We start from the raw sequence: 57,671 nt of genomic DNA on the forward strand, positions 1-57,671 counted from the left end.
CCAACTTTTGCACCTGATCCCAGGTAGAAGGTAGCAAGTAAACTTTTTTTAATTTATAAGACTCAAGACTCAAGACTCAAGACTCAAGACGCGTTAGGGATTGCAGTGGCATCCTTTTTATAGCTTCACTAGATTATGTTACAAGCTTCCACACCCGTCGAGGAGCTGAGGGGACGAAATCGGTGTATAATAAGCTATAAAAAGATACAACGGAAAGCCCGACCTGAAAGGGAACGCCAAAAAAATCAAGTGAATTGTATATTGTTTTATTGATAGGATATACGCAAGTACTACAGCACCTATTGATACATAGGTTAATAATTTGATGGAAAGCTGTTTTTATTCGATTTTTATAGTGATTTATTCTATATTTTAGTTTTATTTTTGTGTAAGCTGCTAGAATAATTTTACTTTTACATAGTTCATAAAAGCTGTTAATGATTTATAAAATATCTAATGTTATATATTAATCGGTATTTAGTTGCCTTAGTCTTCACTTTTCTTTTTTCTATTGTTTCTTTTGGTCAACTTGTTGAAAAAGACACCCTTGTTTCTAAGAGTGTTTTTAAGGAGCAACCATTTAATACTTGGTCGGTAGGAGCAGGTTTTAGTAATTTAATTATGCATGGTGATTTGCGATCCTTTGGAGCTGCTGATGGTCGGGCCTATTATAATTTTGGGCTTTATGCATATGTAGATAAAATGTTTAATCCCATTTTTGGATTGGAATTTAAGATGCATTATTCAAGTTTAGGAGGTGGAAAACAATCTTTTTCTAATCCTGAAGGAGATTACTATGATATACTCTACACAATTGATTTTCCGGATGAGAATTTTTATATGGATGGAATTACGTTTGGAGGGGAGTTGAACGCGATAATTAGTGTTGATAATTTATGGAAGCACAATAGTGAAAAATGGAATTTTAATGTTTATGCCGGTGTTGGATATCAAAAATACAATTCTAGATTATTGATTCGTAATTATGATCCACTAAGATATTTGGATGATGTTTCACCAGAGGGTGTTGTAATTGAGGCGGATTATGGATACAATCCATATAGAAAAAATAGTACAAATTTTGCGAAATCGGTTTATTTAAATACCGGATTAGGAGTAAAGTACCGATTGAATAAAAAGATAGATTTAGAAGTTAGATCTTCTATTTATGTAAATCATGAAGATCATTTTGATGCTGCAATTAGTAATCAACAGAATTACGAGAATTATTTTGTTACGAATATTGGAGTAGTTTATAAATTTGGTAAAAAAGAGAGAAGTGCTATTTGGTATCATGAGCCAGAGGAAGAAGATCCTTTTGAATTGCCTGATACAGATGGCGATGGTGTTGCTGATTTGTTTGATATGGAAGAGGACACACCAAAAGAGGCTAAAGTACATGGAAATGGTGTGGCGATAGACACCGATATGGATGGCTTGCAAGATTATAAAGACAATTGTCCTTTTGTACCAGGACCTATAGAAAATATTGGATGTCCTTATCCTGTTGAAGAAGTTGTTGCTGAAGTTATTCCTGAAGTTATTCCTGAACCAGTTCCGGTGATTGCACCTATAGAAGAGGATCAAAAACAACGGATTAGAGAACAAATTGCTTTGTTATCTAAAAGTATTTATTTCAAAACTTCAAGTGCCGAACTAAAGACTGAATCCTATAAACCCTTGAATGAAATTGCTGGTATTATGATTGAATACCCACAGTCGATGTTTAAGATAGAAGGACATACAGACAGTAGGGGAAAGGCTGAATACAATTTAAGTCTTTCAGAAAGACGAGCTAAGTCAGTAAAAGATTATTTGGTGGTTGAAAATTCTATTGGGTTAGAAAGATTGTCTTCAAAAGGGTATGGAGAAGTGAGACCTATAAAAACAAACGATACAGAGGAAGGTAGACAGTTTAACCGACGAGTTGAAATAAATTTTATAGATCCTGATACGCCTGAAGGTAGAGCTGTATATGGAACTGATGTTACTTTTCATAGAGAAACTTCACGAGAAGTAAATGTGTCAGTGGGTACTCCGGGAGTTACAGGAGCAGTTCTAGGAGTAGGAACAGGAAAAACTACTGTGGCCTTAGTTGATACTGATGGTGATGGTGTTACAGATGCTTATGATAAAGAACCAAATACGCCTGCTGATGTAAGAGTTTACGGAAATGGTGTGTCTGTAGATTCAGATAATGATGGAATACCAGATTATAAAGATGATTGTCCGTTTGAAAAAGGAGGGATTGGATTGAATGGTTGTTCAGACGATATTGCGAAGGAGGATATTAAATTAAATTATTCTGTAGACAATGTGGATACAGATGGAGATGGTGTTGCTGATGTTTACGATAAAGAGCCTAATACTCCGGAAGGTGTTAAGGTTTATGGAAATGGAGTTTCTGTGGATTCTGACAATGATGGAATAGCTGATTATAAAGATGATTGTCCGTTTGAAAAAGGAAGTATTGCTAAGAATGGATGTTCAGATGAGTTAGAAAAAGAGGATATTAAATTAAATTATTCAATAGACAATGTGGATACTGACGGAGATGGTGTTGCTGATGTTTACGATAAAGAGCCTAATACTCCGGAAGGTGTTAAGGTTTATGGAAATGGAGTGTCTGTTGATTCAGATAATGATGGAATACCAGATTATAAAGATGACTGTCCGTTTGAAAAGGGAGCTATTGGGTCAAATGGTTGTTCAGAGAGAGAAGTAGTAAAATCAAGTGTTTCAGCTGAAGATGTTGAAGCAGTTGTTTCAGTGAAGTTTGTAGATACTGATAAAGATGGTGTTGCAGATATTTACGATCAAGAACCAAATACACCTGCAGGGGCCAAGGTTTATGGGAATGGCGTTTCTGTAGATTCTGACGATGATGGAATTGCCGATTATCAAGATAATTGTCCGTTTGAAAAAGGAAACAGTACAAATAAAGGATGTCCTGAGACTTCACAAGTCGCAGCAAGTAAAGTAACAACGCAAGATGTGGAAGCTGTAGTTTCTGGTAAGTTTGTGGATACGGATGGAGATGGTGTAATTGATTTGTATGATAAAGAACCAAATACGCCAAAAGAATCTAGAGTTTACGGAGATGGAGTTTCTATTGACTCTGATTTGGATGGAATTCCGGATTACAAAGATGCTTGTCCATTTGAAAAAGGACTTGCTTCAAAATTAGGTTGTCCGTTAGTTAGTCAGTCTGTTGCAGCAACGGTGCCAGTGAGAACAAATATTGCTGTACCAAAGAAGAGCGATCAAGATGGAGACGGTGTAGCTGATGCCTTTGATAAGGAGCCAAATACTCCAGCAAACGTTAGAGTATCTTCTAATGGAGTAGCAATTGACAGTGATAATGATGGTGTTCCTGATTATAAAGACAGGTGTCCAAGTGTAAGAGGAGTTGCCTCTAAAGATGGATGTCCGGAAAAAGTGGATTCAGATGGAGATGGGATTGAAGATCAATTTGATTTATGTCCGAATGTAAAAGGGAATGTTGCAAACAATGGATGTCCGAATGCGGATAGTATTTCTGATGTTGGAGATCAGCTAAATGCCTTGGCGAGTAGGATTCGTTTTTCAAGATCTGAAGGACATATTTTGAAAAGTAACAATTTGGCCATTCTGTCTCAAATTGCAGATAAGTTGAATAATTATAGAGCTACACGTTTTAAAATAGAAGTACATACAGCAGCAAGGCCAAATTTAAAATACAATTTGGAGCTTTCTAAGAGAAGAGCTTATGCTATTAATAAGTACTTAACAAAAACAAAAGGTATTGCTCAAAATAGAATTGAGGTTGTTGGATTAGGAGGAACAAATTTAAAATACCCTTCTGAGGACGACCCTAAATACAAAGAAAATGACCGAGTGGAAATGTATATCAAATAAAACTACGGTTTTACTAAAATAGAATGCTAAAAAAGCTTGAGTACATAACTCAAGCTTTTTTTTTGATCTCATTTAATTAGGAACCTTATAAATTCTATATTTTAATTCGGCTTACCCGTTTTAAAATCTGACCAAGATTTGGTCTTTATGTAGGTTACATGAAGCATTCAAAAGTTTAGTGCAAAAAAAATCCCTAAAAACGTTAGTTATTAGGGATTTTGAATCTAAACTTGAATTAGATTTTGTGACCTCGACTGGATTCAAACCAGTAACCTCTTGAGCCGTAATCAAGTGCGCTATTCAGTTGCGCCACGAGGCCGTTAAGCGGTTGCAAATATAGAGATATATTGTTAATATGAAAACAAAAAAACGAAAAAAATTAATTATTTTTTTTCATCATTTAAATCCTTCAATATTTTAGAAGCTTTTTCCAAATCATCTTCAAAGATAAATAGCTCAACGTTATCACTTAAGGCTCCAAAACCTGCAAGTATTGCTGAATCGTTATTATTTTTCACAATAAAAGGAATTTCAGCATCATTTAGGTCTAGTTGCAATCTTTGTACGGCAATAAACGAACCTGTAAATAATTTAATGTGTGTTGCATGATCAGTCATAGTTTGTAATTTAAGGGTTAATCGCATTTTTTGTGATATAAGCTCTCCAGCCAATGATGATCATTTGCCATTTTTTAGCTTTACTCATGTCTAATTGTTTTTTTCCAAAGGAAGGAAAAAGCAATTTGTTGAATTTCGCAATTGCCTTAAACAATTGTCTTTTCATAGTTTCAGTATTTAATGCTATGAAATATACAAAATTAGAATTCAATAAAGAAAAACAATTTGAACAGAGTATCAATTTTATTATTCAATATATTTGTCTCTTTAAAATTCGAAAATTTCAAAATGGATTTATTGTACATACTTGTAGGTTTGCTTATCTTAATTTTAGGTGGTAATTGGTTGCTAAAAGCGGCGGTGGGTTTTTCACTTCGTTTAAAGATTCCTAAAATTGTGATTGGTATGACGGTGGTATCTTTTGCGACTTCTGCACCAGAACTTATTGTGAGTTTAAAATCTGCGTTGCAAGGGCATGCCGATTTGGCTTTGGGGAATGTGATTGGTTCTAATGTGGCAAATTTAGGATTGGTATTGGGAGTAACCGTTTTGCTGTCGACAATTCATGTTGAAAAAAGTTTTTACAAAACAGATTGGCCTATTATGATGCTTTCTTCTGTTTTGCTCTATGTATTCTTAATTTTTGATGGAGTGTTAGAAACGTATGAAGGAGTGATTTTGTTTTCATTATTGATTTTCTTTTTAATTTACCTTTTAAAATATCAAAAAACTGCGGTTGTTGATGAATTGCCCGAAGATGATGAGGAGCTTCCTTTGTATAAGGATGTCATTTATTTAAGTTTGGGTGGACTTGCCCTTTGGGGAGGTTCTGAATTGTTGATAAATGGCGCTGTAGGTTTGGCGCATTATTACGAGGTAAGTGAAAGAATTATTGGAGTAACTATCGTTTCTATAGGAACAAGTATTCCTGAGCTTTCTGCATCGGTTATAGCCGTTTTAAAGAAAGAAAAAGCGATTTCTTTAGGAAATCTTATTGGATCTAATATGTTCAATATTTTGGCGGTTTTAGGACTGACAGCTATTATTACACCCGTTCATGTTACCGATATGGGATTAATAGAAAATGATATTTATTGGATGCTAGGGATCGCCTTTGGAATTTTGCCATTGACATTGTTTTTATCTAAAATGAAACTAGGCAAATTGGAAGGATTACTACTGTTAGGGTTTTATCTTTTCTTTGTATTTCAAATGGTTTTGTGAGTCTAAAATATTTGGTATTTTTATAGGACTTATTTTCAATGCTAACGAGTTATGACGATCCAAAAATGGTTAATTCTTGCGATTAATACTTTGCTAACCATAGTAGTTATAACACTGTCAGTTGCTTTTTATTTTCAATTTAAAAAAGCTTTGGATGAACGCGTTTTATTACAATTAACATCTATAAAACGACTTAAAAAAAATCAGATAGAAGCATATTTAAAGCGTGAATGGTTTCAGTTTGAGTCTGTAGCGGAATACGAGATTACAGAGATTTCTGATTCCATAAAAAATAAGGTAATTAATAATAGGAATTACCAAGCTACAGGCGCTTATGATGTTACTCATCTGAATACAACTGGCAAGCTTTTAATAGCCTTTGTATTTTATAGGGATACGATTCAAAAAATAAAACTTTTGAACGGAGATCGAATACAAGATATTTTGTTGGAACGAACTGGTTTGGGAGATAGTGGGGAAAGTTATTTGGTTGGAAACGATTATCGTTTGCGGTCACAATCTAGATTTTATACAGCTAAATTGCCTTTTGATATACTTGCCAAGACAAAAGGAGTTTTGAGGGTTTTTTCAGGGAAATCTGGAAATAGTATTTTTGAAGATTACAGAGATGTCGAAGTCTATAGTGCTTATGGTAGTATTGATTTTTTAAATTTAAAATTCGCTATTTTATCTGAAATAGATACAGAAGAAGTCATGGCACCATTGTTTCATATGCAAAAGCGACTTGTTTTTATTGCTTTATTGATCGTGCTAGTTGGTGTGGGAATTTCACTATATTTATCTAAAATTATAGCCAAACCGGTTGTTGAAATGCAAAATAAATTGCAATCTATGGCTAGTGGGAATTATGAAATTCCAGCGGGTAATAGAAGTAAGCTTCGAGAAATTCAAAGTATGTTTATGGCACTTTCTGAGCTTCAGAATTCATTAAAGGGTGCCGTCAATTTTTCATCTAAAATTGGTGAGATGGATTTGAAACATAGCTATGAGCCAATTAGTTCAAAAGATTTATTGGGATACAGTTTGCTAAAAATGCGCGATAATTTGATTGCCTTTAATGAGCGGGAAGCGAGTTATAACACCTTGATGAAGAAATCTCTTATTGAAAGAGAAGAGCTAGAGCGAAAGCGTATTTCAATGGAACTACATGATGGTATAGGTCCGCTTTTAACAACGCTAAAAATGTATATGCAAAATACGATAGAAGATTCTGTTGTAAAAGAAGAAGTAAAAGGTTTGTTGGACAATACGATTACTGAGATAAGACATATTACCTATGCCTTATTGCCTCCAACTTTAATAGATTTTGGATTGGGGTATACCTTAAAAAGCTTCGTTAAAAATTTAAAAAACAACAATAAGGCAAATATTCAATTTGAAGACGATACCCGAAATGACACAACTAGAATGTCATTTGATTTGCAGATTAATTTATTTAGAATTAGTCAAGAATTACTAAACAATGCCATTAAACACGCCAATGCAGCGCGTATTAATTTAACAATTTCTGAATTTGAAGAGTATGTGTCTTTATTTTATTTTGACGATGGAGTGGGCTACAATACAGACCAAGTAAATATTGGTTCGGGTTTGCTAAATATACGAGAACGCGTAGAGATATTTAATGGAGAGCTATTGGTGCATTCAGAAAAAAACAAAACAACTGTAGAAATAGAAATACCAATTCAAAATGAAACAAATTAAAGTAGTAATTGTAGACGATCATGATTTATTTAGAAGTGGTTTAGCAGCATTGTTACAGAATCATGCTCATATAAATGTACTTGCAGGTTTGTCTAATGGAGAAGAGTTGTTTTCATTTTTAGACAGGGAAATAGTAGATGTGGTGTTGTTGGATTTGGTAATGCCTAATATGGATGGTTTTCAAGTCTTAGATCTTTTGTCGAAAGAAAAGTCAGCGCCTAAAGTAATTGTCATTTCTATGCATGATGATGGAAACTATATGGTAAAATGTGCAAAGTTTGGGGCTTATGGTTATTTATTGAAAAATGCTGATGAAGAAGAATTGGTAGCTGCTATTGATTCGGTTTATAAAGGTAAGAAGTATTACAATTTAGAGGTTACTGAAAAAATGGTCAGTAATATGTCTAAAGAAAAAGGAACACCCAAAAGATTGACCCAGAAAGAGACGGAAATTTTAGGTCTTTTGTCTAAAGGTTTTACTACAAAAGAGATTGCTAGTGATTTGTTTGTTAGCGTAAGAACAGTGGAAACACATAGAGCAAATATGCTCAAAAAGTTAGAGGTGAAAAATTCTGCAGAACTTATAAATAAGGCAATTACATTAAAAATACTTTAGCGTCTAGGTGTAAATACGGATACAAAATTTACGTGATTTCTCATATTGTAAAAATTATAGATAGACAATACATTTATGTATGTCTAATTTTAAAATTTTAATAATATGAAAGGTCTTGTATCAATACTATGTATTGCGTTTTTTTCAATAACCTGCGTTTCTGCTCAAAGTAAAAACGGCTTAAAAGGGCCAGCCGCTAAAAACTACAAACCTTGGAAGGATAAAAATAAATCAAGTTTGGTTTTGGTGACTCAAAACACAAAACAGTTAAAAGGGCCTGAGGCTAAAAACTATAAACCATGGAAAGACAATTCCGCTAAAGAATCGGAAGCGTATGTGGTGGCATTGGATACTAAGAAAAGAAACTTAAGAAGTCCGGAAGCCAAAAATTACAAGCCGTGGAAAAAGTAAATGTATTAGTTGGTTGTGGTATCGTATAGTAGATACATAAAAAAAGCGTTCAAGGAAACTTGAACGCTTTTTACTTTTATACTTGTGAAAAATTATTTAACTGGTTTCACAGTTTTTATAATTCTTGCAGCAATTTTGTATGGGTCTCCGTTTGAAGATGGACGACGGTCTTCTAACCATCCTTTGTATCCTTTTTCTACAGCGATAATTGGAATACGGATTGAAGCACCTCTATCTGAAACTCCCCAAGAGAAATCACTAATATGAGCAGTTTCATGCTTACCAGTTAAACGTTGTTCGTTGTGTTCACCATAAACATCCATATGTTCTTTTACTACTGGACGGAAAGCTTCACAAATTTCAGCATATTTCTCAGCAGAACCACAAGTTCTTAAAATTGAGTTAGAGAAGTTTGCATGCATTCCTGATCCATTCCAATCAGTATCTCCTAATGGTTTAGGGTGGTACTCAATGTACATACCTCTGCCTTCAGTTAAACGATCTAATAAATATCTAGCAATCCAGATTTCATCTCCTGCTTTTTTAGCTCCTTTTGCAAACAATTGGAATTCCCATTGTCCAGAGGCAACCTCTTGGTTGATTCCTTCAAAGTTCAATCCAGCGTCAATACATAAGTCAGCATGCTCTTCAACGATATCACGACCATGAGTATATCTTCCTCCAACAGAACAGTAGTACATTCCTTGTGGAGCTGGGTAACCACCTCTAGGGAATCCTAATGGTAAATCAGTGTCAGAATCCATGATGAAGTATTCTTGCTCAAATCCAAACCAGAAATCATTGTCATCATCTTCAATTGTAGCACGTCCGTTAGATTCATGTGCAGTTCCATCAGCGTTCAATACTTCAGTCATTACTAAATAACCATTGATACGAGCTGGATCTGGATAAATTGCAACTGGTTTTAAAATACAGTCAGATGCTCCTCCAGAAGCTTGTTGCGTAGATGAACCATCAAAAGACCAGTTGTCTAATTCTTCAATTGTTCCTTGAAAGTTTTCGTGCTCTTCTACTTTAGTTTTACTTCTAAGGTTTTGAGTTGGAAAGTAACCATCCAACCAAATGTACTCTAATTTAATTTTAGCCATAATTCTCTAATAATGTTATTAAATATGTTTTCTCGATTTCTGAAGCAAATATAGGGTTAATTTTTAGATGACAATAGTAATTTTACGTAAATATACGTAGAAATACATTTTTTCCTAACTATTCAATAATTTCAGTAAAAAATTTAAGATATCATATTTATCCTTTCAAATATTTACGTTTTTTAAAATGAAATTTACAAATCAAAAGTTTGTTTTTTTTGTAATAAAACCGTTTCAATTTAATTAACTTTGCATTTTTCAAAAGTAAACGTATCCATATGAGTTCAGAAGTAAGTAAAAGATACAGTCAACGTGGAGTTTCAGCTTCCAAGGAAGATGTACACAACGCAATTAAAAATGTAGACAAGGGATTGTTCCCGCAAGCATTTTGTAAAATAGTACCAGACTACCTAACAGGAGATGAGGATTATTGTTTGATAATGCATGCTGATGGAGCAGGTACAAAATCTTCTTTGGCTTATATGTACTGGAAAGAAACAGGAGATATTTCTGTTTGGAAAGGTATTGCTCAAGATGCTTTGATCATGAATATTGACGATCTTTTATGTGTTGGAGCTACAGATAATATCATGCTGTCTTCTACCATAGGAAGAAATAAAAATTTAATTCCAGGAGAAGTTCTTTCGGCGATTATTAATGGTACTGAAGAATTGTTACAAGACTTAAAAGGTTTTGGTGTTGAGATTCATTCAACGGGTGGTGAAACTGCTGATGTTGGTGATTTGGTTCGAACAATTATTGTAGATTCTACCGTAACGGCAAGAATGAAAAGATCCGATGTTGTTAATAATGCTAATATAAAAGCAGGAGATGTAATTGTTGGATTGGAATCTTTTGGTCAGGCAACTTATGAAACTTCTTATAATGGAGGAATGGGGTCAAATGGATTGACTTCTGCGCGTCATGATGTTTTTGATAAATATTTAGCAACTAAATATCCAGAAAGTTTTGATGCAGCTGTTCCAGAAGACTTAGTGTATTCGGGAAAAGTGAAATTAACGGATGCCGTTGAAAATTCTCCTATTGACGCGGGGCAGTTGGTTTTATCGCCAACAAGAACATATGCTCCTATTATAAAGGAAATCCTAAATAAGTTTTCAGCGCAAGAGATCCATGGAATGGTGCACTGTAGTGGTGGGGCACAAACCAAAATTTTACATTTTGTAAAAGATTTACATATTATTAAGGACAATATGTTTGAGGTACCGCCATTATTTAAATTGATTCAAGAACAGTCTGGAACAGATTGGAAAGAAATGTATCAGGTGTTTAATATGGGCCATAGAATGGAAATTTATGTACCTGCAGAAATAGCTGAAGCTATTATTTCAATTTCTAAATCGTACAATGTAAACGCACAAATTGTGGGTAGAGTAGAGGATGCCCCAGCAAATAAATTGACAATTAATAGTGAGTTCGGAGAATTTATTTACTAGAAATCACGTTATTATAATAGAACTAGAAGCACCCAATTGGGTGCTTTTTTTTGTCTCTATTTTAAGAAATATGGATTTTATAGACGGATGAAAGTCAGCATTCATTTATTGGCTTGCCAATAACTAGACATGAACTAGACATTGGTTTGGAACTGATAAATATCATAATCTTTAGGGGCTTGTGTTCGTTGCTTTGAGGTAAGTTTATTCTATGAAACTACTTAAAAAGCAAAACAATAAATTATAAAACGTATGAAACGATCACTAAAAATAACAACAATTCTGTTGTTTGCTTTTTGTTTTATCCAAAAGGGATTTGCACAACCGAATACGACATTTTCACATGAAGAAAGTGAGCAATCTGTTCGAGATTTTAGTGGAATGAAATGGAGTATGAAAATGATGCTGCCAGGAGAAGGGGTAAAACGAGGCTTGCATAAATTACCTCCGGAAGATATTGAAACTTTAGTTTGGAATGCGGCAGAAATCCCCGGAGATGTGTATACAGATTTATGGAAAGTAGGTGTAATAGAGGATCCTTATTTTGGAAGAAACAGCGTTAAGGCACAATGGGTACAACAATACGAATGGTGGTACGCATATCAGTTTAGGGTAACTGAAGGAATTGAAGACCAGGTGGTCGATATTAAATTTGAAGGTGTAGATTACAGTTGTGAAGTTTGGTTAAATGGTCATTATTTAGGAAAGCATGAAGGGGCATTTTCTGGTTTTTCGTTTCCAGTAAATGAATATTTAAGAATTCATAAACATGATTATTTAAAAGGTCAGAACATGCTTGTTGTAAAATTGGACCCTGCTCCTCAGGTAAATGCATTTGTGGCGGGTAAGAAAACGCCATGGTTCGGTGATTATTGGAGAGACTTAGCTCCAATGGGGATTTATCGTCCAGTTAAAATGGTGCGCACAGGAAAGGTTCGTTTTAATGATGTGTATGCAAATACAAGTCTTTATAAAGATGGTTCTGCGGATGTGAATCTTGAATTTACTTTAGAGAATACCAGCCCAGAAGCTCGTGAGATGGAGGTAATGGTTTCGTTAGAGGGTAAGAACTTTGAGATGAAACCGATGGAGCTTTCTTTTTCTAAAGTAGTGCAACCGGGTTTGCATAAACTTGAAAAGAAAATTCACATAAGTAGCCCGAAGTTATGGTGGCCATGGGATTTAGGTGCGCCAAATTTATATACCGCTAAAATTTCTTTAAAACAAGCAGGGGTAAATCATGATGTAAACGAAACTACTTTCGGAATTCGTGAAGTTACGTCAAAATGGAATCCTGGCTTTGTTAAGAATGTAGATGTAAGTTTTCCAAGATCTACGTATATCAATGGTAAATTTCACTTTATTCGTTCAGCCTGTTGGGGAGGTCCTGTAGATATTTTTACGGGGCGAACAAATAAGCAAGAGTATTTTGAATTGATTCGTTTAGCCAAGGAAATGAATTTGAACAACATTCGTATTTTCGGATGGCATCCTCCTGAAATACCTGAGTTTTATCAATATGCGGATGAAATGGGAATGACGATATGGCAAGATATGATTCCTTTGGGAACAGGGAATATTCCTATGGATGAAGAAAATATTTCTGAAATATTTAATGAAGGTGTTAAGGTTATAAAGGAACGTAGAAATCATCCGTCTTTAATTATGATGGAAGGCGGAGAAGAAATGATGTTTAGAACTCGTGATCCTAAGGCGGGAAGAAAATTTTTGGAAAGACTTGGTGATTCCTTACAGCATTATGCAAATTTACCTTTTGTGCCAGATTCACCTATGACCGATCATGTTGCGCAAGAGGCGGGTTTTAAACCTAAAGAAGCGGTACACGCCTTGCGTTATTTTTATGATATGGGGCAATGGCTGCATGAAGATTGGTATCAAACCAAAGCAAGTGGGTATCCTATTGTTCCTGAATTTGCAATCACTTCGGTTCCATCGGTAGAAAGTTTGAAAAAGTTTATTCCAAAAGATGAAATGTGGCCTCCTGGGCTAAGTTGGGGGCATCATTGGGCAGATTTAACACGATTACGTATGCAAAATTGGGATGTGTTTGGAGATGAAATGAAAGGGTCTTTAGAAGAGTTTGTGAATGCTACACAAGACGCGCAAGGAATTATTTTTCAAAACGGAATTGAGTACTTTCGAAGAGCTAAACCTCATTTAAGTGCCATAGCTTTGTGCCATTATATTACATATTGGCCGGATATGAAATGGGGAATTGTAGATAATTACCAAAAACCAAAACGCTCGTATTATTTTGTTCAAAAGGCATTTCAACCCTTGTTAATCAATTTTGAATTTACCAAAAGAAGATGGCATAAAAATGAGCCTTTTGTTGGAAATATTTGGGTTATTAATGATTTTTATAAATTGTATGAAAATTGTAAAGTAAACTTTGTTATTAAAAATGATAAAGGGAGAGTGGTTTCGAAAAAAACATTTAAGATCTCTAAAGTTCAAGAAAATAGCGCTGAGAATTTCTTTGCAATTGAAGAAACTGTATTGAAAAAAGTAAAGAAGAAGTTTTATTTAGAATTGGAACTTTTAGACAAGCAAGGAAAGGAAATATCTCATAATAATTATTTCTTTTTGATAGGAGATCAAGAAGCTGCCACAAAACATTTTAGAGCGTGGAAGCAAAAGCGATTAAAAGCAGAAAATGGAAATGGACATGGTGGGTATGGTACTTACTATTTTTACTTTGATGAAATGACAAGAGAAAATGGGAAAGATTATGAAAGTGGAGTTCAAATACCTAGAGCTAAGGGCTTTGAAGTGAAATAAACAATCGGAAAGAATAGAGCTTTAAAATAATAAAAAATCGTAAATTTGCCTTTCTTAAGCAAAGGACAAAAAATGTTAGATAAACTAAGAATATTTAAGCAGCGTTACGATGAAGTATCAGATTTGATCATTCAACCTGATATTATCATGGATCAAAAACGTTATGTGAAATTAAATAAGGAATATAAGGATTTAGGGCAAATTGTTGCAAAAGCGAAGGAATACGAAGCTGTTTTGACCAATATTGCAGAAGCTAAAGAAATTATTTCTGATGGGTCAGATGCCGAAATGGTAGAAATGGCTAAGATGGAATTGGAGGAAGGAAATGGTCAGATTCCTAAATTGGAAGATGAAATAAAATTCATGTTGATTCCTAGAGATCCTGAAGATGCAAAAAATGTAATTGTTGAAATTAGAGCCGGTACAGGTGGTGATGAAGCAAGTATTTTTGCAGGAGATTTGTATAGAATGTATACAAAGTTCTGTTCTGATAAAGGATGGAGAACGGAAGTGGAAGATATTAGTGAAGGAACTTCAGGTGGATTTAAAGAGATTATTTTCAGTATTTCTGGTAACGATGTGTATGGAGATATGAAGTTTGAATCGGGAGTACATCGAGTACAACGTGTACCGCAAACTGAAACCCAAGGACGTGTACATACCTCTGCAGCTACTGTAATGGTATTGCCGGAAGCTGAAGAGTTTGATATCGATATGAAACAAAGTGATATTCGTGTTGATTATTTTTGTTCTTCAGGACCAGGTGGTCAGTCTGTAAATACGACCTATTCTGCCGTTCGATTGACGCACGTTCCTTCTGGATTGGTGGCGCAATGTCAAGATCAAAAATCACAACATAAGAATAAAGACAAGGCAATGAAAGTATTGCGTTCTCGTTTGTATGAGCAAGAATTAGAGAAAAAATTGGCTGCAGATTCTTTAAAAAGAAATTCTTTAGTAGCCAGTGGAGATCGTTCTGCAAAAATTAGAACTTACAATTATCCGCAAGGACGTGTAACCGAACACAGAATTGGCTTGACCTTGTATGACTTGTCGAATGTAATTAATGGAGATATCCATAAAATTGTAGAAGAGCTAAAATTAGCTGAGAATACTGAGAAATTAAAAGAATTGGGTGAAGCATTGTAAATAATTCACTTTCTTATAAAATGTTAAAAGCGATTAGAAATTTATTTTCTAATCGCTTTTTAACTTTGTTAACCAAAAACTTTGTTCATAATCGAAACAACTTAAAAGGGGTAGAGTCGAGTCTCTTATGACACTAACATTTAATATGATACTCAAATATACATTCTTATAAGCTTGTATACAATACTCATTAATCATGAAATATAATTCTCCCTATTTATAGGGAGGGGAGTTTTTTTAATCAACACAGTACTATGTGTTGCATAGTACCGTATTAGTTGTATCTTTGTCGGGTAGAAATTAATTTTAGTAAATTGTTGCTTAAAAAAAATGTACCAACCATGAAAAGAATACTATTGTTTGCCGTACTTCTGTTTTCACTGAGCGTGAATGCAAATGAGTTGAATTTAAATACCGCTCGACTAGGGATTATAACAGGGAGAGTTTTAGACGATGAGACGAAAAGTCCATTGCCCTATGTAAGTATTATTGTAAAACATGTAGATGGAACAATAACAGGTGGAGTTACCGATGATGATGGGAACTTTACGGTTAAGGGCATAGCTTTCGGGAAGAATTCGGTTGAAATTAGTTTTATCGGTTACAAAAGCATTGTAAAATCCATATCATTAACAGATGAAAAACCAATGATAAAATTGGCAACACTGTATTTAAAGGAGTCTTCTAATACTTTGGATGAAGTTACGGTGATTGCAGAAACATCAACGGTAGAACAAAAGATAGACCGGAAAGTAATCAATGTAGGAAAGGATTTGACTTCGGCTGGCACAACAGCATCTGAGTTGTTAAACAATGTACAATCTGTTTCTGTAGATAGTCAGACAGGCGCAATCAGTTTGCGTGGTAATGAAAACGTTCGAGTGCTTATTGATGGAAAGCCATCAAACATGAATGCAGGAGAGTTGTTGAAACAAATTCCTTCTACTTCAATAAAAAGTGTTGAACTCATTACCAATCCTTCTGCAAAATACAATCCGGAAGGAATGAGTGGAATTATTAATATTGTGTTGCATAAAAATGCGAATATTGGTTTTAATGGTTCTGTAATTGCAGGTGTTGTTAGAGGATTGAATTCTCGTTACAACGGTTCTTTGGATATGAATTTTAAAAAGGGAAAGGTCAACTTTTTTACAAATTATGGGTACAAAACAGGGAAAAGTGATAACTATGGTATGGTTGACAGAAAAGATGGAAGTTTTTTACAAGACTTTACTTTTGATGACGATCGTACTTCACATTTATTAAAGTTTGGTGCAGATTATTATATCAATGATAAAAATACATTTTCAGTATATACCATTCAAAATAATTCAGACAACTATGCTACTGGGCGGACAATTATTACCAATGATTTGGGAGCTATAGAAAATAATAGTCCAACTACAAGTGCTGTTGACAATACTTCTGAAACTTACAATTTTAATTATACGCTAGATTTTAATAAAGAAGGTGAGCGACTAGAATTAGAAGCAAATATTTCAACAAATAAAAACCCTGAAGTAGCCAGTTTTAAAGATGAAATAAATTCAGATGACCAAAATTTAAATTATCAAGATGAGATTAAAAATACACGGACAAATAAATTGTACAATTTAGATTATACCAATCCAATTAGTAAAACTGCAAAACTAGAGTTGGGTTTAGAGGCTCGTTTTAATGAGAGTTCCAATGATAGAAAAACAACACAAGAAGATGTGGAAAATTCTAATTTTGAATACAATCGAACTATCTATTCTGCTTATGTCAATTACAATCAGCAAATAGATAAAGTTTCTATGCAGTTGGGTGCTAGATTGGAGCAATATGAGGTAGAAGGAGATTTTACTTCCGGAACGACGAATGAGCCGTATACAGATGAAATATTTACCGTATATCCTTCAGTGTTTGTAACCTATGCTGCAAACGAGAAAAATCAATTTCAATGGAGTTATAGTAGAAGAGTAGATAGACCTTCCTTAGAGCAGGTTAACCCAATTAGGCAGTGGAGTACACCGCAAATTACTTCTATTGGAAATCCTGAATTAGAGCCGCAGTTTACCAATTCTTTTGAATTTAATTATACCAAAAACATAAACAAAGGATCTATTACGTTTGGTACTTTTTATAGAGAGGTAAATGCTAATATTTCTCGTATATTAAATGTAGATGCAATTAATAAAGAGAAAATTGAATTGTCTTACGCTAACTTACCTAAAAGCGATCGGTATGGAGTGGAATTGTCTTTGAATTATGCTTTGCGTAATTGGTGGAGAATTAATGCCAGTACGGATTTGTATGTTCAAAAAGAAAATGGAATTTCAGCCATTAAAAATAATGCTGATGAATTTGAGTAGCAACCAGTCACGGCGACAAACAATGCGTTTAATGTAAGAATTAACAATAGTATTTCTGCAACTAAAAAATTACGTTTTCAGTTGTTTGGAATGTATAGAGGTGGAGCTAACGGAATTCAATTTAAGGTAGATCCAATGTGGATGGTAAATTCAGGAGCAAGTTATACCGTGTTAAACGGAAAAGGAACCCTAAGTTTTAGAGTGAATGATATTTTCAAATCAATGAGATTTAAATTTGATACTGAGCGACCTATTCCTCAATTAGGACAGTTTAATTGGGAAAGTAGAACGGCTTATTTAAGTTTTATGTATCAATTTGGAGGTGGTAAAAATAAAGCAAAACAACGAAAAAGAAGAGACTCCAATGAGACTCAAGGTGGAGGTTTTATATAAATTAAAAAAAGGCATCTAAATTTATTTAGATGCCTTTTTAATTAATACTTTTTCATAGCAATTTATCGTATTAATCTAATGCTTAACAAATATAAAGAATGTTTATGTTAGTAAAGTACTTGGTTTTAGTGAAATATAAATCTAGCGTTTTTTGCTAAGTACAAATACTTAATTTAATTTGCTCTTTAATTCAGCAATTTCATCTCTTAGTTTAGCTGCTGCAAGAAAATCTAAATTTTTGGCTGCTTTTTCCATGTCTTTTCTTTTGGCTTGAATTCTTTTTTCAATTTCTCCTTTGGTAAGGTAAGTCAAATCTGTTTCAGCGGCAATATTTGAATCCATAGAAGAATAAGAAGTACCTTGATTTTCAATTAATGAATTGTCGGTACTTTTTCTTATTTGTGTTGGGGTAATATTATTTCTAGTATTGTAGTTTATCTGTTTTTCTCGTCTTCTGGCGGTTTCAGAAATAGTAAGCTCCATACTTTTGGTGATTTTGTCAGCATATAAAATAGCTTTCCCATTTACATTTCTTGCGGCTCTACCAATAGTTTGCGTTAAAGATCTGTGGGAACGTAAAAAACCTTCCTTGTCGGCATCTAAAATTGCTACCAAAGAAACTTCGGGTAAATCCAAACCTTCTCTTAATAAATTGACACCTATTAATACGTCAAACAAACCTTTTCTTAAATCTTGCAATATTTGTACTCTTTCCAAAGTATCTACATCAGAATGAATATAGCGACAACGAATTTGTATACGTGTTAAAAACTTGGCCAATTCCTCTGCCATTCTTTTGGTTAAGGTGGTTACTAAAACACGTTCGTCTAATTCTATTCTTTGTTGTATTTCTTCTGTTAAATCATCAATTTGGTTTAAACTTGGGCGGACTTCAATAATGGGGTCTAATAAACCAGTGGGTCTAATTACTTGTTCAACAAACAAACCTTCGCATTTTTCCAATTCATAATCTGCCGGAGTTGCACTGACATATAAAACTTGATTTTGAATTTCTTCGAATTCTTCAAACTTTAACGGTCTATTGTCCATAGCAGCAGGAAGTCTAAAGCCAAATTCTACCAAATTTTCTTTTCTAGATCTATCGCCTCCATACATGGCATGGGTTTGTGGAACGGTAACATGACTTTCATCAATTACCATTAAATAATCATCAGGAAAGTAATCTAACAAACAGAAAGGTCTTGTCCCAGGATTTCTACCGTCTAAATATCTAGAATAATTTTCAATTCCACTACAATAGCCCAACTCACGAATCATTTCTAAATCAAATTCGGTACGTTCTTTTAATCGTTTAGCTTCTAGGTGCTTTCCTATCTCTTTAAAATAATCTACTTGTTTCACCATATCTTCTTGAATTTGATGAATGGCATTTTGAAGTATGTCGGGAGAGGTAACAAATAAGTTGGCAGGATAAATGTTTAAGGAATCAAAACTTTCCATGATGGTGTTGTTTTCTACATCAAAAGATTCTATTTCCTCAATTTCGTCACCAAAAAAATGAACCCGATACGCAAATTCTCCATAAGAAGGATAAATCGTAATCGTATCGCCTTTCACTTTAAACGTCCCGCTTTTTATTTCTGTTTCTGTTCTAGAATATAAACTGGTTACCAACATGTGTAAAAACTTGGTGCGGGCAATCACTTGGTCTTTTTCAATAGTAATAACGTTTTTCTTAAATTCAACGGGGTTTCCAATACCGTACAAACAAGAGACAGAAGCAACAACCAAAACGTCTCTTCTTCCTGATAACAATGCAGAAGAGGTACTTATTCTAAGGCGTTCTATATCTTCATTGATAGATAAATCTTTTTCAATAAAAACACCACTAGAAGGAATGTAAGCTTCTGGTTGGTAATAATCATAATAGGAAACAAAATATTCAACAGCATTGTTTGGGAAAAAATGTTTGAACTCGTCATATAGTTGCGCAGCAAGGGTTTTGTTGTGTGCAAGTATTAAAGTTGGACGGTCAATTTGTTCAATAACATTTGCTACAGTAAACGTTTTACCAGATCCGGTAACGCCAAGCAGTGTTTGGTATTTCTCTCCGTTGTTAAGTCCTTGAACCAGTTGCTTAATGGCTTCAGGTTGATCGCCGGTAGGTGTGTATGCAGATTTTATTTTGAATTCCATGAAGCAAAAATAAATGAACTTATTTTAAAAAACATTTAAATTAACGTTAATCGCTTAATGATTTTGAAACATTAAAATGACACAAAGGTAAATTGTAGGTAAACTAATGGTAGCAATGAGTATTTAGGTTTGCAGGGAATTAAAAAACAACTGTTAAACAACTAAAAAATGAAAAAAATTACATTGTGTGTTTTATTGCTATTGGCCCCTATATTGACATTTGCTGCTGCAAATTCAATTATTAGAGGAAGGGTTTTGGATGAAAATAATTTACCCTTACCAGGAGCCACAGTTTTAATAGAAAGCTTAAAGTTAGGAACTGTTACAGATATTGATGGGTATTTTTCAATATTGAATTTAGAAGAAGGAAAATACAATATTAGTGTGAGTTATTTTGGTTACCAACCGCAGGTAAAAGAATTGAATTTAGAAGATTCTCAAACCTCGGTATTGGAATTTAAAATGGAGCTGGCTTTGAATAGCTTAAATGAAGTTTTGATCAAAGGAAGTATAGCAAACGGACAAGCGAAAGCTTTGAATAAGCAAAAGAATAACGATAATATTACCAATATTGTATCTTCAGATCAGGTAGGTAAATTCCCGGATGCCAATATTGGAGATGCTTTGAAAAGAATTCCTGGTATTGCTATGCAAAATGACCAAGGTGAAGCAAGAAATATTATCATTCGAGGAATGGCGCCACAGCTAAACTCGGTAACGGTAAATGGAGATCGTTTGCCTTCTGCAGAAGGAGACAATAGATTGGTGCAAATGGATTTAATTCCTTCTAATATGATCCAAGCCATAGAGGTAAACAAAGCGGTGACTTCAGATATGGAAGGAGATGCTATTGGTGGTTCTGTAAATTTAGTTACACGTTCAGCACCTTCTGGCTTTAGAGCAGCCCTTACCGGGTCTTTTGGTCAAAACCCAGTAAGAAATGGAGACCGATATGATGTAGCCGTTTTGGTGGCAGATAGAATGTTGAATGATAAATTAGGCGTGGTGGTTAGTGCAACTCATAATTCAAATGATTATGGTTCTGACAATGTTGAGTTTGAGTGGGAAACACCTTCAGTTTTAAAAGAACACGACATTAGAAGATACGATGTGAAAAGAGTACGTTCAAGTATTTCTGCGAATTTAGATTATAAATGGAACAAGAATAATACCTTATTTATCAAGTCTATTTTCAACAAAAGAGATGATACCGAAAATAGATTTCGTACCCGTTATAAATACGATTCAGAAGATCAAGAATATAAAATTTCTAGACAAACAAAAGGTGGTATTGATAACGACGAGAACAATAACAGACGTTTAGAAAGACAAAAAACATCTCAGTATTCTATTGGTGGAGAACATTTGTTATTCAATATAGCAAAGGTAGATTGGAAAGTAGGTACTTCAAAAGCGAGTGAGGAAAGACCTAATGAACGTTATATTACTTTTGAGAATAAATTTGATGCAGCGTTGTTTACACAAAATGCAACTACAACAAAATTTCCATACATAACGGGGCCAGATAATATAGCTTCGGAGTATGAATTGGATGAGGTTTCTGAAGAATTTCAGTTTACAGAAGAAGAAAAATTAAATACACGTATCAATATTTCTTTGCCTTTACAAACAAAAGGAACTTTTAAAAATAGCTTAAAAGTAGGATTGAAATTCAATCACCAAACAAAGGAGCGTGTTAATAATTTTATAGATTATACAGACTATGTTGATGGTTTGGGGGTAAGTACTTTATCGGATGTTCCAAATTCTAGTCAGACCATAAATGGATTTTTAGCGGGTGACCAGTACAAAGCAGGTGTTTTTGCTGATGCAAGTTATTTGGGAAGTTTGAGTTTGGGAACTAGTAGTGCTGTTGGAGAACAGGTTTTCGGAGAATTTGTTCCTGTAAATTACAATGCCACTGAAAATATTTATGCTGCTTATGGAATGTTAAAACAAGAATTAGGTGAAAAGTTGTCTATGATTGTAGGTTTGCGTATTGAAAGAACTTCAATAGCTTATACCGGTTATGAAATTGACGTTGAAACAGCTTCTAGCTTAAACGATGCGACAGAAATAAAGGCAGAAAAAAACTATACAAATTGGTTGCCAAACCTTCAGTTTAAATACAGTGTTACAGAAAATGACATTGTACGTTTGGCATGGACCAATACCATTGGAAGACCTAGTTATTACGATTTAGTACCTTATAAAAGTGTGAATTCAGATGATATGGAATATGCACAAGGAAATCCGAATTTGAAAGCTGCTGCGTCTATGAATTTTGATTTGATGGCCGAGCATTATTTTAAGAATATCGGAATTATTTCTGCAGGTGGATTTTATAAGAAAATTGATCATTGGTTTTATACCTATAAAGACGATTCGTTTGTAGATGCTACCTACGGAACGGACGCTTTTGATTACGAGCAAGTACGAAATGGAAATGTGGCGGAAGTATATGGTGTAGAATTGGCATTGCAATATAAATTGGACTTTTTACCTTCTATTTTAAAGAATTTAAGTTTTTACGGAAACTATACGTACACAGATTCAAAAGCAGATGGTGTTGAAGGTAGAGGAAAAGTGAAAATGTCGGGAACTGTAAAAAACATGATCAACACTTCTTTGGCGTATGAAACAAGTAAATTCAATGCACGTGTTTCTTTAAATCATGCAGGGTCTTATATTGATGAATTTGGAGATGATGAAACAGAAGATATTTATTATGGAAAACAAACATTTTTAGATGTCAATTCTTCTTACCAAATAAGCAAAGGACTAAGTGTGTTTGCAGAAGCAAAGAATTTAACAAATCAAGGATTGCGCTATTATCAAGGGCATCCACAACTTACAAGACAAGCAGAATTTTATGATGTGAATTGGAATTTAGGCTTGCGTTACAATTTTTAATTTGAAATAGTTCATTGATTTTTGATATTGTGATGGAGCGATTCATCACAATATCTCATTTTATTTAGATACCATGAAAAATAGTATATATGTATTAATTTTTATTCTGATTTCTTGTCAGAATAAGAAGAACCCTGAAATTGTTTCGCTGCTAGCAAATGCCGAAACGAGTCCCGTAATCTCTGAAGATGATGCAGCAGATGATCCTTGCATTTGGATACATGCTAGCAATGCATCAGCCTCTAAAATAATAGGAACAGATAAAAAAAATGGCTTAGTGGTTTACAATTTGCAGGGAGAAATCGTTTCAGAATATCCCTTTGGTAGATTGAACAATGTAGATATAAGAACTCGTATTCAGTTGGGAGATTCGATAGTTACTATTGTAGGTGCTTCAAATAGGAGTTTAAATACCTTGGCTATTTTTAGTTGGAATGAAAATTCTGAGAAACTGGAATCTATTTTAAAAGAAGATTTGAAATCTAATTTGCAAGAAGTTTATGGGTTCTGTTTGTATTACAATTCAAAAGAAAAGGAGTTGTTTTCTTTTGTGGTAGGTAAAGACGGAAATGTTGAGCAGTGGCAACTTCGTTTGGTAAATGCTAAAATTGAAGGGGAGATAGTTAGAACTTTTTCAGTGGGGTCTATCTCGGAAGGAATGGTAGCGGATGATTATCATAACAACTTGTATCTTGCAGAAGAAAATGTTGCTTTGTATAAGTACAGTGCTCTTAAAAACGCAGACAGTTCAAGAACCAAACTAATTTCGGTTCACGACAAAAACATGAGGGATGATTTTGAAGGAGTAACTCTTTATGATCAAGGAGAAGGAAAAGGATACATCATCGTGTCTTCACAAGGAAATAATTCCTATGCTGTTTTTGATAGAGAAACAAATAACTATCTCAAAAGCTTTTCTATTGGTGACTCTGAAGAAATTGACGGGACTTATGACACAGATGGGATAGATGTAACCGCTGCTTTTTTGGGAAAGGAATACCCTGAAGGTGTTTTTATAGCGCAAGACGGAGCAAATACCCAAGGAAAAGATACCTTAACTCAGAATTTTAAAATCGTAGACTGGCGTCGTATAAAAAATATTTTAGACTAAGGTTTTGTAAATGAGAAGAGTAAAAAAAAACGTCAAAAAAAACATTCTTTTTGTTAAAAAAAGTTTGTGACATTTAAAAACTGCGCCTATATTTGCAACCGCTAACAGCAACGGTCTGGTAGTTCAGCTGGTTAGAATACCTGCCTGTCACGCAGGGGGTCGCGGGTTCGAGTCCCGTCCAGACCGCAAAAGGGAAGTTTATACTTCCCTTTTTTTTATGCTCTTTTTTCAAATTTCTTAGTATTAAAGAGGGTTTGCAGTGTTTTTCTTAGAAAGTAGACTAAATGAAATAAAGGTAAATAAAACTATTTTCGGTCCATATTTCGGTACGGTGTTATTTTTGTTTAAGTTTATCAGGCATTGAAAAAACATATTTATGGCTTCCTTAAACTTTTTTTTACGAAATAAATCTACTTTAAATGAAACTCTAATATCTCTAAAAAGGGATGAAAAATGGTCAGGTTCAAAAGCTATATGAGAATTCAAATAGATTTTTTTGTAAAATAAAACGAAGATTGGGAAGTAGTTATATAGATTTGATAAAAATGTTTTTACTAGGGATGTAATTGTTTGTTTTAGTGTGTTTTATGTTTTTGATTATTGAAGAAATATCTATAAAAAAAGAGCATCCATAAAAATGAATGCTCCTTATATTACAAATAACCTACCCCTAAGCGATTTGAATCACCATTAACATTTGTTAAAAGCTCTGCAAATATAGTGTGTATTAAAGTTACTGACTAGCGTATAAACCCCTGTTTTTGAGTTTTCTTTAAAATAAGTGCATTTAGTTGTTGTTTTTTACATCTAAGGCATCCCGTAAAGCATTTCCCATGAGCATAAAAGCCATAACTAGAGTCATTATTGCAATTCCGGGGATCAATGCCAAGTAAGGTTTTCCAAGAATGATATAACTAAAATGGTCTTTAATGATACCTCCCCAAGAGGGGGTAGGAGGTTGAGCTCCAATTCCTAAAAAGCTTAAGCCACTTTCAATTAATATGGAGGCAGCAAAATTAGCTGCTGATATTACAATAATTGGCGCCATGATATTTGGCAGTATGTGTTTAAAAACAATTCTGAAATTGGAAAAGCCTAAGGCCTTGGCTGCTTCTACATATTGCATTTTTTTTGAACTCATGATTTGTCCACGAACCACTCGGGCTACTTCTACCCACATGGTCATTCCAACGGCAATAAACACTTGCCAAAATCCTTTACCCAAAGCCAAAGTAATGGCTATAACTAATAATAGTGTGGGTATAGACCAAGTTATATTGATGATCCACATAAGAAAGGAATCTACTTTTCCTCCAAAATAACCCGCAATAGCACCAATGCTAATTCCGAGAATTAATGAAATAAAAACAGCGACAAATCCAATGAAAAAAGAAATTCGGGTACCGATTAAAATTCTACTTAATAAATCTCTTCCGTAGCGGTCGGTACCAAAATAATAGGTTTTTTCTTTGATGTAATTTTCTATAGGACCGTTAAATTTTGATATTGGAATTTCTTTTGAGGCCAGCTTGTTTGTTTTGAGTTGTAAAATAAGTGTGTCTCTTTCCATGCGGTAAGAGGAAATTGGGATTTCCGTAGCAGGGTGTTTTTTGCCGTACATGAATTTGCTGAAAAATCCTTGCTCTTTTGTGTTTGGAATGACAAGTAAACTTGTTTTGTAACCTGGAGCTTTGGAATGAATTTCTAAATGCATTTGATTGGCATTGCTAGAGGTGTCAGGTGCAATTAAATAACAAAATACAGCGATAAAACCACATAGCACTATGTACCAAAAAGAGAACACTCCAGTTTTGTTTTGTTTAAACTTCTGGAGTGCTAAATAGGATAGAGAATTTTTATTCTTTCTCATGTAAAATTTTTATTTTTTGGCAAGCAACGAATTGTTGTTCTTTTTAAGCTCACTTAAAACTTGAAGCGATTCGTCGATATAAATGTCTTTTGTCAAATTTTCATGCCATGCAGTTCTTTTACTACCTAATACACTGTCTTTTTTAATCAAAGACAATTCGTATAAAGGAGATGTGAATTCTAATTTAGAGCTGTGTTTGAAAACATCTTTAAATCCTTCACTTTTTTTCTCACGAATTTTTTGTTCCTCATTGGAAGCATTTAAATTTAAAGAATATTCATTGGTGTCCTGACTTTCTTTTAACCACTTGGCATATTCATTGATCAATATAAATTCTTTATTCTGAGAAATTCTCATTTTACTATTGCTAATCACGGCATCATAGTTTTTGTAATAATCCAAGCTGTTGTAATTTGCTTTTTTTATTTTATCCCAACCAAGTGGGTTGTCTTGTTCTCTTTCTCCAATACCTACATAACTATATTTACTTGGCATGGCAATGTCAGAACGGACACCTTCTAATTGTGTAGAACCTCCATTGATTCTATAAAATTTTTGAATAGTTAATTTTAAAGCCCCTAAATCTTCTGGGTAGTTATACGACTTGTTTAAAGGAATTACATTTTGTACAGTTCCCTTACCGTAGGTTTGCTCACTACCTATAATAACCGCTCTTTTGTAATCTTGCATGGCTGCTGCTAAAATTTCAGAAGCAGAAGCAGACAATTCATTGACTAAAATAACCAAAGGTCCGTCCCATTGAATTTTAGGATCTACGTCATCTTTTACAGCAGGTTCGTTGTCTCTATATTTTACTTGTACAATAGGTCCTTTGTCGATAAACAAACCACCAATTTGAATGGCTGTTCTTAAAGAACCACCTCCGTTATTTCTAAGGTCAATTAGCAATCCTTCAATTCCTTCTTTTTTCAAGTTTTCAATTTCTCGTTCCATGTCAGAACCAGAATCTCTTGATTCAGTATCGTTAAAATCGATATAGAATTTAGGAAGGTTAATTACCCCGTATTTTTTTCCGTCTTTATGTGCAATACTCGATTTTACAAAAGTTTCTTCCAATTCAACTACATCACGAATAATGGTTATTTTTTGAATAGAATTGTCTACTTTTTTTACGGTCAATACAACTTCAGTTCCTTTTTTTCCTTTAATTAATTTGATGGCATCGTCCAAACGCATTCCAACAATATCTTTACTTTCTTCATTTTTCTGAGCTAATTTTAAAATGATATCCCCAACTTCTAAGTCCCCTTGCTTCCATGCCGGACCTCCAGATATCAATTCTACAATTTTAGTGTAGTCATTTTTTTGTTGAAGTCGAGCCCCAATTCCTTCAATTTTACCAGAAATATTGATGTCAAATAATTCTTTTACTTTCGGAGCAAAATAAGTTGTGTGCGGGTCAAATTCTTCAGCAATGCTATTTACAAAAGTAGAAAACCAGTCGGTATGATCCAGCTCATTAATTCGTTTGTAAAAATTGTCCAAACTTTCTAAAGATTTTTCACGAGCTTCAGCCTCTAAAACAGCAAAAGAACGTTTTTTGTACTTGGTATCTTCTTTGGCTTTGTCTTCTTCAATTTCTAACAAAGTCTGAATTTTATTTAAGGTATTGAATTTCATTTGCTTTCTCCAATACTCCATCAATTCATTTTGATTTTTGGCAAATTCAATCGTTTTATAATCTACATTAATTTCTTCTTTTTTGTCGAAGTCGAATTTATGCTTTAAAATTTCTTTGTAAAAATTTTGAGATTCTGCCAAACGCAATTGGAAACGATCCATTACCACATTGTAAAATGTTAAGTCCTCTCTTTTCAGTTGGTCATCGATCAATGTTTCGTACTGAGAAAATTCTTTGATATCTTTTTGTGTGAAGTACCTTTTTATAGGATCCATCTCATCAATAAAATCAGCATAAACGGCTTTAGAAAAAGTGTCATCCATTTCTTTTGGCTCGTAATGCCAATTCTTTAAAATATAACGTAAAACGCCAATTAAAACTTTGTCTTTTTGAGGTTCGGCTTTTAAATTTAAAGAAAATCCAAGCAATCCGCCTGCTAGAATTAATATTGGGATGATTATTTTAATCTTTTTCGTGATGTTCATTTTGCTGAAATTCTAATGTTTAATCTTGATTTTCAATGAGGTACTTGTTTTTAGACGTGCGTCATTGAACTAATTTACTAAGATACAGTCATTTTTTTTGAAAAACATCTGTATGACTTGATTTTTTTTAGGGGAAAAAATACACGAATGTATATTTCAATTTACCTGCTACAAGGGTACAAAAAGAATTGAGTTTCGCTTCTTTATAAAATGTTAAATAATTGAAGTGCCCTGCACAAATTATAGTAAATTTGTGGCTGAAATTTACACGTATGAAAAACAAACCTTTAATATTAGTGACCAATGACGATGGCATTTCTGCGCCTGGAATTAGGAAGCTAATTGAAGTCATGAAAGAAATAGGTGAAGTGGTTGTAGTGGCGCCCGATAGCCCCCAAAGTGGAAAAGGCCATGCCATAACTTTAGACGCTACTTTGTATGTGAAGAAAGTAAAAACGGCAAGCCCTAAGGACTTGGAATTTGAGTGCTCTGGAACTCCAGCAGATTGTGTGAAATTAGGAATCAAAGAGGTGTTGAAACGGAAACCTGATTTATGTGTTTCGGGAATCAATCATGGTTCAAATGCATCGATCAATGTTATTTACTCAGGAACTATGAGTGCTGCTATTGAGGCTGGTATTGAAGGAGTTCCGTCTATTGGTTTTTCCTTGTTAGATTATGATTGGGAGGCAAATTTTGACGGCTTAGAGCCCTTTGTAAAGAAAATTGCTTTGCAGGTTTTAGCTGAAGGTCTCCCAGATGGTGTGGTGTTAAATGTCAATTTTCCTAAGCAAACGGAAACGCCTTATAAAGGAATAAAAGTAGTTCGCCAAGCACGTGCCAATTGGAATGAAAAATTTGACAAGCGAGTGAATCCAATGGGCAAAGAATATTATTGGTTAACAGGTGTGTTTGAAAACTTGGATGGAGGAAAAGATACCGATGAATATGTTTTGGAAAATAATTTTGTATCGGTTGTTCCTGTTCAGTTCGATTTAACAGCGCATCAATTTATAGAAACATTAAGCACTTGGGATTTATAAAATGAAAAAACAACAAAAAGAAATAGTCATCGGGTTTTTAGTTGCCATTTTTGCTACGCTTTCTGGTATGTATCTATATGTAGAATTGTTTTCAAAACATGGTTTTGCAGAAACTTTTCAAATGATTGAAGATGGTGATTTGTACGGGCAAATTATTACTTTAGGGGCTGTTTCAAATATATTTGTATTTTTTGTATACCTTAAAAAGAAACAAGAATTAAGAGCTAAAGGAGTTTTGATGGCTACCATAGTAATTGCACTTTTTACTTTGTTCACTAAATTTATTTAATCCATGAAATATTACATCATCGCTGGAGAAGCATCAGGAGATTTACATGCATCAAATATGATGAAGGCTTTAAAAGTAGCCGATAAAAATGCTGAATTCCGTTTTTGGGGAGGTGATTTGATGCAAAGCGTTGGAGGGACTTTGGTAAAACATTACAAAGAACTTTCCTTTATGGGCTTTTTAGAAGTTTTAAAAAACCTACCGACTATTTTTGGAAATGTGAAATTTTGCAAGGAAGATATTGCTGCTTACCAACCCGATGTTTTAATTTTTATTGACTATTCTGGGTTTAATTTACGCATCGCCAAATGGGCTAAAGAAAAGGGGTTTAAAACCAATTATTATATTTCACCACAAGTTTGGGCAAGTAGAGCAAAACGTGTTTTGGATATCAAAAGAGATATCAATCATATGTATGTTATTTTGCCGTTTGAAAAAGAATTTTATAAAAAATACGACTATGATGTTCATTTTGTAGGACATCCTTTAATTGATGCAATTGCCAATCGAAAAATAGTGGAGGAAGCTGCTTTTAGAAAACAGTACAAACTAAGTGAAAAACCGATTGTAGCACTTTTGCCTGGAAGTAGAAAACAAGAGATTACAAAAATGCTGACTGTAATGTTGTCTTTGGTAGCCGAATTTAAAGACTACCAATTTGTAATTGCGGGTGCTCCTAGTCAAGACTTTGCCTTTTACCAAACGTTTATTCAGGATCAAAACATCAGTTTTGTGAATAACCAAACTTACGATTTGTTGTCAATTTCTACAGCTGCATTGGTTACCTCAGGAACAGCTACCTTAGAAACGGCTTTGTTTAAAGTGCCACAGGTAGTATGTTATAAAGGAAGTGCTATTTCTTATCAAATTGCCAAACGGATTATTACATTGAAATTTATTTCTTTGGTGAATTTGATTATGGACAAGGAGGTAGTAAAAGAATTGATTCAAAATGATTTTACCAAAGAAAACTTGAAAACGGAGTTGACCAAAATTCTAGATTCCGATAATCAAAAAGCGATGTTGTCCACTTATAAAGAGTTGGAGCAAAAATTGGGAGGTGCGGGAGCTTCTTCAAAAGTTGCGAAATTGATCCTTAAAAATAATCAAGCTTAAATAAAAAGATATTTTTTTAGTAACTTTAAGTTGCTATGAAAAAAATACTTGACTTTGTGCCAGGGCATCTCTTGTTGCTCTTTGTTTTAGGCATTGTACTGCAATTTTATGGATCGATTATTTCAAGTCAAACCATTGGTTTTGGCTTGGTCATTCTTGTTGCTCTGGTGGTTTATGGTTTTGCAAAGCGTTTTCTATTTGTCGTTTTTCTTCCTCTTGGAATGTTGTTTTTATTTGTAGAACAAAATCCGGAATATCATTTTTCGAAGTATCAAAATGAAGTAAATCCGCTTAAAATTAAAATTACCGAAGTACTTGGTGCAACAAAATATAGTCATAAATATTATGCGGAAATAGTACAAGTTGCTACAGTGAAAACTGTAGGCTTGGTTTTGTTGAATTTAGAGAAGGATACCCTCTTGGCTCCACTTCAGGTTGGCGATTTCCTACTAACTAAAAAAAGCATCGGTAGTTTAAGAAAAGCTATAAATCCTTTTAGTTTTGATTATGCGGATTATTTGTATAAAAAAAATATCCGAGGACAACTTTTTTTGAAGGCAAAGGAATTTGTTCCGTTAGAAGAAATAAAACTTTCATGGGTGCGAAGTGCAGATTATTTCAGGAATTATATCATCGAAAGACTAAAAGTATACCTGCAAAATGAGGAGGTGTTAGGCATGACAAAAGCGATGATATTAGGACAAAGAGATGATCTATCCACAAGTATTTTAGAAAATTATAAAAATGCAGGTGTAATGCATATTTTAGCCGTTTCTGGGTTGCATGTCGGAATTTTATTAGGTTTATTAAATTGGTTGTTTCGGCCATTGTTGTTTTTTAAGAAAGGAAAAAATATCCGACTAGTTGTCGTTGTTTTGTGTCTTTGGTGTTTTGCATTTATAGCGGGTTTGTCTTCTTCAGTTGTTAGATCAGTGACCATGTTTAGTTTTGTTGCAGTAGGTTTGTTGTTTCAAAAAAGAGGAGCGATTGGTTATTCCTTGATTAGTTCTGCATTTGTTTTGCTCCTTTTACATCCGCTCTATGTATTCGATGTTGGTTTTCAGTTAAGCTATTCTGCCGTTTTTTCTATTTTATTTGTGCAACCAATTTTAGCAAGGTTTTGGAAGCCTAATTATAAAGTTCTCGATTATTTCTGGAGTTTGATTACGGTGTCGGTTGCGGCTCAAATTGGCGTATTACCAGTAAGTTTATATTATTTTCATCAGTTTCCAAGTTTGTTTGTTTTTAGCAATCTGGTGGTTATTCCTGCGGTTGGATTAATTTTAGTTTTGGGGTTTTTAGTTATATTGTGTAGTCTGTTTGCAGCATTGCCTAACCCGTTAATTTTCATTTACGAAACTATTATTGTTTATTTAAATAAATTTATAGCATGGGTGGCTAGCTATGAGCAGTTTGTCTTCAAACAAATTTATTTTAAAGAAGTAGAACTAGGTTTGCTATCCGTCCTGTTATTTTGTTTTTTCCTGTTTTTAAATACGAAAAGGGTAAAAGCATTTTTGTTTTTTTTGAGTACTCTTGTTTTATTTCAAATGCTCAGTATTCAAAATAAATTCAGGCATAAGAAGACAAAAGAATTGGTGGTTTTAGACGAGTACAAGTCGACTGTTTTGATAGAAAATAATGGAGGTGATTTGTTGATTTACCAGGAACAAAATAAGAAGTCAGATCAAAACATAATAGCATATCAAACTGGTGTAGGAGCTTATGCTATTGAAAACAGGGATGCATTACCTCGTGCGATTTCTTTTGAAGGAAGAAATATTCTACTGATAAATGAAGCTAAATTGTATGAAGTAAAACCGAAGTTGGTCGATGTGCTATTGCTTTGTAATTCAACAAAAGTAAACTTAGAACGATGTATAGAACGACTTCAACCAGAACTTGTTATTGCTGATGGATCAAATTATCCTTATCTAAAAGAATTGTGGGAAAGAACCTGTAAGCAATATAAAATTCCATTTTACGATACTGCTGATGGCGCTTATATTTTAAAACCTTAAACGAAAGTTTTGAATTGCTTTTTTTATTTTCATGGTAGAGAAGCTTCTTAATTCTAAGGCTCATTTTATATATTTGTAAAAAATAGAATTCCATGCAAAATGAATTAATTGTTCTAGATATTGAAACAACTGGATTAAGTCCGGTTAACGATTTTATTTTAGAATTAGGTATCGTAAAGTTAGATTTAGATACTGGTGAAATCACAACCTTATTTGATGCTGTTTTTAAGGATCCAAAATTAACTGCCAAACATCGAAATGCATGGATTTTTCAGAATGGTTATATGGAGCTTTCGGAGGTCAGAAATGCCAATCCTTTGTCTGATTATGAAGATGAAATTCAAGAAATTTTAGATGCGTACAAAGGAAAAATTACAGCTTGGAATCGTTCCTTTGATAGCAATTTTTTAGTGGCCAATGGCTTTGATTTAGGGGAAGATGTTCCTTGCCCAATGAAGGAAAGCACAAAGTTTTTTAAAATTTCTGGGACAAGAGGCTATAAATGGCCTAAAGCCCAAGAAGCTTGGGATGTGCTTTTTCCTTCGGAGCATAAAATAGAACAACATCGCGGTTTAGATGATTCTATTATGGAGGCTAAAATTATTTATGAACTAGTGCAAATAGGTGTTTATACGCCTTTTTAGAGTGTCATAATGAACTTTCAAAACTTGTTTCAAATGCTTCCCAAGATGTATGTGTGTATATTTCTTGTCCAAAAAATACCACAATTTTTTCCATGATCGTAGGTTCTAAATATCCCGGAATTCTATCTAGTATATTTTCCTCTTTGTTTAAAAATATGGTAGATGGATAGCTCATTTTTCCATTCAATAAATCGATAGCTAACTGATGGCTGCCCCGTCTTCCACGTGGCATGAATTTAAACACTTTTCCTTTGTAAACAATGCTATCTTTCTGTTCGGCATCTAATTTTATGGCATAAAAATCTTTGTTGATCAAGGCGGCTATTTTTTTATTATCGTAGGTGTTTTTGTCCATTTTTTTACAATAGCCACACCAATCGGTATATACGTCGATTAGAAATTTTTTCGGAGTTGTCTTATTCAGCTCCACAGCTTCTTCAAACGATAACCAATTAATATCTTGTGCTGTTGCAGGCAAACATAGCAAAATGAACAAAACGAATATGTGTAATTTTCTCATAAAGAAATAGTTCGGTTTTTCGATTCTATCTTACACCGTGCATTAGTTTTTTTATAACTGGATTAAGTAAAATAGCAATAATTCCAACGGCAAATGGTACAATTGTAAAAATTAAGAAAAAGCTACTTAAAGAATATTGTTCTGTAATTTTGTCAATCATTCCTCCCATAGAGCCTGCTGTTTTTTGTCCGATTGCAATGGCCAAGTACCAAATACCAAACATAAAGCCAATCATTCTAGGTGGTACTAGTTTGCTTAAGTACGAAAGGCCAACAGGTGATAAACACAATTCTCCCATGGTGTGAAATAAGTAGGCAGCAATAAGAAAAAACATACTGGCAGAAGCCGTTTTTGCTCCTTGTGGAATTCCTAAGGTACCATAGGCTAGAATACCGAAACCTAAAGCCAACAAACAAAGTCCTAAGCCATACTTCATAGCCGCACTTGGATTGTATTTACTTTCCCACCACTTAGAAAATAGTGGAGCTAAAGTGATGATAAAAAAGGAGTTTAAAATACCAAACCAAGAGGCACCTACCTCAGTTGTTTCTTTGCTAAATTCTCTGTTTATTTTCCAAATAACAATTCCCCATAAACCTATAAAGGCAATGGCTAAAATAATGTTGGAAGCTGGGATTTTGGTATAGGTTTTTTTAAATAATAACATTAAAACCCAAGTAATAATTGCCAAAGGACCTACTGTGAAAATTAAATCAATTATTTTAAAAATTAATGCGGAGGTACCTGATAAATCTCTAGCCGTATAATCTCTAGCAAAAATAGTCATAGACCCTAAAGATTGCTCAAATGCAGCAAAAAAGAAAACGGTAAATAAACCAAAAATAGCAACTGCAGCAATACGGTCTCTTACAATTTTTGAATAACGTAAGGTTCTTGAAATAATGAGCGTTAAAAATAGCACAACACCGGTCAGAATAACGACAGTTGAGCCGTCGTAACTACCAAGATTGAAATTGAGTAAGTTGATGTTGTGTATTTTAGATAATGGGTCGTTGAACAAATAAGTCACCCCACAAAGAGTAGAAATAATAACCAACATTTTGTCAATTGTAGTAAAAGGATTGGGTTTTTCTAAATTTAGTTCTTCTTCGTTTTTTGTAACTATTGCATTTTCTGTTTTCTTTTTAGAAGGCATTTCACCAATGCTTCCAAATAAATTTTTCGCCAATAAAAATTGTAACATTCCTAAAAACATAAAGATTCCTGCCAATCCAAATCCATAACTCCAACCTATGTTTTCAGCCAAATACCCACAAAGCATCATTCCAAAAAAAGCTCCTGCATTTACACCCATATAAAAAATAGTGTAAGCACCATCTTTTTTAGATTCTTTTCCTTTGTACATGGTAGAAATAATGGAAGTAATATTGGGTTTGAAAAAACCAGTTCCAATCACTAACAAACCTAATCCAATATATAGAGAAGCTTCCGTTTCAAAAGTCATGGCAGCATGCCCAAGGGTCATAATAATACAACCAATTACAACGGCCCATTTATAACCTGTATATTTATCAGCTACCAAACCACCAACTATTGGTGTTAAATATAAAAGGGAGGCGTAGGTTCCAATTAAAGCCATGGCATTTTCTCTAGCCCAATCCCAACCAGGATTGTCACTGACCATTGGAGCCGTTAAAAATAGGACCAATAAAATTCGCATTCCATAAAAAGAAAAACGTTCCCACATTTCAGTGAAAAATAAAATAAACAAACCTGTTGGATGTCCAAGTACTTTGTCTTTAAATAGATTTTCGATATCTGTGTTCATAGGGTATAAATTATAGGGTGTAATTTTATTTGATAATTTTAATGCTCGTTGTCTTCAGCTCCGTGCGTTAGTTTTTTTAATTTTTTAAAGAACAATCCAATCAGTAAAGCAAAGGCCATACAAAACAAGGCGATACTTGTAAAGATGGTAAATTCTCCATAATTTGATGCAGATTCGCCTAATAAACCAGCAAATTTACTTCCCAATCCAATAACCGCCCAATACAAGCCCATCATAGAAGATGCGTATTTTGCAGGTGCAAGTTTTGTGATAAAGGACATGGAAACAGGAGACAAACAAAGTTCTCCAATGGTATGAAATAAATAGGCTAAGACCAACCAAAACATCGCCGAGGATCCTGAGTTTTCAAATTGCACGGCAGCTCCGCTCATAAATAAAAATCCAACTCCTATAATTAAAAGACCAATAATCATTTTAAAAAGGGAAGTTGCCTCTTTGTTTTTAAGTTTTCGTTTGCTCCAAATAGTAGCCACCCAAATACCCAAAGTAATTATAAAAAATGCGTTTAGCGATTGAAACCAAGTTGCAGGAATTTCCATTCCTAATAAAAGGCGGCTGGTTTTTTCTTTTGTATAAATATTCATCAATCCTCCGGCTTGTTCAAAAGCAGAAAAGAAGACGATAATGATTAAAAAGGAAATCAATAAAACATAAATTCTATCTTTTTCTATTTTTGTTAATGCGTTGTTTATTCCGGGGTTGACTTTGTCGTTTTTTACCATTAAATCGCCAACGCCCACTAAATATTTTTGACCGAATATAAATTGAATCAAACCAAGTAGCATACATATTCCTGCCAAACCAAATCCATAATGCCAACCATGTACTTCACCAACATAGCCTACAAGCAAGCTAGATAAAAAGGCACCGACATTGATTCCTATATAAAAAATGATAAAACCTTTGTCTCTACGAATGTCATTTTTTTTATACAATCCACCTACCATGGTAGAAATATTTGGTTTTAACATACCAACTCCTAAAATAATAAAACCAAGTCCTGTATAAAAAGCCCATAATTGTTCATAGGCTAAAATAGAATGCCCTATAACTAAAAGGGAAGCTCCAATTATGACTGATTTTTTTTGTCCAAAAACCCGATCTGCTAAAAGTCCTCCAGGAATTGAAGCTACATACACCAACATGGTATACCAACCGTAAAGCGCTAAAGCTTCTCCGTTTGTCCAACCCAATCCGGGGTTTTTATCGGTCGTGCTTTGAATAAGGTAAAGGACAAATATGGCGCGCATACCATAGTAAGAAAATCGTTCCCACATTTCTGTAAAGAAAAGAGTGTAGAGTCCAACCGGATGACCAAATAATTCTTTTTCATGCGGTTTTTTTAAAGATATTTCGGCCATAGTTTCTTATTTTAAATGCGTATCTAAATAATTTGTCATTTTGGTAAATAAATGCAAACGTGTGTTTTTTCCTCTGTAAATTCCATGAGCCCGATCTGGGTATATAAATTGATCAAAAGGTTTATTTGCTTTTATCAAAGCATTGGTCATTTGATAGGTGTTTTGCACGTGTACATTGTCATCACCAGTTCCATGAACGATGAGTAAATTTCCCTTGAGTTTTTTTGCATGAAAAATTGGAGAGTTATCGTCATAACCTGAAGGGTTTTCCTGTGGAGTTCTTAAAAATCTTTCGGTGTAAATAGAATCGTAAAAACGCCAAGAGGTTACGGGAGCAATAGAAATGGCTGTACTAAAAACAGCACTGCCCTTTAAAATGCAGTTGGCAGCCATAAATCCACCATAACTCCAACCCCAAATACCAATTTTATCTGCGGCAATATATGGTCGTTTTCTTAATACTTTTGCGGCTTCAATTTGATCTATGGTTTCAAATTTCCCTAAGTCTTTATAGGTGATTTTTTTAAAGTCGTTTCCTTTAAAACCCGTTCCCCTTCCATCAATGCAAGCAATAATATAGCCTTTTTGAGCTAGGATTTGATGCCAGTAATCATTGTAAGAATTCCATGAATTATGAACTTCCTGTGAACCTGGTCCAGAATATTGAAAAAGTACTAAGGGATATTTTTTGCTTGAATCAAAATCCAAAGGTTTTACCATCCACATATTAAAAGTACCAGTTGCCGTTTTTAGGGTAGAAAATTCTTTTGGAGAAATAATATACTCGGCAAGTTTAGTTTGTAGTCCGGTATTGTCTTTTATTGTTTTTAAAGCATTTTGTCCTTCAAATAAAGTATACGATGTTGGTGTTGTTGCATTAGAATGATTGACAATATAGAAACGAAAGTCTTTGCTGAATTCAGCATCGTTGGTGCCTTTTAATCGACTTAATTTTGTTTTGTTTTTACCATTTAATTGAATGCTGTACAGGTCACGTTCCGTGCTGTGCTCTTCTGTAGATTGGTAATAAAGTGTTTTGTTGTGTAAACCATAGTATTTGGTTACTTCCCAATTGCCATGGGTAATTTGTTGTTTTAGTTTGCCGTTTTTTGAATAATGATATAGGTGATTAAAACCGCTGGCTTCACTTCCCCAAATAAAACTATTGTCTTCTAAATAGGTAAGGTAATTTGTATTTACAATATCTACATAAGTGTCATTCTTTTCTTCCAAAACGGTCGTAGCAAGTAGGGTGTTGCTATCTACCAAATGAAGTTTTAAATGATTTTGATGCCTGTTCAAGGTCATAACACTTAGTTGGTCGTTTTTATGAGTCCAAGTGAGATTTGGAATGTATTCATAGTCGCCTAAATTAATTTGATTGGTTTTAGCTGTTTTCAAATCGTACAAAAGCAAACTGACCTTAGAGTTGTTTTCGCCAGCTTTTGGGTATTTAAAAGTCAATTTTGTTGGATAGTTACTTGTTCCTAAAATATCCATATCATATAAAGGAACCTCAGATTCGTCAAATTTTAAGAAGGCAATTTTGTCACTTTCCAAACTCCAATGATAGGCTTTTACAAATTTTAGTTCCTCTTCATAGACCCAATCAGACATGGCGTTTATGATTTTGTTTTTCTCACCATCCAAAGTAATTTGCATGGTTTTGTTAAGTTCAATGTCTTTTACGTATAAGTTGTTGTTTTTAACATAACTTAAAAATTTATTGTCAGGCGAAAAATTAGGAATACTTATAAAGTCTTTATCGACCAATGAAACACTTTTACTTTCAATATCGTAAAGATAATAGATGGCTTTGGTCGAATTTCTATAAATTGATTGGGTGTTGGTCTGCAATAAAATCTTTGTTTCAGAAGCATTGAGGCTATAATCATCAAAATAAGCGATGTCCTTCAAGTTTTTGCTATCCACCAAAGTGGCTGTTTTTTCTTGACTGACATAATTATAGATGTCAATAGAGGTGCTTTGTGTTTCTTTTTGAAAATTTAGTAAACTATACGAATCGTTGTTTAGCGGATTAAAAGACCGCATTGTTTGTTCTCTAAACTGACCACTCCAAATTTCTTCCAGTGTAATTTGTTTTTTTTGCGCAGTAAAAAGAAGTGGAAAAAGTAAGATTAGACTTAATAATTTCTTCATGTATAAATAATATGATTTTAGTGCTACTAAATTAGCTAAAATAAAAGAAATGTAAGGATTTATAGGCATTGAAATTCCTTTTCATATGCTTATAAATTAGTTTTCCTTTTTTTATTTAAAAGACAATAAAAGTTTTATATTTGGAAAGTTCATTACGAAATTGTTTTGATTGAGATCTGCCCCCATATGAGATTACACTTTAAATATATATATATACTTCCTTTTTTATTTTACCTGACACAAAGTTTTAGTCAAGAAACATTGCCTGTAAACTCAGACTACCTGTCGGATAACGTGTATATATTGCATCCAGCAGCAGCCGGAGTAGGAGATTCAGGGAAAATTAGAGCCACAAGTTCTACACAATGGAAGGGGGTTTCTAATGCTCCTTCTGTAAAAACCCTAAGTTTTCATAACAGAATAGGCAATAAAACAGGAGTAGGAGTTGCTGTTTATAGCAATTCAAATGGAAATCACTCTACCGTGGGACTTCAAGGCACGTATGCTTATCATTTAAATTTATCGCGTAGATCCTATGATTTTGAACAATTATCTTTTGGATTGTCGTTAAATGCGGTACAAAATAAATTCGATACCAGTATTTTTTCAGACACAGAGTCAGATCCAGTTGCCGCAGCCATCAAAGCAAGCGATAATTATTTTAATGGTGATTTTGGAATGGCCTACCATAGAAACGGATTTGCTGGATATTTCACCATCAAAAATTTATTCCTAACCACAAAAACGGCTAGTAGAACAGAATCAATAAATCTTAGAAAGTTTTTAATAAACACCAGTTATTATTTTGGTGATGAAAATGCGTTTCAATACGAACCTTCTGCTATGGTATTGTACGATCCTTATTTTAAAAGAACCACTTTGGATTTAAATATGAAGTTTTACAAGAATTTAGAGCAAAGTAAATTATGGTTTGCGCTGTCTTTTCGTCAATCTTTTTATGATTCGACTTCTGAAAACTGGAATTATCTTTCTCCAATTGTAGGTTTGAATCATAAGAATTTAATGTTTGCGTATACCTACAGAGAGCAGTTAGGCGATTCTAGTTTTGTGCCAAACGGAGGATATCACCAAATAACTATAGGTTGGAATGTTTTTGTAAAACGATCTCGTTTAGCCGCTTGTCCAAATATTAATTCTTCATTTTTCCATTAAAACTAAATTCTATGATCATAAAAGAAGTGAGAGGTTGTACACCTAAATTTGGTGAAGATTGTTTTATTGCTGAAAATGCTGTGATTTTAGGCGAAGTAATTATGGGAAATCAATGCAGCGTTTGGTATAGTGCTGTTATTAGAGGTGATGTGCATTACATTCATATGGGCAATAAAGTAAATATTCAAGACGGTGCTGTTGTGCATGCAACTTTTGAAAAATCGCCGACTACTATTGGTAACAATGTTTCTGTAGGGCACAATGCAATTGTACATGGATGTACAATAAAAGATGATGTTTTAATTGGTATGGGAGCCATAGTAATGGACGATTGTGTGATTGAAAGTAATTCTATTATTGCCGCTGGTGCCGTTGTTGCAAAAGGAACTCACGTGCCTTCGGGAAGTGTTTTTGGAGGTGTGCCTGCAAAAAAAATAAAAGATATTAGCGAAGAACTTTTAACAGGTGAAATTCATAGAATTGCCGAAAATTACATCAAATACGCAGGTTGGTTTAAAGAGAATAACTAGTTTCTATTGACTACAATAGCTTTTAGTTGTTGCATGTTTTTTTAGTAGAACTCGTATTCTAGTGCTAAAAAATAAAAATGAACTATAATTCATGTAGTTTAGGTCATGGTTTACATTTTGTAGCAAAAGCAATACTTATTTTTATAAGGTATATTCATTTTAGAAATGAATAAAGAAAACTTGCGCCATTCTTAAAATTTATTTTTTTCTTCAAGTTGCCGTGTTTTCTTTATAGATTTCTTCTTATAAAAAAAACTTGCGATGAAAAAGTATTTGTACATTCTTGTGTTTAGTTCCTTGCTATCAAATTTTCACCTCCAATCTCAAGAGAACAACATTATTTCTGAGTCAGCCTATGCTGAAAAAATTTATGTGCAGTTAAGTAGTACAATTTTCACTTCAGATACCAGTATTTGGTTCAAAGCAATAGTGACTGATTTAATGCATTTACCAACCCGATTGAGTGGGGTGCTACATGTAGAATTGGTCGACTTTGATAAAAGGATCGTTGCTAAAAAGTTATTGAAAATAGAGAAAGGTATGGCGACTGGTTTTTTCGATTTAAAAGAAAAAATGCCCGCAGGAAGATATCAAATAAGAGCATATACAGAATGGAATAAAAATTTTGGCACTGCCTTTATTTCTGAAACCTATATAGATATTTATGCTCCCAAAAAAGTCTTAGCATCAGAAGAGGCTTTAAGGGAAGTGACTTTAACAGAGATAGCGCCCGATCAATTTGAAATTGCAGCACAGGCCTTTCCTAAATTACTGAACCCAAAATACAAAGGCAGCTTAAAAATATATGTGCATACCGAAAATAAAACCGATTCAGTTCAAGTAGATAAAGGCAAAGACGAAGCTTACAGTTTTCAGTATAAATTGCCTCAAGATGCTGTAAAAGCAAGAATAGAAATAAAAGTAGATTCCGTAAAACTAAGAAACGCCAATAGTGCATTTGTCAACTCTTACAGTAAAACAATAGCTATCAATAAACATTATATCGACCTACAGTTTTTTCCCGAAGGTGGTAAATTAGTGGATGGTTTGACAAGCAATGTGGCCTTTAAAGCATTGGATTATAAAAACCAGGGAATTTCAGTTGCAGGGCATATAGTAGATGAAGCTAATGCGATTGTGATGCCTTTTCAGAGTAATGAATTGGGAATGGGAATCACGTATTTAACGCCCAATATTCAAAAAAAATACTACGCCCGTATTAAAGGAAAGAAGGGATTGGTGTATAAATATGAATTGCCACTTGTGCAAGCTACAGGTGTTGTTTTACAAGTAAAAGAGCGAAAAGAGTACCTAGTTGTTTCATTAAAAAATAAAAACTATAAAAGCGATTCTCTTTTGGTAAAAGTACAGGCAAGAGGTTTGGAACAGGATCAATTTTTTATGAAGTTTAAAAAAGGAGTTGCTTTTACTGCCATAGAAAAAAGTGTGCTTCCTGAAGGACTTGTAAAAATAAGTATTTCGAATATGGAAGATCAAATTGTTTGTGAACGCTTGTTTTTTAATTATAAAGAAGAAGAAAGAATAGAAATTAGTTCTACTCCTAATCTAAAACAATACAGTCAACGAGGAAAAACAACAATCCAATTGGCTACCAAAAATTCGAAGAAGCAGGCAGTAAAGTCCCATCTTTCTGTGTTGGTTATCAACAAAGAACAATTAGGCAAAGCAAATGAAAAACGCAGTAATTTAGTTTCCTATTTTTTATTGAATTCAGAATTGCAAGGAACCATCGAAAAGCCGAGTACCTATTTCAACCCCAAAAACAAAAGAAGAAAACAGATGATGGATGCGCTTTTATTGACGCAAGGCTGGAGCAATTATAAGTATGAAAAATCAGCAGCTAAAGGAAATTTTAAATTTCTTCCAGAAAAAAACTTATCCGTTTCTGGGCGATTAAGAAATTTGATTAGTCAAAAAAAACCGCTTAAAAACCCGATAGATTTGACCTTGATTTATGGGCCGTTAAATGTTCTGATGCAGAAAGTCGATACCTCTGGACGTTTCCGTTTTTATCTAGAAGATTATTACAAAGATGAGTTTAAAGTACTGCTACAATCTAAAAGTGAAAAAGGGAAGAAAAAAGATTTTACCATTTATTTAGACAGTTATAAGTTTCCGAAGGTAAGCTATCAAAAGGAAATTCATATTGAAGATCCTGAAGTGGTTACTTCTTATATAAAACAAAACATCGCACGAAAAAAAGCGGTTGAAAACTTTAATGCCTCTAAAGGAACCATAGCTTTAGATGAAGTGGAATTGACAGGTTATAGATTGACTGAAGCAAGAACGAAAATGATGAAGCGATATGGACCGCCAGATGTTGTTGTTGAAAATAAAGAATTGCTTAGCAAAGTAGAAAAATGGCATTCTGGATTGTATAGCTTGTTACAGTCTTCGTATCCAAATGATGTTGAAATTTATCCTGTATATCCAAAAGAGGGAGGCGATTATTTAAAAGCTAGAGTTTTTGGAGCTAAAAGAACCATTGTTCTTATTGATGGTATTCCCGTTAAAAGGTTTCAATATCCATTTTTAGATGCTTTGCCAATTGAAGAAATAAAAAGCTTTGAATTGATAAAACGTCCCAAACGTACAGGGTCTTATCTAGGAAAATCACTTTCTATGGGCTACGACCTAAATGAAGATTCTCTTGTAGAAGGGGCTGGTTATGGACAAGATGAAACAGGTACAGAAAATGAATTTGAGACGCTAGAAGAAGCTGTAGTTGAAGAACAAGAGCCTGTTTTGGATGCTGCGGCTATAATTGATAGAACCTCTGTGATTTGTATTTATACCTATGCAGGTAAAGGATTTAATTTTATAAAACGTCCAAAAGGTATGTATAGCGGTATTGTTCCTGGGTTTGCTGCAAAGCGCGAATTCTATGCTCCAAAATATGAAGATCCTGTAGATAGTGATTGGAATGTACAAGATGTACGTTCGGTAATACATTGGGCACCAAATATTGTAACAGATGCCGAAGGAAATACTAAAATAGAATTTTACAATGGCGATACACTGGGTGAGATGCTTGTTATTATTGAAGCAATTACAGAAAACGGAAAGTTGGGCTATGCTGAAACGACCTATGTTGTTGAGAAGAAGGATGAATAAAGCGCTATTGTTCTGTTAGATTTTATCAAATACAACATCATTCCTTACCTGAATAAATAGTAAAAGCTTCCGTTTAGCGAATCTAAAGTAATTTGCCCCTAAGTCTTGTTGTTTAGTGGCTAAAAGAAGTTCCTTGTATTCTATTGTATAGCTGAGTGTGCTAGTATGGAAGTCTGTTTTCAAACCAGTATCAATAGTGTTATAAACCTATGAGCTAATCCTCTTAGAATAGTTTTTGTAGCTAAATAGCTGTCATAGTTAACACAAAAAAAGCAGCCCTAAATAATGAAATTTAGGGCTGCTTAAAAAAACTAACTACTAATTATTTTGTACTTAATATCCTGGGTTTTGTAAAAACGTTTCATCTACCTGACTTGTAGGTATTGGGAATAAGTAATTATCTCTAGAAAAATTTCGAGTAGATGCCGGTTGTATTAAAAGACATTCTCTTTCTCCAACTCCAGTAGTTGTAGCTTCAGGAGCATAACTATAAGAACCAGGTGTGTATAATGCGGCATTTCCTTCATAAACTGTTCCTTCTATAACAGCTCCGTATACGGCTTCTCCTAGTTCTTGTTCTGCAACTCCCCAACGTCTTAAATCAGTATATCTAGAAGCACTTTCTGCATACAATTCAATGGCGCGTTCTCTTTTTATTTCTGTTTCAATATCCATATTGTTTGCTGCTAAAAATGCATTAGAAATTGCTGGTAAGCCTGCTCTCTCTTTGATCAAGTTTATTGAAGCATCCATTTGAGTATCTGTTAAAGACCCATTTAATTCATATAAGGCTTCCGCATACATTAAATACACTTCCGCTAATCGCAACAAAGGTAAATCATAACTTTCTGTCATTGTAGCTCTAATAGCTCCAGGTCCGTCCCAATTCCAACTCATGAATTTTGAATTAAAGTAACCAAAATTATTTGTTCCGTTTAAAACAACATCACCAGTTTGAGGTACGTTACCAAGATTTAAATGACTGGTAAAATAAGCCTTCATTCTTTTATCTCTGTTTTGAAACTCATCTTGTGTGTTAAAATATCCTTGAAACAGTGGAGATTCGTTTATTGGCAAACCATCTGAACATAAAAATAAATCCATCATTTTTCTGCTAGGTCTTAATCGACCATTGTAAACATGACTTACAAGTACTCCGGCTTGTCTAAAGGTAAAATCATATTTACCATAAAGAATAAATTCTTTATTTGTCGCCTTGTCTAAACCTCCTGGGTTAGAATCTGCTCCTTCTAAATTAAATAAGAAATTAGAACTTAAATCATTCAGAACATCATTGTGATTCCATAGTTCAAAAGTTCCTGAATTCATTACAGCTTCGGTTAAGGTAACTACTTCTTGTAAATAAGGTGTTATTTTAGAAGCGTCAAAACCAGCACTACCAGCACCACTATTTACACCATCACCATCTGTTGTGGTACCTACATATTTCATCCAAGTAGCTTCATGTAATAAAACGTCTGCTTTAAAGGCCATGGCCGCTTCCTTACTGAATTTTCCCTTGTCTTCAGAAGCAATATTTGCTTCATTAGGTAAACCTGCAATTGCAGCATCTAAATCAGCTATAATTTGTGCAACAACTTCGTATCTACTGTTACGTGGAGCAGATAATTCTGCAGAATTTACATCTAAAGGCTTCGTAACGATAGTTACACCTCCAAAACGTTGTACTAAAAAGAAATACTGCCAAGCTCTATGAAATTTAGCCGCAGCTACATATTCAGCAATACTATCCTCACCATTATAAGCTTCTGCTCTTTCTAATAAAAGGTTAATATCTCTAAGCGCTTCATAAGTGTCCGTATAATAATCGTCATTTAATTCCGATAGCGTTTGTCCTCTACCATATTCTTGCATACCACCTTCTTCAAAATAACCAACCAAATCAGAACCGTGATCAGAGAATATACCTTGATCGTCTCTCCAACCCATTAAGTTGGTGTAGAATCTATTTGTACCTGTTAAAAAATGTTCTGCCTCATTGTAGTATACATTATCTGTAATAGAAGCAGGAGGAGTTAAGTCTATAAAGTCGTCTTCACAAGCTGTAAAGAGCGTTAGTATGCATGGTATTATTGTATATATTATTTTTTTCATTTGTATATTTTTTAATTTATATATTAAAATTTATAGAGATACTTTTACACCTAAAGCCCATGTACGCATAAATGGATAGGTTGCGTTATTTGCTCCAGCTTGTGATTCTGGATCATAGCCATCTTTTACTTTGGTAAATTCAAACAAATCATTTCCAGAGAAGTATACACGTAAATTATTAATAGTAGTATTTGCTACTTTAATGTCTTTAAAGTTATACCCTACGATTAAAGATTTTAATCTAAGATACTGGTTGTTTTGTTGCATAAAATCTTTGTTCACATAATTCCAGTTCGTTACATTTCTTTGTGTAGTTAATCTAGGGAATTGTGAGTTTGGAGTCTCGGGAGTCCATGTTTTACCTATCCATGTAGCAGACTGATTTTGCCATATTTGCTGAAAAGGAGCTGAAAAATAACCTGTTCTTACAATGTTTTGTTGAAGTGCTCCTTGAAAAAATGCACTCATGTCCCAGTTTTTATAATTTAAAGAAAAATTAAGACCATACACATAATGAGGAGAAGAATCTCCATGGTAGGTTACGTCATCAGAGTCAATTGTTCCGTCTTTGTTGGTGTCTACAATTCTTGTGTCTCCAGGAACCAATCCTGCTGCAGTACCTTGGTCTCTTATAAGACCTCCACCTGCACCATACTGAGCGTAGTAGGCATCAACTTCTGCTTGGTTGGCAAAATAGCCATCTGTTTCATACAAATAAAATGAATTGATAGGTTTTCCTAGTACAATTCTATCGTCTATATTATCGCTAGAATCAATTAAGTTTAATCCTGGAACAAAGTTGTCTTCGGCACCACTGTATTTTGTGATTTTGTTTCTAGAATCACTCATATTTGCACTAACGTTAAATCCTACTTCTCCAATATTTCCTCTCCATCCAATTTGAGCTTCCCATCCTTTAGTCTCTAAAGTTCCAGAATTTGTAAGTGGGGCATCGGCACCAAGTTTGTCTGAATATATTAGGCTAATTAACATATCGCTATTCGTTTTCTCATAAAGATCTATAGAACCATATACTTTATTGTTGAAAAGTTGAAAATCTACACCAATTTCTTTTGTAGCTATTCCTTCCCATGTTGTAGTGTTGCTAAACAAATTACTAGCTCTGGTGGTAACTTGTTGTCCTGCATTTGTTTGTCCAAAAACCGTAGATCCAAAACCAACAGTTGATAAATAACCAAAGTTTCCAAATCCAGATGTACTACCTAATTTACCATATCCACCACGTACTTTTAAGAAGGATATAATCTCATGGTCTTGTAGAAAACTTTCTGAGCTAAGTACCCAACCTCCAGAAACACTAAAGTAGTTAGACCATTTCTGTCCGTCTGCGAATCTTGAAGATCCGTCGCGTCTTCCTTGTAATTCAAATAAGTATTTTTCTTTAAAATTATAGTTCAAACGTCCAATATATCCAAAAGCACCCCAGGTATTTCCTCCACCTTCAGTTACAATTGATTGATCCGTTGCTCCTAAATTTAAATCATATACTCCAAAGTCTACAAATCCATTTCTTCTTGCTCTAAGTCCGTTGTTTGTGTTTTTCTCAGCTTCAATAGCTAATAATCCAGATACATTATGATCTCCAAATGTATTGCTGTAATTTAACGAAGCTTTGTAGTTTTTATAAGTAACGTTAGCAGTTTCTTCTTCTATATAAGTATTACTAGCATCTGTTATAGTCGTTGCAAAGTCTCCTTGCCAGCTATATAAAGGAACTGATAATTGGTATGCTTGATCTTCGCTTTCTTGACTGCTATAGGCATAAGAACCAGCTATATCTAAGTGATCGGTAAGTTTATAGGTAACTTGCGCAAATATTTTCATTTGCTTGTCTATATTATTTGTTCGTCCACCATCTATAACCTGAGCTACCGCATTTCTACGTCCTGTTATTCCTACTCCACCAAAAACAGAATAGTATTGCCCTTTATCATTATAGGCAGGGAATAAAGGTGCATCATAGGCAGCAGCATCTCTTGCTAAACCTCCTGTAGGACCTGAAACGTGTCTGTGAAAATAAGAAACATTTGTATTAAAGCTTAACTTGTCACTTACATTTATATTGTAATTTAAACTAAAGTTGTATCTATCTGAAGAATCATCAGCAACTTTTAGGCCCCCTACATTTTCGTCATAACCTGCAGAAATACGGAAATTACTTTTGTCGTCTCCTCCAGATACACTTATATTGTGTTGTGCTGAATGTGAGTTTCCAAAAAGGTCATCAAATCTATTTCCTTCTCCTAGCCAAACTCTACCATTAATAGGTAGGTCATAATAACCTTCTTCTCCTGCGGCTATTCTTTCTAAAGTTTCACGGTTATCCCAAAAGAAATATCTAGGACTTAAACCCGCTTCCAAATCAGCATCGGCTGCTGCAAGATACACTTGTCCATATTCTTTCATTGTTGGTGTCGGTGGGCGAATACCAATAGTTCCCATACGAGTAACACTACTAATGTCTACTTTAATATCTCCTTTTCCTTTTTTAGTAGTTACCAAAATAACACCTCCTGCAGCACGCGAACCATATACAGATGCAGAACCACCTTTTAAAACACTGATGCTTTCAACGTCATTAGGATTCATGTCTGTAAATGCTGAAGTATTAATTGCAGGTACTCCATCAATAACAATCAAAGGTTGAATTCCATTGACAGATGAAGATCCTCTAATTAGAAAGTTGATGTCTTCGTTACCAGGTCTTGATGAACCACGTGTAACAACCAATCCAGGTGTTCTACCTTGAAGGGCTAAGGCAGGGCTACCTACAGCCAAATCTTCAAAAGCCTCAGCCTTAACTTGTTCCACTGAACCTGTTAAAGTTTCTTTCTTTGCAGATCCATAACCTACAACGATAACTTCATCTAAGGTTGCTGTATCAGCATCTAAGGTTACATTAACTACTGTTTGGTTACTAATGGCAACTTCTTTTGTTGTAAAACCCAAATAAGAGAATACAAGTGTTCCGGAAGCAGGAACTTTTAAGGTGTAATTTCCGTCAAAGTCAGTAACGGTACCTGTTGAGGTTCCTTTTACTAAGACATTCACTCCTGGAATTCCCATATTATCGTCTGAACTGATTACTTTACCAGAAACAGTTCTAGATTGTAAAATGTCTGTGCTTGAAATCTTAGCGGCATATATATGTGTTGTCGATCCACATAATAATAAACCTGTTATCCAAAAGAGGCTAACAAATAATTTCAGATTTAACTGATCGTGTTTTAGTTTAGTCATAAAAATAAATTTTAAGATTTAATTGTGTTAATATTAGTTAAGCAATGTTACTTATTATGCCGTTTTTGGTCGATGAATTAAAACTCAATTGTGATAAATTATGATTCTTTTTAATGAAAAAAGGATTGAAAATCAATAGTTGGTGTTTGATTTCTTTTCATAAGTTGATTTTGGCTAAGGCGTTGATTTTAAGTGTATTTTGTACGTGTATTCTTTTTTTAGTGTATAAAAGTCTGTTCGGGTTTAATTATTGTTGAAACTGCTGTTTTTATAGTTTATTCCTAGTAGTACTTGACTTTTATAGCTTATAAGAAAGGCGTTTTTTTAGTTGAATTAAGGGGGGGGATTTCTTGTCAGATATTCTTCCTATTAATAGGTATAGAAAGTGTTGTTTTTTTGCATGTGTAATTTTTTAATGTTGACGGGTTAATTGAAGGTGTTTTTGACGATTTTTTGAGAATGTCAGTAAATACGTTGCTTTATTCTCCATAAGGGGTACTGTTTTAGAGTGTTTGAATCATAATTTATACTTCCATTTCTTAAATCTTATTAAAATTGTTTGTTGTTAGGGCAGAAATAAAATAAGCTGTTTTAACGAACTTGAAAATTCAAGAAAAACAGATAAAATTTATATTAATTATTCAAAACAAAGATTTTAAAATATGACAAGGTTATTTATATTTCTGAGCGTTTTTATTATTGTTTCTTGCTCGCAAGAAAAAAAAGAAACAGCAACATTTAATTCAGCAAAAACTTTAGAGTTAAGTGTTGATAAAACGAAACACACATTAAGTGTACTTCATGAAAAGGATAGTTTTCCTAGAAATATTCCCGAAGGTAAAAAAGACTGGGAATTTGTAGGAGTGAATGATTGGTGTAGTGGATTTTGGCCAGGGGTACTTTGGTACGCTTATGAGTCTTCAGGAGATATCGCTATTAAAGAGCAAGCAGAAAAATTTACAGCGCCAATTAGAAAAATCGCTTTTTCTCCAGCTCAAAATCATGATATAGGATTTATGGTGTACTGTAGTTATGGTAATGGATATAGATTAACCGGTAATGAGGATTATAAAAAAGTATTGCTATCTGCAGCAGATACCTTAGCAACTTTGTTTAACCCTAAAGTGGGCTCTATTCTTTCTTGGCCAGAAAAGAAAGCCGAGTATTCTCACAATACCATCATTGACAATATGATGAATTTGGAATTGCTTTTTTGGGCTGCTAAAAATGGAGGCGATAAAAAATTATATGAAATTGCTGAAAGTCATGCCGACGTAACAATGAAATATATTGTAAGAAAAGACAGTGCCGTGTATCACTTAGGTGAGTTTAATGATGAAACTGGAGCTTTTGTAAAAGGACACACACATCAAGGTTATGCAGATGAGTCTATGTGGGCTAGAGGTCAAACTTGGGGAATTTACGGTTTTGCAATAGCTAACAGAGAAACAGGAAGAGAAGATTTTTTAAATACGTCTATAAAATTAGCAGATCACTTTATAAATCGTTTGCCAGAAGACGGAATTCCATTTTGGGATTTTGACGATCCAAAAATTCCAAACTCACCAAAAGATGCTTCAGCAGCTGCTGTTGCCGCATGTGGAATGTTTGAATTGGCAAATTTGGTGAAAGATGAAAAATTAAAAGAAAAGTACAATACAGCGGCAACAAACTTTGTGAGAATATTGTCTTCAAAAGAATATTTTAGTGGAGCTACCAATCAAGCTTTATTATTGCATTCTACTGGGCATCATCCAAAAAACTCTGAGATAGATGTGCCAATCGTATATGCGGATTATTATTATATGGAAGCTTTATTGCGATTGAAAAAATTAGAAGACCAAGCTCAAGTAGCTGTAAAATAATTCAAAATTTTGATTTAGTTCTAAAATAAATTCAACTAATTGAAACAAGCATGCGTAGATCTCAAATTCATATAATGGTTCGTTTTTTTTTCGTGCTATCATGCTTGTTTTCTTTTGGTCAAAATTCATTGCTAAATCGAATGGGAGAAGCTCCAATTACTGGAGGTTTAAAAATGGAAAACTATTGGGTTTGGGGAAGCTCTGTTGTTAAAGGTGCTGATGCCAAATACCATATGTATGCATCGCGTTGGCCAAAACTGTTGCCTTTTCATCCAGGATGGATGGTAGCTTCGGAAATTGTACATGCTATTTCTGATACACCTGAAGGACCGTATAAATTTGAAGGAGTTGCTTTAGGAGCTAGAGGAACTCAGTATTGGGATGGTAAATCCTGTCACAATCCTAAAATTGTAAAATACAAAGACACCTATATTCTTTATTATATGGGCTCTACACATCCATTTGAAGATGTGTCAGAAGCAACGCTAGATTCGTTTGATTTATCAAGTAAATGGTGTATTGCTGCTCGTTGGAATAAGCGTATTGGAATGGCTACTTCAAAAAGTCCTTACGGACCTTGGAAACGTTTAGATGCTCCTATTTTAGATGTGAAACCGAATACCTATTATAGTTTTTTAACTTCCAATCCATCTCCATTAATAAAGGAAGATGGATCTGTTGTTTTATTATTTAAGGGAAGATCTTATCAAAAAGATGGGGTCAAACACAGTGATATGAGTATTGGTGTGGCAACTGCAGCATCTTATGATAGTGCGTATAAAGTTGTGGGCGACAAACCTCTCTTTTCAATGGAGCGATTTGGTGAGGTGGAAGATCCTCATTTATGGAGTGATGATCTTGGTTATCATATGATCGCAAAAGACCAAAGAGGTTTTATAACTGGCGGTAAAGGGGACGGACTTTTAGCGCATTCAAAAAATGGAATCGATTGGGTAATCGATAAGTATCCTAAAGCATATACGAAATTCGTAAAATGGAATAATGGAAAAACTATAAAACAAGGGCAATTGGAGCGGCCTTTTGTTTTTGTTGAAAATGGAAAACCAACACACCTGTTTTTTGCAACAATGGATGGTCCTGGAGGTTTTGCCAATGGGAGTACTACTTGGAATATGGTAATTCCTTTAAAAGATGAATAATTAATTAAATTAAGAATGTATTATGGGTAATAAAAAAATATTAATGTGGTCAATCACCGCTGCTTTGGCAGGGTTTTTATTTGGTTTTGACGTAGTCGTTATTTCTGGAGCAGATCAAAAATTACAAGCTTTGTGGGGTTCTTCAGATTCTTTTCATGGTTCTGTAGTAATGGGGATGGCGCTATGGGGAACTGTACTTGGAGCTATTTTTGGAGGTGTACCAACGAATAAATATGGAAGAAAAAACACGCTATTAGTTATTGGAGTTTTGTTTGCCGTATCTGCTGTAGGTTCAGCCTTTGCTAATGATCCTTATATGTTTGCTTTCGCTCGTTTTATTGGGGGAATTGGAGTAGGTGCATCTACCATTGCAGCTCCTGCTTATATTTCGGAAATTGCACCTGCAAAAGACAGGGGGCGTTTGGTTGCTATGTACCAATTTAATATTGTTTTTGGGATCATGATAGCCTATTTATCAAATTATTTATTAAGTGATATTGGTGAAAATGCTTGGAGATGGATGTTAGGTGTTGAAGCAATTCCTGCCGTATTTTATATTTTATTTGCCTTAAAATTACCTAAAAGTCCTAGATGGCTTTTGTCTCAAGGAAGAGTTGCGGAAGCAAAAGAAATTTTAAGTTTTATTGATCCTACTGCTAATGTGGATGAAAAAATAAATGAGTTCAATACGCACAATGATAAAAGTGATAAAACAGAAACTATTTTTATAAAAAAATATAGATTTCCGTTAATGTTGGTTTTTCTAATTGCCTTTTTTAATCAGTTTTCAGGAATCAATGCCGTTTTATATTATGCGCCTCGTATTTTTGAAGCGGCTGGTTTAGGTGAAAGTACGGCTTTGTTAAATAGTATAGGTTTGGGGGTAACCAATCTTATTTTTACTTTATTAGGTGTGTTTTTAATTGATAAGTTGGGTAGAAAAACCTTGATGTATATTGGTTCTGTTGCTTATATTATTTCTTTAAGTCTTTTGTCTGCGGCCTTCTTTTTAGAATGGACAGGTATGGCAGTTCCCGTTTTCTTATTTTTGTTTATTGGTGCCCATGCCGTTGGTCAAGGTGCTGTAATTTGGGTGTTTATTTCAGAAATTTTCCCGAATCATTTAAGAGCTTCCGGACAAGCTTTTGGTAGTTCTACGCACTGGGTACTTGCTGCATTAATTCCTTCTTTATTTCCCTTACTACTAAAAGCAGTAGGTGGCGGAATGGTATTCCTAGTCTTTGCGGTAATGATGGTGTTCCAATTGTTATTTGTAGCCTTTTTAATGCCTGAAACAAAAGGGAAAACTTTGGAAGAATTGGAGGATATTATTCTAAAATAATAACGAGTCGTGCGTTAAACTGAGTCTAAATTGTGAGAAGTTTATGTTTCCGAGCCGATGCTATTGGCTTCTTAAGTAATTTTGACCGTAAAACTATTTAAAAAGAAAAAAATGAAGTTTTCAAATTCGAAAATACTAGTACTCCTCGTTCTTTTGACATGTTTGTCATGCAAAACAAAAAAAACTTCTGTAGCTACAAACAGCAAGCAACCCAACATTATCGTTTTGTTATGTGACGATTTGGGTTATGGAGATTTGTCAACTTTTGGACATCCAATCATTCAGACAAAAAACTTAGACAAACTCGCGAAAACCGGTATTAAATTAACGAATTTTTATAGTACGGCTCCTGTTTGTTCTCCCTCTCGTGTTGGTTTATTAACAGGAAGAAGTCCTAACAAAGCTGGGGTGTACGATTTTATTCCGGGTTACAAAAAAAGTGAAGATCTTAGAGATTTGGTACATATGCAAGCTCATGAAGTTACCATTCCTTCCTTGTTAAAAAAAGCGGGTTATGCAACTTGCTTGGTTGGTAAATGGCACTGCAGTTCTCGTTTTAATTCTAAAGCACAGCCACAGCCCAATGACTTTGGATTTGACCATTGGTTTGCCACACATAACAACGCGGCCCCAAGTCACCAAAACCCAAAAAATTTTGTTAGAAATGGAAATGAGGTTGGGGTATTAGAAGGTTTTAGCAGTCAAATTGTTGTTGAGGAAGCCATGAATTGGTTGGATAAAAAAGAAGGCAATGCGCCGTTTTTTTTAGAAGTTGCTTTTCATGAACCGCATGAGCCAATTGCTTCTCCGGAAGATTTGGTTCAAAAATATTTACCAAAAGCAAAAACAAGAGAAGAGGCAGAATATTTTGCCAATGTAGAAAATGTTGATATTGCTGTGGGTCGTTTACTTTCTTATTTAAAAGAAAAAAACTTAGATGAGAATACCTTAATTGTATTTACTTCAGACAATGGGCCTGAGACTTTGATGCGTTACTATAGAGCCAAACATTCTTATGGTTCTCCAGGTGAATTAAAAGGAATGAAACTATGGACAAATGAAGCTGGATTTCGTGTGCCATGTATTGTAAATTGGTTGGGAAAAGAAACCTATTCAGGAACTTCAGACAAGGTGATTTCTGCACTTGATTTATTACCTACATTTTCTGAATTAGCTGGGGTGGAATTACCTGAAAGGGGACTTGACGGAGAATCTATAAGTTCGTTTTTACGCTCTGGTAATTTTGAACGTAGCAAACCACTAATATGGGCTTTTTATGATGCTATTAATGACCGAAGAGTCGCTATGAGAAGTGGAGATTGGAAAATAATGGGACGTTTGGTTTCAGATGAAAATGATAAAGAATTGCCGCATATTCATAATTTATATAAGGGGAATGAAACTTTTGTTAAAAATGCAAAATTAACGGATTTTGTCTTGTTTAACTTAAAAAAGGACCTAAGTGAATCTGAAGATTTATCGGTAAAAGAACCAGAGGTTTTTAAGAATATGAAAATTCAGTTTGAAGCAGCGTACAAAGAATTGTTAAAAGAAAGCCATATATGGAATCGAACAAAATAAATAGCTTAGCTGCTGTTCTTAATGGAAGAGCGATCTCTTTTGTACTCCTTTTATGGATTGTAATAAGTTGTAGTGGTATAAAGGAAATCCAAGTGCAATCGCCTGATGGTAAAAATGTATTTGTATTCAATGGCCATACAACAAACACAATTAGTTTTTCTGTTAAAAGGAACAAGCAAGAAGTTTTGTTGCCTTCTGTTTTAAAACTAATTTCTAATGAAATTGCCTTTTCGGGCGATTTGTCCATATTAAATGTGGAATTCTCCACAGTAACAAAGGAATGGAATTCTAATTTTGGAGAATTAAGTACAATTCCTGATAATTACAACCAATTAAAGCTATACCTAAATATGGGTGACGCCAAGTTGAATATTATTTGTAGAGCTTATAACGAAGGAATTGCCTTCGCATACGAAGTCCCAAAACAAAACAATATTGTTGAATTAGGATTTGATGAAATGCTACAATACAATTTTGATGCAGATTATAAGGTTTGGTCAACTCCGAAAAGAGAAGCAGGAGTTTTAACTGCACAAGGTCTTTATAAAAAAATACCTTTAACTAGTTTAGAAGAAGGATGCGAACGTCCATTGTTAATAGATATGGGGGCAAATTTAAAAGTCGCATTGGCTGAAGCAAAATTGGTGGATTATGCTCGCTTAAGCTATTCGAAAGGAACTTCTTCTAAATATAGTATTTTATCTTCTTTGGATGGTAAAATGGAGGAGCAAAAGCAAGATACCATTACAGGGGCTGTAATTGCAGAAAGAAAACTGGAAGGCGCAAAAGTCCATAAAAAATTACCGTTTCAATCGCCTTGGCGTGTGGTCATGATGGCTGAAAATGAAGGCGAATTATTAGAAAATAATTATATTATTCAAAATTTAAACGATCCTTCTGAAATAAAAGATACCTCGTGGATACAACCAGGAAAGGTGCTTCGAGAAACGACCTTAACAACAAAAGGAGGAATGGCTGCTATAGATTTTGTTGCAAATCATAAGATGCAGTATATCATGTTTGATGCGGGCTGGTATGGCGATGAAATGAAAAATAGTTCTGACGCTACTACGGTTACTTTAGATCCGAAAAGATCAAAAGGACCTTTAGATATGAAAGCTGTTACGGCTTATGGAAAAGAAAAAGGGGTTGGACTTATTTTGTACGTAAATCGTAGGTCATTAGAAAAACAATTGGATGATGTATTGCCGCTTTTTAAAGAATGGGGAGTAGCAGGAATTAAGTTTGGTTTTGTTCGCGTAGGAGATCAAGATGCCACTACATGGATGCATGAAGCGATAAAAAAAGCAGCTGCGTATGAGTTTATTGTCGATGTGCATGATGAGTATCGACCAACAGGTTTTTCAAGAACCTACCCAAATTTATTAACCCAAGAAGGAATTGGTGGAGATGAAACAACTGTTACAAATGAGCAAACACTAACCCATATGTTTACACGATTGTTAGCTGGTGCTGCAGATAATACGGTTTGCTACTACAATGCTCGTGTGGCTAAAATGGGATCTCATGCTTCACAATTGGCAAAAACAGTCTGCCTTTTTAGTCCCTTACAGTTTTTGTATTGGTACGATAAGCCTGCAGCTTCGCCTGAAAAATTAGACGGATTATGGGGAGATACGAGGCATATAGGAAATGAACCAGAATTGGAGTTTTTCAAAAATGTACCCACGACTTGGGATGAAACTAAGGTTTTAGCAGCGGAGATAGGAAAAGTGGGGGTGATTGCCAGAAGAAAAGGAAATGAGTGGTTTGTAGGCGGTATCAATGGGGAAACAGAAAGAAAGCTGTCCATAGATTTTTCGTTTTTGAAAGAAAATAAAAAGTACAAAGCATTAATTTATACAGACGATCAAACGGTTCACACAAGAACACACGTCAAAATAGAGGAGTTGCTAACTACCAAAGATTCAAAATTGGAGGTACTTGTAAAAAGCAACAATGGCTTTGCCATGCATATAAAAGAACTATAATTAGTAAGACTAAATCGGAATTATGAACAAAAGAATGAACACTTTAAAAATAGTAGCAGTTTTGCTTTTGGTAGGAATAGTTTCCTGTAAAACAAAAGATAAAGTAGCTAAGAAGGAATTACCCGCGAAACGGCCAAACATCATTTTTATGATGTCTGATGATCATGCATATCAGGCAATTAGTGCCTATAGCAATCATTTAATTGAAACGCCTAATATTGATAGAATAGCAGATGAAGGGATTAAATTTACCAATGCCTGTGTTTCAAATTCTATTTGTGCGCCTTCAAGAGCAACTATTTTAACAGGGAAACATTGTCATATACACGGTAAAGTAGATAATGTATTTCCTTTTGATGAGTCTCAAACTACTTTTCCTCAGCTAATGCAAAAAGCAGGTTATAAAACAGCCATGTTCGGAAAGTTGCATTTTGGAAACAATCCTAAAGGTGTAGATGAATTTAAAATTTTACCGGGACAAGGTAGATACTACAATCCTATTTTTAATACCAATGATGGTCAAATTACGGTGGAAGGTTATGTAACGGATATTATCATGGACATGACCTTAGAATGGTTGGAAAACAACAAAAATAGTGAAGAGCCATTTATGTTATTTTCT

36 protein-coding genes, 2 tRNA genes and 1 pseudogene (1 of these 39 running past the window's edge) are annotated in these 57,671 nt (G+C 34.2%); 26 read left to right on the plus strand and 13 right to left on the minus strand.

The features are described 5' to 3' along the window. Positions 1-456: 456 nt before the first annotated feature. Positions 457-3,897 (plus strand): OmpA family protein, encoded by a 3,441-nt coding sequence (locus tag FGM02_RS00005; RefSeq protein ID WP_139955689.1) that lies wholly within the window; start codon positions 457-459, stop codon positions 3,895-3,897. A 245-nt stretch (positions 3,898-4,142) separates the two neighbouring features. On the opposite strand, the gene FGM02_RS00010 is transcribed toward FGM02_RS00005, so the two are convergent. From FGM02_RS00010 to FGM02_RS00020, 3 genes are all read right to left on the minus strand, one after another. Further along, a tRNA-Arg gene (locus FGM02_RS00010) sits at positions 4,143-4,216 on the minus strand. A gap of 64 nt (positions 4,217-4,280) precedes the next feature. Beyond that, entirely contained in the window at positions 4,281-4,514 is a 234-nt protein-coding gene (locus tag FGM02_RS00015; protein ID WP_166461099.1) for a putative signal transducing protein, read from the minus strand. 10 nt (positions 4,515-4,524) lie between these two features. Beyond that, positions 4,525-4,680, minus strand: a complete 156-nt coding sequence (locus tag FGM02_RS00020) for an SsrA-binding protein (RefSeq protein ID WP_139955693.1) — start codon at positions 4,678-4,680, stop codon at positions 4,525-4,527. A 122-nt stretch (positions 4,681-4,802) separates the two neighbouring features. Between FGM02_RS00020 and FGM02_RS00025 the strand changes: the two genes are divergently transcribed. From FGM02_RS00025 to FGM02_RS00040, 4 genes are all read left to right on the plus strand, one after another. Then, the gene (locus FGM02_RS00025) at positions 4,803-5,738 is read left to right on the plus strand and encodes a calcium/sodium antiporter (RefSeq protein ID WP_139955695.1); all 936 of its coding nucleotides are present in this window, start codon (positions 4,803-4,805) and stop codon (positions 5,736-5,738) included. A 51-nt stretch (positions 5,739-5,789) separates the two neighbouring features. Further along, entirely contained in the window at positions 5,790-7,463 is a 1,674-nt protein-coding gene (locus FGM02_RS00030) for a sensor histidine kinase (protein ID WP_139955697.1), read from the plus strand. Continuing rightward, complete coding sequence (locus FGM02_RS00035; protein ID WP_139955699.1) at positions 7,450-8,079, plus strand: response regulator; 630 nt, start codon at positions 7,450-7,452, stop codon at positions 8,077-8,079. Before FGM02_RS00030 ends, FGM02_RS00035 begins: the two co-directional genes overlap by 14 nt. Before the next feature lie 105 nt (positions 8,080-8,184). Next, positions 8,185-8,490, plus strand: coding sequence for a hypothetical protein (locus FGM02_RS00040; RefSeq protein ID WP_139955701.1), 306 nt, complete (start codon positions 8,185-8,187; stop codon positions 8,488-8,490). A gap of 92 nt (positions 8,491-8,582) precedes the next feature. Here the strand turns inward: FGM02_RS00040 and FGM02_RS00045 are convergent, their stop codons facing one another. Beyond that, positions 8,583-9,599, minus strand: a complete 1,017-nt coding sequence (locus FGM02_RS00045; protein ID WP_139955703.1) for a glutamine synthetase beta-grasp domain-containing protein — start codon at positions 9,597-9,599, stop codon at positions 8,583-8,585. A 278-nt stretch (positions 9,600-9,877) separates the two neighbouring features. Between FGM02_RS00045 and FGM02_RS00050 the strand changes: the two genes are divergently transcribed. From FGM02_RS00050 to FGM02_RS00065, 4 genes and pseudogenes are all read left to right on the plus strand, one after another. Continuing rightward, on the plus strand, positions 9,878-11,056 hold the full coding sequence (locus tag FGM02_RS00050; RefSeq protein ID WP_139955705.1) for an AIR synthase related protein: 1,179 nt from the start codon (positions 9,878-9,880) through the stop codon (positions 11,054-11,056). A 252-nt stretch (positions 11,057-11,308) separates the two neighbouring features. Beyond that, the gene (locus FGM02_RS00055) at positions 11,309-13,858 is read left to right on the plus strand and encodes a glycoside hydrolase family 2 protein (RefSeq protein ID WP_139955707.1); all 2,550 of its coding nucleotides are present in this window, start codon (positions 11,309-11,311) and stop codon (positions 13,856-13,858) included. A 72-nt stretch (positions 13,859-13,930) separates the two neighbouring features. Further along, positions 13,931-15,007 carry a peptide chain release factor 1 gene (gene prfA, locus FGM02_RS00060; RefSeq protein ID WP_139955709.1) on the plus strand — a complete coding sequence of 359 codons (1,077 nt, stop codon included), beginning with the start codon at positions 13,931-13,933 and terminating at the stop codon, positions 15,005-15,007. A 341-nt stretch (positions 15,008-15,348) separates the two neighbouring features. Next, positions 15,349-17,754, plus strand: a pseudogene (locus FGM02_RS00065) (TonB-dependent receptor domain-containing protein). A gap of 168 nt (positions 17,755-17,922) precedes the next feature. On the opposite strand, the gene uvrB reads toward FGM02_RS00065, so the two are convergent. Further along, positions 17,923-19,911 carry an excinuclease ABC subunit UvrB gene (uvrB, locus tag FGM02_RS00075; protein WP_139955715.1) on the minus strand — a complete coding sequence of 663 codons (1,989 nt, stop codon included), beginning with the start codon at positions 19,909-19,911 and terminating at the stop codon, positions 17,923-17,925. Between the two features lie 168 nt (positions 19,912-20,079). Between uvrB and FGM02_RS00080 the strand changes: the two genes are divergently transcribed. The 3 genes from FGM02_RS00080 to FGM02_RS00090 all read left to right on the plus strand — a co-directional run bounded on the left by FGM02_RS00080 (position 20,080) and on the right by FGM02_RS00090 (position 24,121). Continuing rightward, a complete protein-coding gene (locus FGM02_RS00080) occupies positions 20,080-22,824 on the plus strand; it encodes a TonB-dependent receptor (protein ID WP_139955717.1) in 2,745 nt (914 codons plus the stop codon). 73 nt (positions 22,825-22,897) lie between these two features. Next, positions 22,898-23,935, plus strand: a complete 1,038-nt coding sequence (locus tag FGM02_RS00085) for a phytase (protein WP_139955719.1) — start codon at positions 22,898-22,900, stop codon at positions 23,933-23,935. A gap of 112 nt (positions 23,936-24,047) precedes the next feature. Continuing rightward, positions 24,048-24,121: transfer RNA gene (locus FGM02_RS00090), tRNA-Asp, on the plus strand. 601 nt (positions 24,122-24,722) lie between these two features. Here the strand turns inward: FGM02_RS00090 and FGM02_RS00095 are convergent. Next, entirely contained in the window at positions 24,723-25,805 is a 1,083-nt protein-coding gene (locus FGM02_RS00095; RefSeq protein ID WP_139955721.1) for an ABC transporter permease, read from the minus strand. A gap of 9 nt (positions 25,806-25,814) precedes the next feature. Continuing rightward, positions 25,815-27,932, minus strand: coding sequence for a carboxy terminal-processing peptidase (locus FGM02_RS00100; protein ID WP_139955723.1), 2,118 nt, complete (start codon positions 27,930-27,932; stop codon positions 25,815-25,817). A 272-nt stretch (positions 27,933-28,204) separates the two neighbouring features. Between FGM02_RS00100 and surE the strand changes: the two genes are divergently transcribed. The 5 genes from surE to FGM02_RS00125 all read left to right on the plus strand — a co-directional run bounded on the left by surE (position 28,205) and on the right by FGM02_RS00125 (position 33,045). Continuing rightward, positions 28,205-28,975, plus strand: coding sequence for a 5'/3'-nucleotidase SurE (gene surE / locus FGM02_RS00105; protein WP_139955725.1), 771 nt, complete (start codon positions 28,205-28,207; stop codon positions 28,973-28,975). 1 nt (position 28,976) lies between these two features. Continuing rightward, a complete protein-coding gene (locus FGM02_RS00110; RefSeq protein ID WP_139955727.1) occupies positions 28,977-29,264 on the plus strand; it encodes a hypothetical protein in 288 nt (95 codons plus the stop codon). Positions 29,265-29,267: 3 nt separating this feature from the next. Next, complete coding sequence (gene lpxB / locus FGM02_RS00115; protein ID WP_139955729.1) at positions 29,268-30,380, plus strand: lipid-A-disaccharide synthase; 1,113 nt, start codon at positions 29,268-29,270, stop codon at positions 30,378-30,380. Between the two features lie 35 nt (positions 30,381-30,415). After that, positions 30,416-32,401: a ComEC/Rec2 family competence protein gene (locus FGM02_RS00120; RefSeq protein WP_139955731.1), complete on the plus strand. Its 1,986-nt coding sequence runs from the start codon at positions 30,416-30,418 to the stop codon at positions 32,399-32,401. Between the two features lie 92 nt (positions 32,402-32,493). Further along, a complete protein-coding gene (locus FGM02_RS00125; RefSeq protein ID WP_139955734.1) occupies positions 32,494-33,045 on the plus strand; it encodes a 3'-5' exonuclease in 552 nt (183 codons plus the stop codon). Positions 33,046-33,049: 4 nt separating this feature from the next. Here the strand turns inward: FGM02_RS00125 and FGM02_RS00130 are convergent, their stop codons facing one another. The 4 genes from FGM02_RS00130 to FGM02_RS00145 are packed head-to-tail and all read right to left on the minus strand — an operon-like array spanning position 33,050 to position 38,896. Then, positions 33,050-33,565 (minus strand): thioredoxin family protein, encoded by a 516-nt coding sequence (locus FGM02_RS00130; protein WP_139955736.1) that lies wholly within the window; start codon positions 33,563-33,565, stop codon positions 33,050-33,052. A 25-nt stretch (positions 33,566-33,590) separates the two neighbouring features. Continuing rightward, positions 33,591-35,354 carry a peptide MFS transporter gene (locus FGM02_RS00135; RefSeq protein WP_139955738.1) on the minus strand — a complete coding sequence of 588 codons (1,764 nt, stop codon included), beginning with the start codon at positions 35,352-35,354 and terminating at the stop codon, positions 33,591-33,593. Between the two features lie 38 nt (positions 35,355-35,392). Continuing rightward, complete coding sequence (locus FGM02_RS00140) at positions 35,393-36,736, minus strand: peptide MFS transporter (RefSeq protein ID WP_139955740.1); 1,344 nt, start codon at positions 36,734-36,736, stop codon at positions 35,393-35,395. Between the two features lie 6 nt (positions 36,737-36,742). Beyond that, on the minus strand, positions 36,743-38,896 hold the full coding sequence (locus tag FGM02_RS00145) for a S9 family peptidase (protein ID WP_139955742.1): 2,154 nt from the start codon (positions 38,894-38,896) through the stop codon (positions 36,743-36,745). A 186-nt stretch (positions 38,897-39,082) separates the two neighbouring features. On the opposite strand from FGM02_RS00145, the gene FGM02_RS00150 reads away from it, so the two are divergent. From FGM02_RS00150 to FGM02_RS00160, 3 genes are all read left to right on the plus strand, one after another. After that, a complete protein-coding gene (locus FGM02_RS00150) occupies positions 39,083-40,069 on the plus strand; it encodes a PorP/SprF family type IX secretion system membrane protein (protein ID WP_139955744.1) in 987 nt (328 codons plus the stop codon). 11 nt (positions 40,070-40,080) lie between these two features. After that, positions 40,081-40,599 carry a gamma carbonic anhydrase family protein gene (locus FGM02_RS00155; protein WP_139955746.1) on the plus strand — a complete coding sequence of 173 codons (519 nt, stop codon included), beginning with the start codon at positions 40,081-40,083 and terminating at the stop codon, positions 40,597-40,599. Positions 40,600-40,860: 261 nt separating this feature from the next. Further along, complete coding sequence (locus FGM02_RS00160) at positions 40,861-43,734, plus strand: hypothetical protein (RefSeq protein WP_139955748.1); 2,874 nt, start codon at positions 40,861-40,863, stop codon at positions 43,732-43,734. A 333-nt stretch (positions 43,735-44,067) separates the two neighbouring features. Here the strand turns inward: FGM02_RS00160 and FGM02_RS00165 are convergent, their stop codons facing one another. Both FGM02_RS00165 and FGM02_RS00170 read right to left on the minus strand, forming a co-directional pair. Then, the gene (locus FGM02_RS00165; RefSeq protein WP_139955750.1) at positions 44,068-45,849 is read right to left on the minus strand and encodes a RagB/SusD family nutrient uptake outer membrane protein; all 1,782 of its coding nucleotides are present in this window, start codon (positions 45,847-45,849) and stop codon (positions 44,068-44,070) included. Positions 45,850-45,879: 30 nt separating this feature from the next. After that, positions 45,880-49,110 carry a SusC/RagA family TonB-linked outer membrane protein gene (locus FGM02_RS00170; protein WP_139955752.1) on the minus strand — a complete coding sequence of 1,077 codons (3,231 nt, stop codon included), beginning with the start codon at positions 49,108-49,110 and terminating at the stop codon, positions 45,880-45,882. Positions 49,111-49,772: 662 nt separating this feature from the next. On the opposite strand from FGM02_RS00170, the gene FGM02_RS00175 reads away from it, so the two are divergent. From FGM02_RS00175 to FGM02_RS00200, 6 genes are all read left to right on the plus strand, one after another. Further along, on the plus strand, positions 49,773-50,975 hold the full coding sequence (locus FGM02_RS00175) for a glycoside hydrolase family 88 protein (RefSeq protein ID WP_139955754.1): 1,203 nt from the start codon (positions 49,773-49,775) through the stop codon (positions 50,973-50,975). A gap of 50 nt (positions 50,976-51,025) precedes the next feature. Continuing rightward, positions 51,026-52,135: a glycoside hydrolase family protein gene (locus FGM02_RS00180; protein ID WP_208021448.1), complete on the plus strand. Its 1,110-nt coding sequence runs from the start codon at positions 51,026-51,028 to the stop codon at positions 52,133-52,135. A gap of 22 nt (positions 52,136-52,157) precedes the next feature. After that, a complete protein-coding gene (locus FGM02_RS00185) occupies positions 52,158-53,477 on the plus strand; it encodes a sugar porter family MFS transporter (protein WP_139955756.1) in 1,320 nt (439 codons plus the stop codon). A gap of 111 nt (positions 53,478-53,588) precedes the next feature. Continuing rightward, positions 53,589-55,058: a sulfatase-like hydrolase/transferase gene (locus FGM02_RS00190; RefSeq protein WP_139955758.1), complete on the plus strand. Its 1,470-nt coding sequence runs from the start codon at positions 53,589-53,591 to the stop codon at positions 55,056-55,058. After that, complete coding sequence (locus tag FGM02_RS00195; RefSeq protein WP_139955760.1) at positions 55,040-57,049, plus strand: glycoside hydrolase family 97 protein; 2,010 nt, start codon at positions 55,040-55,042, stop codon at positions 57,047-57,049. The genes FGM02_RS00190 and FGM02_RS00195 overlap by 19 nt, the downstream gene beginning before the upstream one ends. A gap of 22 nt (positions 57,050-57,071) precedes the next feature. Next, a protein-coding gene (locus FGM02_RS00200; protein WP_139955762.1) for a sulfatase family protein crosses the window boundary here: on the plus strand, positions 57,072-57,671 show its 5' portion. The gene runs 1,065 nt beyond the window's last position; the window shows 600 of its 1,665 coding nt (coding positions 1-600); the start codon lies at positions 57,072-57,074; its stop codon lies beyond the right edge, outside the window.

Source organism: Flavicella sediminum (assembly GCF_006381105.1).
Lineage (GTDB): Bacteria > Bacteroidota > Bacteroidia > Flavobacteriales > Flavobacteriaceae > Flavicella > Flavicella sediminum.

Excerpts from the sequence above, each read along its gene's own strand:
- FGM02_RS00170 (WP_139955752.1), bottom strand. The coding sequence starts at position 49,110 with ATGACTAAACTAAAACACGATCAGTTAAATCTGAAATTATTTGTTAGC.
- uvrB (WP_139955715.1), bottom strand. The coding sequence starts at position 19,911 with ATGGAATTCAAAATAAAATCTGCATACACACCTACCGGCGATCAACCT.
- FGM02_RS00190 (WP_139955758.1), top strand. The coding sequence starts at position 53,589 with ATGAAGTTTTCAAATTCGAAAATACTAGTACTCCTCGTTCTTTTGACA.
- FGM02_RS00195 (WP_139955760.1), top strand. The coding sequence starts at position 55,040 with ATGGAATCGAACAAAATAAATAGCTTAGCTGCTGTTCTTAATGGAAGA.
- FGM02_RS00085 (WP_139955719.1), top strand. The coding sequence starts at position 22,898 with ATGAAAAATAGTATATATGTATTAATTTTTATTCTGATTTCTTGTCAG.
- FGM02_RS00175 (WP_139955754.1), top strand. The coding sequence starts at position 49,773 with ATGACAAGGTTATTTATATTTCTGAGCGTTTTTATTATTGTTTCTTGC.
- FGM02_RS00130 (WP_139955736.1), bottom strand. The coding sequence starts at position 33,565 with ATGAGAAAATTACACATATTCGTTTTGTTCATTTTGCTATGTTTGCCT.
- FGM02_RS00145 (WP_139955742.1), bottom strand. The coding sequence starts at position 38,896 with ATGAAGAAATTATTAAGTCTAATCTTACTTTTTCCACTTCTTTTTACT.
- FGM02_RS00080 (WP_139955717.1), top strand. The coding sequence starts at position 20,080 with ATGAAAAAAATTACATTGTGTGTTTTATTGCTATTGGCCCCTATATTG.
- FGM02_RS00055 (WP_139955707.1), top strand. The coding sequence starts at position 11,309 with ATGAAACGATCACTAAAAATAACAACAATTCTGTTGTTTGCTTTTTGT.
- FGM02_RS00160 (WP_139955748.1), top strand. The coding sequence starts at position 40,861 with ATGAAAAAGTATTTGTACATTCTTGTGTTTAGTTCCTTGCTATCAAAT.
- FGM02_RS00125 (WP_139955734.1), top strand. The coding sequence starts at position 32,494 with ATGCAAAATGAATTAATTGTTCTAGATATTGAAACAACTGGATTAAGT.
- surE (WP_139955725.1), top strand. The coding sequence starts at position 28,205 with ATGAAAAACAAACCTTTAATATTAGTGACCAATGACGATGGCATTTCT.
- FGM02_RS00035 (WP_139955699.1), top strand. The coding sequence starts at position 7,450 with ATGAAACAAATTAAAGTAGTAATTGTAGACGATCATGATTTATTTAGA.
- FGM02_RS00005 (WP_139955689.1), top strand. The coding sequence starts at position 457 with ATGTTATATATTAATCGGTATTTAGTTGCCTTAGTCTTCACTTTTCTT.
- prfA (WP_139955709.1), top strand. The coding sequence starts at position 13,931 with ATGTTAGATAAACTAAGAATATTTAAGCAGCGTTACGATGAAGTATCA.
- FGM02_RS00165 (WP_139955750.1), bottom strand. The coding sequence starts at position 45,849 with ATGAAAAAAATAATATATACAATAATACCATGCATACTAACGCTCTTT.
- FGM02_RS00135 (WP_139955738.1), bottom strand. The coding sequence starts at position 35,354 with ATGAACACAGATATCGAAAATCTATTTAAAGACAAAGTACTTGGACAT.
- FGM02_RS00095 (WP_139955721.1), bottom strand. The coding sequence starts at position 25,805 with ATGAGAAAGAATAAAAATTCTCTATCCTATTTAGCACTCCAGAAGTTT.
- FGM02_RS00150 (WP_139955744.1), top strand. The coding sequence starts at position 39,083 with ATGAGATTACACTTTAAATATATATATATACTTCCTTTTTTATTTTAC.
- FGM02_RS00025 (WP_139955695.1), top strand. The coding sequence starts at position 4,803 with ATGGATTTATTGTACATACTTGTAGGTTTGCTTATCTTAATTTTAGGT.
- lpxB (WP_139955729.1), top strand. The coding sequence starts at position 29,268 with ATGAAATATTACATCATCGCTGGAGAAGCATCAGGAGATTTACATGCA.
- FGM02_RS00140 (WP_139955740.1), bottom strand. The coding sequence starts at position 36,736 with ATGGCCGAAATATCTTTAAAAAAACCGCATGAAAAAGAATTATTTGGT.
- FGM02_RS00030 (WP_139955697.1), top strand. The coding sequence starts at position 5,790 with ATGACGATCCAAAAATGGTTAATTCTTGCGATTAATACTTTGCTAACC.
- FGM02_RS00015 (WP_166461099.1), bottom strand. The coding sequence starts at position 4,514 with ATGACTGATCATGCAACACACATTAAATTATTTACAGGTTCGTTTATT.
- FGM02_RS00180 (WP_208021448.1), top strand. The coding sequence starts at position 51,026 with ATGCGTAGATCTCAAATTCATATAATGGTTCGTTTTTTTTTCGTGCTA.
- FGM02_RS00040 (WP_139955701.1), top strand. The coding sequence starts at position 8,185 with ATGAAAGGTCTTGTATCAATACTATGTATTGCGTTTTTTTCAATAACC.
- FGM02_RS00155 (WP_139955746.1), top strand. The coding sequence starts at position 40,081 with ATGATCATAAAAGAAGTGAGAGGTTGTACACCTAAATTTGGTGAAGAT.
- FGM02_RS00120 (WP_139955731.1), top strand. The coding sequence starts at position 30,416 with ATGAAAAAAATACTTGACTTTGTGCCAGGGCATCTCTTGTTGCTCTTT.
- FGM02_RS00100 (WP_139955723.1), bottom strand. The coding sequence starts at position 27,932 with ATGAACATCACGAAAAAGATTAAAATAATCATCCCAATATTAATTCTA.
- FGM02_RS00020 (WP_139955693.1), bottom strand. The coding sequence starts at position 4,680 with ATGAAAAGACAATTGTTTAAGGCAATTGCGAAATTCAACAAATTGCTT.
- FGM02_RS00050 (WP_139955705.1), top strand. The coding sequence starts at position 9,878 with ATGAGTTCAGAAGTAAGTAAAAGATACAGTCAACGTGGAGTTTCAGCT.
- FGM02_RS00045 (WP_139955703.1), bottom strand. The coding sequence starts at position 9,599 with ATGGCTAAAATTAAATTAGAGTACATTTGGTTGGATGGTTACTTTCCA.
- FGM02_RS00185 (WP_139955756.1), top strand. The coding sequence starts at position 52,158 with ATGGGTAATAAAAAAATATTAATGTGGTCAATCACCGCTGCTTTGGCA.
- FGM02_RS00110 (WP_139955727.1), top strand. The coding sequence starts at position 28,977 with ATGAAAAAACAACAAAAAGAAATAGTCATCGGGTTTTTAGTTGCCATT.